Source organism: Bacillus sp. LK2 (assembly GCF_001043575.1).
GTDB lineage: Bacteria > Bacillota > Bacilli > Bacillales > Bacillaceae_G > Bacillus_A > Bacillus_A paramycoides.
In genome coordinates this window covers 115,343-171,624 of sequence record NZ_LDUK01000019.1, presented here as the reverse complement: position 1 = coordinate 171,624, position 56,282 = coordinate 115,343, and the positions used below count along the sequence as shown (strand labels likewise).

64 protein-coding genes, 11 tRNA genes, 1 pseudogene and 5 riboswitches (1 of these 81 cut by a window edge) are annotated in these 56,282 nt (G+C 35.6%); of the genes and pseudogenes, 57 read left to right on the top strand and 19 right to left on the bottom strand.

What is annotated here, in order from left to right; translation table 11 throughout:
• The first annotated feature begins 37 nt into the window (after window positions 1-37).
• From VK90_RS14390 to VK90_RS14330, 13 genes are all read left to right on the top strand, one after another.
• Window positions 38-110, top strand: a tRNA-Ala gene (locus VK90_RS14390).
• A gap of 18 nt (window positions 111-128) precedes the next feature.
• Window positions 129-221, top strand: a tRNA-Ser gene (locus VK90_RS14385).
• Between the two features lie 61 nt (window positions 222-282).
• Window positions 283-375 (top strand) — tRNA-Ser (locus VK90_RS14380).
• Window positions 376-400: 25 nt separating this feature from the next.
• Window positions 401-477, top strand: a tRNA-Met gene (locus VK90_RS14375).
• Between the two features lie 2 nt (window positions 478-479).
• Window positions 480-555, top strand: a tRNA-Asp gene (locus VK90_RS14370).
• A gap of 9 nt (window positions 556-564) precedes the next feature.
• Window positions 565-640: transfer RNA gene (locus VK90_RS14365), tRNA-Phe, on the top strand.
• Window positions 641-649: 9 nt separating this feature from the next.
• Window positions 650-722: transfer RNA gene (locus VK90_RS14360), tRNA-Thr, on the top strand.
• Window positions 723-728: 6 nt separating this feature from the next.
• Window positions 729-799, top strand: a tRNA-Trp gene (locus VK90_RS14355).
• A 10-nt stretch (window positions 800-809) separates the two neighbouring features.
• Window positions 810-886, top strand: a tRNA-Ile gene (locus VK90_RS14350).
• A gap of 9 nt (window positions 887-895) precedes the next feature.
• Window positions 896-970, top strand: a tRNA-Asn gene (locus VK90_RS14345).
• A gap of 1 nt (window position 971) precedes the next feature.
• Window positions 972-1,043: transfer RNA gene (locus VK90_RS14340), tRNA-Glu, on the top strand.
• 139 nt (window positions 1,044-1,182) lie between these two features.
• Window positions 1,183-1,602, top strand: a complete 420-nt coding sequence (locus VK90_RS14335) for a CBS domain-containing protein (protein WP_048373710.1) — start codon at window positions 1,183-1,185, stop codon at window positions 1,600-1,602.
• 386 nt (window positions 1,603-1,988) lie between these two features.
• Entirely contained in the window at window positions 1,989-3,140 is a 1,152-nt protein-coding gene (locus VK90_RS14330; protein ID WP_048373708.1) for a DUF3965 domain-containing protein, read from the top strand.
• A 241-nt stretch (window positions 3,141-3,381) separates the two neighbouring features.
• Here VK90_RS14330 and VK90_RS14325 read toward each other — a convergent pair whose 3' ends face one another.
• The gene (locus tag VK90_RS14325) at window positions 3,382-3,714 is read right to left on the bottom strand and encodes a hypothetical protein (protein ID WP_048373706.1); all 333 of its coding nucleotides are present in this window, start codon (window positions 3,712-3,714) and stop codon (window positions 3,382-3,384) included.
• 5 nt (window positions 3,715-3,719) lie between these two features.
• Window positions 3,720-4,877, bottom strand: a complete 1,158-nt coding sequence (locus VK90_RS14320; protein ID WP_048373705.1) for an SH3 domain-containing protein — start codon at window positions 4,875-4,877, stop codon at window positions 3,720-3,722.
• 259 nt (window positions 4,878-5,136) lie between these two features.
• Window positions 5,137-5,249: riboswitch (TPP riboswitch) on the top strand.
• A 60-nt stretch (window positions 5,250-5,309) separates the two neighbouring features.
• Window positions 5,310-5,412: riboswitch (TPP riboswitch) on the top strand.
• Between the two features lie 91 nt (window positions 5,413-5,503).
• Here VK90_RS14320 and tenA point away from each other — a divergent pair.
• From tenA to kdpDN, 18 genes are all read left to right on the top strand, one after another.
• On the top strand, window positions 5,504-6,199 hold the full coding sequence (gene tenA / locus VK90_RS14315; RefSeq protein ID WP_048373703.1) for a thiaminase II: 696 nt from the start codon (window positions 5,504-5,506) through the stop codon (window positions 6,197-6,199).
• Entirely contained in the window at window positions 6,168-6,917 is a 750-nt protein-coding gene (locus tag VK90_RS14310) for an ABC transporter ATP-binding protein (RefSeq protein WP_048373701.1), read from the top strand. Before tenA ends, VK90_RS14310 begins: the two co-directional genes overlap by 32 nt.
• Window positions 6,917-7,669, top strand: a complete 753-nt coding sequence (locus VK90_RS14305; protein ID WP_025150194.1) for an ABC transporter permease — start codon at window positions 6,917-6,919, stop codon at window positions 7,667-7,669. Before VK90_RS14310 ends, VK90_RS14305 begins: the two co-directional genes overlap by 1 nt.
• A complete protein-coding gene (locus VK90_RS14300) occupies window positions 7,666-8,667 on the top strand; it encodes an ABC transporter substrate-binding protein (protein WP_048373699.1) in 1,002 nt (333 codons plus the stop codon). The genes VK90_RS14305 and VK90_RS14300 overlap by 4 nt, the downstream gene beginning before the upstream one ends.
• 10 nt (window positions 8,668-8,677) lie before the next feature.
• The gene (tenI, locus tag VK90_RS14295; protein WP_048373697.1) at window positions 8,678-9,298 is read left to right on the top strand and encodes a thiazole tautomerase TenI; all 621 of its coding nucleotides are present in this window, start codon (window positions 8,678-8,680) and stop codon (window positions 9,296-9,298) included.
• Complete coding sequence (gene thiO / locus VK90_RS14290) at window positions 9,291-10,400, top strand: glycine oxidase ThiO (RefSeq protein WP_048373696.1); 1,110 nt, start codon at window positions 9,291-9,293, stop codon at window positions 10,398-10,400. The genes tenI and thiO overlap by 8 nt, the downstream gene beginning before the upstream one ends.
• Before the next feature lie 15 nt (window positions 10,401-10,415).
• Entirely contained in the window at window positions 10,416-10,619 is a 204-nt protein-coding gene (gene thiS, locus VK90_RS14285) for a sulfur carrier protein ThiS (RefSeq protein WP_002170446.1), read from the top strand.
• A 2-nt stretch (window positions 10,620-10,621) separates the two neighbouring features.
• Window positions 10,622-11,392 (top strand): thiazole synthase, encoded by a 771-nt coding sequence (gene thiG, locus VK90_RS14280; RefSeq protein WP_048373694.1) that lies wholly within the window; start codon window positions 10,622-10,624, stop codon window positions 11,390-11,392.
• Window positions 11,385-12,404: a thiazole biosynthesis adenylyltransferase ThiF gene (locus tag VK90_RS14275; protein WP_048373692.1), complete on the top strand. Its 1,020-nt coding sequence runs from the start codon at window positions 11,385-11,387 to the stop codon at window positions 12,402-12,404. Before thiG ends, VK90_RS14275 begins: the two co-directional genes overlap by 8 nt.
• A gap of 6 nt (window positions 12,405-12,410) precedes the next feature.
• Entirely contained in the window at window positions 12,411-13,232 is an 822-nt protein-coding gene (gene thiD / locus VK90_RS14270) for a bifunctional hydroxymethylpyrimidine kinase/phosphomethylpyrimidine kinase (protein WP_048373690.1), read from the top strand.
• Window positions 13,233-13,316: 84 nt separating this feature from the next.
• A riboswitch (cyclic di-AMP (ydaO/yuaA leader) is annotated at window positions 13,317-13,464 on the top strand.
• A gap of 93 nt (window positions 13,465-13,557) precedes the next feature.
• Complete coding sequence (locus VK90_RS14265; protein WP_048373688.1) at window positions 13,558-13,944, top strand: hypothetical protein; 387 nt, start codon at window positions 13,558-13,560, stop codon at window positions 13,942-13,944.
• Between the two features lie 17 nt (window positions 13,945-13,961).
• Entirely contained in the window at window positions 13,962-14,192 is a 231-nt protein-coding gene (locus VK90_RS14260) for a hypothetical protein (RefSeq protein ID WP_025150201.1), read from the top strand.
• 259 nt (window positions 14,193-14,451) lie between these two features.
• A riboswitch (cyclic di-AMP (ydaO/yuaA leader) is annotated at window positions 14,452-14,597 on the top strand.
• Between the two features lie 96 nt (window positions 14,598-14,693).
• Window positions 14,694-14,798, top strand: a complete 105-nt coding sequence (locus tag VK90_RS14255; protein ID WP_002170453.1) for a SipW-dependent-type signal peptide-containing protein — start codon at window positions 14,694-14,696, stop codon at window positions 14,796-14,798.
• Window positions 14,795-14,875: a K(+)-transporting ATPase subunit F gene (kdpF, locus tag VK90_RS14250; RefSeq protein WP_000972378.1), complete on the top strand. Its 81-nt coding sequence runs from the start codon at window positions 14,795-14,797 to the stop codon at window positions 14,873-14,875. The genes VK90_RS14255 and kdpF overlap by 4 nt, the downstream gene beginning before the upstream one ends.
• A gap of 19 nt (window positions 14,876-14,894) precedes the next feature.
• On the top strand, window positions 14,895-16,562 hold the full coding sequence (gene kdpA / locus VK90_RS14245; protein WP_048373685.1) for a potassium-transporting ATPase subunit KdpA: 1,668 nt from the start codon (window positions 14,895-14,897) through the stop codon (window positions 16,560-16,562).
• 13 nt (window positions 16,563-16,575) lie between these two features.
• Window positions 16,576-18,666, top strand: a complete 2,091-nt coding sequence (kdpB, locus tag VK90_RS14240) for a potassium-transporting ATPase subunit KdpB (RefSeq protein WP_048373683.1) — start codon at window positions 16,576-16,578, stop codon at window positions 18,664-18,666.
• Window positions 18,667-18,683: 17 nt separating this feature from the next.
• Window positions 18,684-19,265 (top strand): K(+)-transporting ATPase subunit C, encoded by a 582-nt coding sequence (kdpC, locus tag VK90_RS14235; protein ID WP_048373681.1) that lies wholly within the window; start codon window positions 18,684-18,686, stop codon window positions 19,263-19,265.
• 56 nt (window positions 19,266-19,321) lie between these two features.
• A complete protein-coding gene (gene kdpDN, locus VK90_RS14230) occupies window positions 19,322-20,476 on the top strand; it encodes a KdpD-like non-kinase potassium sensor (protein ID WP_082147928.1) in 1,155 nt (384 codons plus the stop codon).
• A gap of 187 nt (window positions 20,477-20,663) precedes the next feature.
• Here kdpDN and VK90_RS14225 read toward each other — a convergent pair whose 3' ends face one another.
• Window positions 20,664-21,551 (bottom strand): DMT family transporter, encoded by an 888-nt coding sequence (locus VK90_RS14225; RefSeq protein WP_048373722.1) that lies wholly within the window; start codon window positions 21,549-21,551, stop codon window positions 20,664-20,666.
• A 302-nt stretch (window positions 21,552-21,853) separates the two neighbouring features.
• Between VK90_RS14225 and VK90_RS14220 the strand changes: the two genes are divergently transcribed.
• The 3 genes from VK90_RS14220 (at window position 21,854) to VK90_RS14210 (ending at window position 23,450) form a co-directional block, all read left to right on the top strand.
• Entirely contained in the window at window positions 21,854-22,708 is an 855-nt protein-coding gene (locus VK90_RS14220; protein ID WP_048373677.1) for a patatin-like phospholipase family protein, read from the top strand.
• A gap of 181 nt (window positions 22,709-22,889) precedes the next feature.
• Entirely contained in the window at window positions 22,890-23,102 is a 213-nt protein-coding gene (locus VK90_RS14215; protein ID WP_116500290.1) for a hypothetical protein, read from the top strand.
• Window positions 23,103-23,177: 75 nt separating this feature from the next.
• Window positions 23,178-23,450 (top strand): hypothetical protein, encoded by a 273-nt coding sequence (locus VK90_RS14210; protein WP_048373676.1) that lies wholly within the window; start codon window positions 23,178-23,180, stop codon window positions 23,448-23,450.
• A gap of 27 nt (window positions 23,451-23,477) precedes the next feature.
• Here the strand turns inward: VK90_RS14210 and VK90_RS14205 are convergent, their stop codons facing one another.
• The 4 genes from VK90_RS14205 to VK90_RS14190 form a co-directional block, all read right to left on the bottom strand.
• Window positions 23,478-24,473 (bottom strand): ABC transporter permease, encoded by a 996-nt coding sequence (locus VK90_RS14205; RefSeq protein WP_048373675.1) that lies wholly within the window; start codon window positions 24,471-24,473, stop codon window positions 23,478-23,480.
• On the bottom strand, window positions 24,457-25,944 hold the full coding sequence (locus tag VK90_RS14200; RefSeq protein ID WP_048373718.1) for a sugar ABC transporter ATP-binding protein: 1,488 nt from the start codon (window positions 25,942-25,944) through the stop codon (window positions 24,457-24,459). The genes VK90_RS14205 and VK90_RS14200 overlap by 17 nt, the downstream gene beginning before the upstream one ends.
• Window positions 25,941-27,053, bottom strand: a complete 1,113-nt coding sequence (locus VK90_RS14195; RefSeq protein WP_048373673.1) for a sugar ABC transporter substrate-binding protein — start codon at window positions 27,051-27,053, stop codon at window positions 25,941-25,943. Before VK90_RS14195 ends, VK90_RS14200 begins: the two co-directional genes overlap by 4 nt.
• Before the next feature lie 88 nt (window positions 27,054-27,141).
• Window positions 27,142-27,247: riboswitch (SAM riboswitch) on the bottom strand.
• 92 nt (window positions 27,248-27,339) lie between these two features.
• Entirely contained in the window at window positions 27,340-28,641 is a 1,302-nt protein-coding gene (locus VK90_RS14190; RefSeq protein WP_002170465.1) for an NCS2 family permease, read from the bottom strand.
• 223 nt (window positions 28,642-28,864) lie between these two features.
• Between VK90_RS14190 and VK90_RS14185 the strand changes: the two genes are divergently transcribed.
• The 3 genes from VK90_RS14185 to VK90_RS14175 all read left to right on the top strand — a co-directional run bounded on the left by VK90_RS14185 (window position 28,865) and on the right by VK90_RS14175 (window position 30,915).
• The gene (locus VK90_RS14185; protein ID WP_048373671.1) at window positions 28,865-29,731 is read left to right on the top strand and encodes an SDR family oxidoreductase; all 867 of its coding nucleotides are present in this window, start codon (window positions 28,865-28,867) and stop codon (window positions 29,729-29,731) included.
• 68 nt (window positions 29,732-29,799) lie between these two features.
• On the top strand, window positions 29,800-30,561 hold the full coding sequence (locus tag VK90_RS14180) for a L,D-transpeptidase (RefSeq protein ID WP_048373669.1): 762 nt from the start codon (window positions 29,800-29,802) through the stop codon (window positions 30,559-30,561).
• A gap of 102 nt (window positions 30,562-30,663) precedes the next feature.
• The gene (locus VK90_RS14175; RefSeq protein WP_048373667.1) at window positions 30,664-30,915 is read left to right on the top strand and encodes a hypothetical protein; all 252 of its coding nucleotides are present in this window, start codon (window positions 30,664-30,666) and stop codon (window positions 30,913-30,915) included.
• 32 nt (window positions 30,916-30,947) lie between these two features.
• On the opposite strand, the gene VK90_RS14170 is transcribed toward VK90_RS14175, so the two are convergent.
• From VK90_RS14170 to VK90_RS14130, 9 genes are all read right to left on the bottom strand, one after another.
• Window positions 30,948-31,163 carry a DUF1540 domain-containing protein gene (locus VK90_RS14170; protein WP_002170469.1) on the bottom strand — a complete coding sequence of 72 codons (216 nt, stop codon included), beginning with the start codon at window positions 31,161-31,163 and terminating at the stop codon, window positions 30,948-30,950.
• A gap of 63 nt (window positions 31,164-31,226) precedes the next feature.
• Window positions 31,227-31,685, bottom strand: a complete 459-nt coding sequence (locus VK90_RS14165) for a thioredoxin family protein (RefSeq protein ID WP_048373665.1) — start codon at window positions 31,683-31,685, stop codon at window positions 31,227-31,229.
• Window positions 31,686-31,697: 12 nt separating this feature from the next.
• Complete coding sequence (locus VK90_RS14160; RefSeq protein ID WP_025150219.1) at window positions 31,698-32,117, bottom strand: disulfide formation protein C; 420 nt, start codon at window positions 32,115-32,117, stop codon at window positions 31,698-31,700.
• Window positions 32,118-32,283: 166 nt separating this feature from the next.
• A complete protein-coding gene (locus VK90_RS14155; RefSeq protein ID WP_001195459.1) occupies window positions 32,284-32,532 on the bottom strand; it encodes a YhdB family protein in 249 nt (82 codons plus the stop codon).
• A gap of 120 nt (window positions 32,533-32,652) precedes the next feature.
• Complete coding sequence (locus VK90_RS14150) at window positions 32,653-33,162, bottom strand: PCYCGC domain-containing protein (RefSeq protein ID WP_048373663.1); 510 nt, start codon at window positions 33,160-33,162, stop codon at window positions 32,653-32,655.
• Between the two features lie 54 nt (window positions 33,163-33,216).
• Window positions 33,217-34,317 carry a GerAB/ArcD/ProY family transporter gene (locus VK90_RS14145; protein WP_048373661.1) on the bottom strand — a complete coding sequence of 367 codons (1,101 nt, stop codon included), beginning with the start codon at window positions 34,315-34,317 and terminating at the stop codon, window positions 33,217-33,219.
• A 12-nt stretch (window positions 34,318-34,329) separates the two neighbouring features.
• Window positions 34,330-35,412 (bottom strand): spore germination protein GerYC, encoded by a 1,083-nt coding sequence (gene gerYC / locus VK90_RS14140; protein ID WP_048373659.1) that lies wholly within the window; start codon window positions 35,410-35,412, stop codon window positions 34,330-34,332.
• Entirely contained in the window at window positions 35,409-36,914 is a 1,506-nt protein-coding gene (locus VK90_RS14135; protein ID WP_048373657.1) for a spore germination protein, read from the bottom strand. Before VK90_RS14135 ends, gerYC begins: the two co-directional genes overlap by 4 nt.
• A 146-nt stretch (window positions 36,915-37,060) precedes the next feature.
• Window positions 37,061-37,657 (bottom strand): hypothetical protein, encoded by a 597-nt coding sequence (locus VK90_RS14130; protein WP_048373655.1) that lies wholly within the window; start codon window positions 37,655-37,657, stop codon window positions 37,061-37,063.
• 230 nt (window positions 37,658-37,887) lie between these two features.
• Between VK90_RS14130 and VK90_RS14125 the strand changes: the two genes are divergently transcribed.
• Complete coding sequence (locus VK90_RS14125) at window positions 37,888-38,448, top strand: nitroreductase family protein (protein WP_048373653.1); 561 nt, start codon at window positions 37,888-37,890, stop codon at window positions 38,446-38,448.
• A gap of 116 nt (window positions 38,449-38,564) precedes the next feature.
• Entirely contained in the window at window positions 38,565-39,980 is a 1,416-nt protein-coding gene (gene spoVR / locus VK90_RS14120) for a stage V sporulation protein SpoVR (RefSeq protein ID WP_048373650.1), read from the top strand.
• A 93-nt stretch (window positions 39,981-40,073) separates the two neighbouring features.
• On the opposite strand, the gene VK90_RS14115 is transcribed toward spoVR (VK90_RS14120), so the two are convergent.
• Window positions 40,074-40,958 carry a hypothetical protein gene (locus VK90_RS14115; protein ID WP_048373648.1) on the bottom strand — a complete coding sequence of 295 codons (885 nt, stop codon included), beginning with the start codon at window positions 40,956-40,958 and terminating at the stop codon, window positions 40,074-40,076.
• Between the two features lie 1,113 nt (window positions 40,959-42,071).
• Here VK90_RS14115 and VK90_RS31235 point away from each other — a divergent pair.
• The 4 genes and pseudogenes from VK90_RS31235 to spoVR (VK90_RS14095) all read left to right on the top strand — a co-directional run.
• Window positions 42,072-42,245: a hypothetical protein gene (locus tag VK90_RS31235; protein ID WP_331457100.1), complete on the top strand. Its 174-nt coding sequence runs from the start codon at window positions 42,072-42,074 to the stop codon at window positions 42,243-42,245.
• 446 nt (window positions 42,246-42,691) lie between these two features.
• A complete protein-coding gene (locus VK90_RS30720; protein WP_331457099.1) occupies window positions 42,692-43,021 on the top strand; it encodes a Shedu anti-phage system protein SduA domain-containing protein in 330 nt (109 codons plus the stop codon).
• 248 nt (window positions 43,022-43,269) lie between these two features.
• Window positions 43,270-44,802 (top strand): hypothetical protein, encoded by a 1,533-nt coding sequence (locus VK90_RS30260; RefSeq protein ID WP_048373644.1) that lies wholly within the window; start codon window positions 43,270-43,272, stop codon window positions 44,800-44,802.
• 454 nt (window positions 44,803-45,256) lie between these two features.
• Window positions 45,257-45,835: pseudogene (spoVR, locus tag VK90_RS14095) on the top strand (stage V sporulation protein SpoVR); the annotation flags it as partial.
• Between the two features lie 60 nt (window positions 45,836-45,895).
• On the opposite strand, the gene VK90_RS14090 reads toward spoVR (VK90_RS14095), so the two are convergent.
• A complete protein-coding gene (locus VK90_RS14090) occupies window positions 45,896-46,369 on the bottom strand; it encodes a MarR family winged helix-turn-helix transcriptional regulator (RefSeq protein WP_048373642.1) in 474 nt (157 codons plus the stop codon).
• A 96-nt stretch (window positions 46,370-46,465) separates the two neighbouring features.
• Between VK90_RS14090 and VK90_RS14085 the strand changes: the two genes are divergently transcribed.
• From VK90_RS14085 to VK90_RS14020, 14 genes are all read left to right on the top strand, one after another.
• Window positions 46,466-47,050: a DUF3238 domain-containing protein gene (locus tag VK90_RS14085; protein ID WP_048373639.1), complete on the top strand. Its 585-nt coding sequence runs from the start codon at window positions 46,466-46,468 to the stop codon at window positions 47,048-47,050.
• Window positions 47,051-47,185: 135 nt separating this feature from the next.
• The gene (locus VK90_RS14080) at window positions 47,186-47,770 is read left to right on the top strand and encodes a DUF3238 domain-containing protein (protein ID WP_048373637.1); all 585 of its coding nucleotides are present in this window, start codon (window positions 47,186-47,188) and stop codon (window positions 47,768-47,770) included.
• A gap of 310 nt (window positions 47,771-48,080) precedes the next feature.
• Window positions 48,081-48,581, top strand: coding sequence for a GNAT family N-acetyltransferase (locus tag VK90_RS14075; RefSeq protein ID WP_048373635.1), 501 nt, complete (start codon window positions 48,081-48,083; stop codon window positions 48,579-48,581).
• Window positions 48,582-48,935: 354 nt separating this feature from the next.
• A complete protein-coding gene (cdr, locus tag VK90_RS14070) occupies window positions 48,936-50,600 on the top strand; it encodes a CoA-disulfide reductase (protein ID WP_048373633.1) in 1,665 nt (554 codons plus the stop codon).
• A gap of 258 nt (window positions 50,601-50,858) precedes the next feature.
• Window positions 50,859-51,122, top strand: coding sequence for a metal-sensitive transcriptional regulator (locus VK90_RS14065; RefSeq protein WP_002170484.1), 264 nt, complete (start codon window positions 50,859-50,861; stop codon window positions 51,120-51,122).
• Between the two features lie 89 nt (window positions 51,123-51,211).
• On the top strand, window positions 51,212-51,781 hold the full coding sequence (locus VK90_RS14060) for a sulfurtransferase TusA family protein (protein WP_048373631.1): 570 nt from the start codon (window positions 51,212-51,214) through the stop codon (window positions 51,779-51,781).
• 43 nt (window positions 51,782-51,824) lie between these two features.
• Window positions 51,825-52,955 (top strand): MBL fold metallo-hydrolase, encoded by a 1,131-nt coding sequence (locus VK90_RS14055; protein WP_048373630.1) that lies wholly within the window; start codon window positions 51,825-51,827, stop codon window positions 52,953-52,955.
• A gap of 38 nt (window positions 52,956-52,993) precedes the next feature.
• The gene (locus VK90_RS14050) at window positions 52,994-53,221 is read left to right on the top strand and encodes a sulfurtransferase TusA family protein (protein ID WP_048373628.1); all 228 of its coding nucleotides are present in this window, start codon (window positions 52,994-52,996) and stop codon (window positions 53,219-53,221) included.
• A gap of 26 nt (window positions 53,222-53,247) precedes the next feature.
• On the top strand, window positions 53,248-53,475 hold the full coding sequence (locus VK90_RS14045; RefSeq protein WP_048373627.1) for a sulfurtransferase TusA family protein: 228 nt from the start codon (window positions 53,248-53,250) through the stop codon (window positions 53,473-53,475).
• 63 nt (window positions 53,476-53,538) lie between these two features.
• Window positions 53,539-53,886 carry a hypothetical protein gene (locus VK90_RS14040; protein WP_048373626.1) on the top strand — a complete coding sequence of 116 codons (348 nt, stop codon included), beginning with the start codon at window positions 53,539-53,541 and terminating at the stop codon, window positions 53,884-53,886.
• 170 nt (window positions 53,887-54,056) lie between these two features.
• Window positions 54,057-54,425: a rhodanese-like domain-containing protein gene (locus tag VK90_RS14035; protein ID WP_048373624.1), complete on the top strand. Its 369-nt coding sequence runs from the start codon at window positions 54,057-54,059 to the stop codon at window positions 54,423-54,425.
• Between the two features lie 15 nt (window positions 54,426-54,440).
• A complete protein-coding gene (locus VK90_RS14030) occupies window positions 54,441-54,737 on the top strand; it encodes a rhodanese-like domain-containing protein (RefSeq protein WP_002170491.1) in 297 nt (98 codons plus the stop codon).
• Window positions 54,738-54,803: 66 nt separating this feature from the next.
• Window positions 54,804-55,283 (top strand): DsrE/DsrF/DrsH-like family protein, encoded by a 480-nt coding sequence (locus VK90_RS14025; protein ID WP_048373622.1) that lies wholly within the window; start codon window positions 54,804-54,806, stop codon window positions 55,281-55,283.
• A gap of 33 nt (window positions 55,284-55,316) precedes the next feature.
• On the top strand, window positions 55,317-56,090 hold the full coding sequence (locus tag VK90_RS14020) for a sulfite exporter TauE/SafE family protein (protein WP_048373620.1): 774 nt from the start codon (window positions 55,317-55,319) through the stop codon (window positions 56,088-56,090).
• A 187-nt stretch (window positions 56,091-56,277) separates the two neighbouring features.
• On the opposite strand, the gene VK90_RS14015 is transcribed toward VK90_RS14020, so the two are convergent.
• Window positions 56,278-56,282, bottom strand: partial view of a hypothetical protein gene (locus VK90_RS14015; protein ID WP_000642362.1) — the final stretch only. The gene runs 436 nt beyond the window's last position; 5 of the gene's 441 nt are visible here — the last part of the coding sequence; its start codon lies beyond the right edge, outside the window; it ends in the stop codon at window positions 56,278-56,280.

The following is a 56,282-nucleotide window of genomic DNA, read 5'->3' as shown; positions in this document are numbered from 1 at the left end:
AGGTTCAAATCCTGTCTTCCCGATTTTCCAAAAACATGGGGCCTTAGCTCAGCTGGGAGAGCGCCTGCCTTGCACGCAGGAGGTCAGCGGTTCGATCCCGCTAGGCTCCACTTTATTTTTTATATGTCGGAGGTATACCCAAGTTCGGCTGAAGGGATCGGTCTTGAAAACCGACAGGCGGCGAGAGTCGCGCGGGGGTTCGAATCCCTCTACCTCCTCCATTTTTTCAAAAAGTGGTTTAGTTACATATAAAAATGAATAAGATATTAATGTTTCCTTCATGGAGGTATACCCAAGTTCGGCTGAAGGGATCGGTCTTGAAAACCGACAGGCGGCGAGAGTCGCGCGGGGGTTCGAATCCCTCTACCTCCTCCATTTATTTTAAAAAACATAATATCGTCGCGGGGTGGAGCAGTACGGTAGCTCGTCGGGCTCATAACCCGAAGGTCGCAGGTTCAAATCCTGTCCCCGCAACCAATGGTCCCGTGGTGTAGTGGTTAACATGCCTGCCTGTCACGCAGGAGATCGCCGGTTCGACCCCGGTCGGGACCGCCATTTTATGTTGGCTCGGTAGCTCAGTCGGTAGAGCAGAGGACTGAAAATCCTCGTGTCGGCGGTTCGATTCCGTCCCGAGCCACCATTTTTTTTTGCCGGCTTAGCTCAATTGGTAGAGCAACTGACTTGTAATCAGTAGGTTGGGGGTTCAAGTCCTCTAGCCGGCATCATTTAGGGGCATAGTTTAAAGGTAGAACTGAGGTCTCCAAAACCTCCAGTGTGGGTTCGATTCCTACTGCCCCTGTAAAGTATATGGGCCTATAGCTCAGCTGGTTAGAGCGCACGCCTGATAAGCGTGAGGTCGATGGTTCGAGTCCATTTAGGCCCACCATATATTTATTCCGCAGTAGCTCAGTGGTAGAGCTATCGGCTGTTAACCGATCGGTCGTAGGTTCGAGTCCTACCTGCGGAGCCATGGCCCGTTGGTCAAGTGGTTAAGACACCGCCCTTTCACGGCGGTAACACGGGTTCGAATCCCGTACGGGTCATAAAAAAAGAGTCAGCAATTTGCTGACTCTTTTTTAGTATGTCTATATCTTCAACCTCTTTTTATTGTGCTGTCTTCCTGAAATAAATAAAGGAATTTAGGAAAAGCTATAGTATGTATTAAAAGGAGGAGATAGAATAATGACAAAGGTTCGAGAACTTATGAGTACAAATATTGTACAGTGTACACCACTAGATAATGTATATGAGGCTGCTGTAAAAATGAAGGATGAAGCAATTGGTATGATTCCAGTTGTTGAGAATGAACAAGTTATTGGTCTTGTGACGGACCGGGATTTAGTTGTTCGTGGAATTGCTGAAAAACATCCAGGATCTAATAAGATTACAGATGTAATGACGACAAATATCGTTTCAATTTCTCCTGATGATTCTATTGAGAGAGCTACAGAATTGATGGCACAGCATCAAATTAGAAGGCTGCCAGTAGTTGAAGGCGGTCAATTCGTTGGTATGTTAGCCTTGGGAGATTTAGCTATAAGAGAAGTAGCAGATGACCAAGCTGGTTTTGCTTTAAGTGAAATATCAGAGCATACAAAATAATTTATCCCGCTATTTGCGGGCGACAAGATTCTCACCTCACAACTTAGTGAAAGCGAAGGGAGCAGGTGGGAGTCTCGTTGCCTGGAACGCCCCACTGAGTATAGCTTCAATGTATACACAAAAAAACATATACATCATTTTAACTTTATATGGATAAAGGTGATGTGTTAACATGATAGAGCTGAAAGATTATATACTAGCTATGCATGATTAATATTTTTCGATAGTTTTTTAAAATTTGTGATTCATAATTTTTAATGAGATAAAAAGTGATATACTAATAGATATAAGCAATATGAGAGATTTTGAATATAACAATATTAATTTCTTTTGATGAGATAAGAAATTAATATTTCCTATGTAGATAAAAAGGGAAGGGGAATTATATGAGGGCTGTACAGGGCGATCCGAATTGGAATTTGGTTACAGATACATACGTAGAACCAAGGAATTTCGCTGAGTTATTTTCTTTGCTTGTACCGAATCATCCGAAAGGTGAAGGGAAAGAGCGAACTATTTTAGTATGGAAAGAAAAAGAATTTTATAAAGAAGAAAATTTAGCGGCTTTCATCGTATATGGAATGAATAAAGCGAAAGATTTACCGCAGTTTCATAAAGATGAAATTCCCACTTTAGTACGTATTCTTCGTTTATGCCAAGAGATTGGTTGGTATAAAGAAGCATATACATTTATGATTAATCAAGGGTTAGACGAATTTGTCCAAACTTCATTGGAATATGAGACATGGGATCTTTTGACGCAAGCGGTTGCTCTAAACTATTTAGTCATTAAATATCGTATTGGTGAATTGGATAATGGAGATGTAGGGATTTGGGAGAGAGTTAAATTTAGTGAGAAATGTATAATGCAGTGTAGACATTTATTATCTCATAAGGAAGTATTGGAGTTTACGTTTTTTTATATGTGTAAGCAAGCTAAGACTCTATCAAAAGAACAGCTAAATAGTGATATGATGGGTCTAGCAATATATTGTAATACTTTTGTGTATGATTTATATACAAATGATTTATTGCGCAAGTATCGTAAATGCACAGATTTCCTATCATATTATGGGCCTAGCCAAGCTGTTATAGCTTGTCAAAAAGCTGTACTGTCTCAAATTTCTGATCGATTAGATCCACTAAAGACAACGCACGTAGACGATTATTTGTATGTGATGAAAGAAATGATGGAACATATGACGATAGGGTTAATGGATCGATACAATCATTTTATTGGAAAGTTACTTTCTTATGTACCATTTTTCGAAATGATTCAAGTTCCGCAGCATGCATATTATTGTGAAGAATTACTGTATATTTGTAAGGGCATTGAATATAAAGAAGAAATACTACGCAATTATATATTTATACAATTACATGATTGTTTGCCATCATTCTTTAAACTATTTCTTAAAAATAAACGTTATGCAACGATTCATGATATTCTTTTCTATTGGTGTGATGATGAACAAAGAATGAGCTTAGAGAAAAAATATAATCTTAGTTTTATTTATGAAAAATATGCTTGTGGATAAAGAAGATTTTACATATCAAAAATTAATATAAATTAAAAAGGATCCCAACTTTTATGTGAGATCCTTTTTTGTTAGTAAAACAAGGAGAAAGTAATTAAGACAAGAAATAACATTCCATAAAGAAGAAATTGAGCAGTATAACTTCCTTGTATACCAAAAAAAGTATTCATTTTTTCATATAAATTCAATATATACTTCATTGGGTCATCTTTGAAAGATTGGTACACAGTGTCTCCTCTTTCTAAGCTTCTTGTTCGTGTTTTTGGTTATTAGGAGCATTAACGTATCTAGCTATGAATAATAAAACAGCCATAAAGAATACAGGAAATGCGGTAGATAAATAAAAACCATTACTAATTATATTTGTTATAAGAGCGCTCAAAAGAAAAATTGCATTATAAATATGGGCAATTTTTTGTTTCAGTTGAACTTGGAATGATTCCATCATAATTTCTAAAGCAACAAAAGCAATGATAATAGATAAAAATACAGTGTTCGTATTATAAATGATTAAACAACAGATTAAACCTAAAAAAGCCAGGTATTCAATAAAGAGAGGTATATTGCGTGGCATACAATTTACCTAACTAAATATGGCAGTGGGTTCACTGCATTTGTTTTTTCAAAATTCCATTCCCCATTATGTAATTCAAAATGGAGATGTTGTCCGTATGAATGTCCTGTATTTCCCATATGACCTAGTAATTGTCCGGTTTGTACTTGATCACCAGCTTGTACAGTACGATCTTTCATGTGAGCATAAACTGTTGTATATAATTTCTCATTTATTTGATGGGCGATGAACACGACATTGCCGTAGCTAGCCGAATAATAAGATTTCACAACTTTACCTGCAGCAGCAGCTTGAATAGAGACGTTGCCTTGTGCTGCAATATCTATACCATAATGCATTTGTTCCCAGCGCATATCAAATGTTGAGCTGATTTTCCCTTGGGTAGGGAATTTGAAAACTGCTGGAATTGATGAAGGTGAAGCGGTTGTTTTAGCTTGCGCTTGATTTTGCACTACATATTGTTTTGCCACATATCCGTATCCTGTGCCAAAACGAATTTTATACCAAGTTCCTACTGTTTCTACTACCTGTATTTGTGTACCATTTTGCAGAGAACCGATTGCTGCACTATTTGTGCTAGCAGAGCTACGCACATTTAATTTTGGTGTTGCAACAGTATAAGAAGGAGAACCTTGTACAGTTATACCTTTTACTAGAGGTGTGGATCCATTAGATACAAAGGTTTTTTGTACGTAACCAATTTGGCCGTTATGTAATATTTTGTACCAATCTCCTTGTTCACCTTGAATTGTAATGAATTGACCATTTGGCAATATATCTAGAATAGAAGACTCTGTATTAGGTTCAGAACGAACGTTTAATGCGTTTGCGTTTACGATATATTGATACTTTTGTTGAACATTTTTTTTGAATAGAATGGCATCTTTTTTCATATAGCCTGTTTTGTTGTTAACGGATACTTTATACCAATCTTGAGCTGTCTCAAGAATAGTAACTGGGCTATTAAATCGAATGTTATCAATTATTGCACTGTCTGCATGGCTATTTTGATGCAGTGCAACGTTGTCAATTTTTACATACCCCGTTTTTGCTTTAGATGATTGCTTAGCAGCAGCTGTTTGTATATCGGATTCTCCCATAGAAGGAAGTAACGAAGCAATTGCGATAGTAGTTGCTGTTAAAGCTGTAGCTTTCATATTCATGTAATAAAGACCTCCTCTAGTTGTATAGTTGTAATTTTATTATAGTATAAAGATACAATATATTGGTCTTATTCACATAAATGTAATATGAAATCAATATAAATAATGTTAGAAGAGAGATTCGTATATAAATATTGTATATATCATTTGTGGAGTTGTATTTATATTTGTTTAACATGTTGAGATTTAATGCGCAATTAAGAAAATTAAAATAGTTGATGATGACTTATGACAATGTTATACTGACAGTGATAATTTTATAGTTTGCTAGGAGAGCTGGTGTTGCCAGCTGAGAGGAGGGCCGTAAGCCTTTGATCCTTTTCATTACCTGATCTAGATTATGCTAGCGTAGGGAAGCAATTCGGACATTAACAATGAGTCCCCGTTTCTTTGCGTATAGAAACGGGGCTTTTTTATTTGAAAATTTCATATTAACACCACTAGGGGTGCTTTTCGTGCTGAGAGAGGAATAATCCTTAACCCTTACAGACCTGATCTAGGTAATACTAGCGAAGGGAAGTGGAACAACGAATAAAATATATTTTTATTTGCTGTGGCCACTTCTTATATAAAGAAGTGGCTTTTTTATTGGGATAAATAGATATATATAGGAAGGGGAATTATAAATGAAATTTTGTGAAAGATTATTTGAGACGGTGCAGCCTGTATGGGAGAAAAGTCATAATCATCCGTTTGTAGTAGGTATGGGGGATGGCACGTTAGAAAAAGATAAATTCCAGTATTATATTATTCAAGATTATTTATATTTGTTGGATTATGCAAAACTATATGCAATTGGTGTTGTAAAGGCAACGAGTCCACAAGTTATGGCGAAATTTGCAGAGCAAATAGATGGTATTTTAAATGGTGAAATGACGATTCATAAACAATATGCAAAAAGACTTGGTATTTCTGCTCAGGAGATGGAATCGGCAAAACCATCTGCTAAAAATTTAGCTTATACAAATTATATGATGTCTGTATCTCAAAATGGCACACTTGCAGAATTAATAGCAGCTTTACTTCCATGCATGTGGAGCTATTGGGAGATTGGAAAGCGTTTAAATGATATTCCTGGAGCAAGAGATCATGAGTTCTTTGGGGAGTGGATTCAAGGATATAGTTCTGAAGAATACGGTAATCTTTGTATTTGGTTAATAGATTTATTAAATGAAATGACAGTTGGGAAGTCAGAGAAAGAGCTAGATCGATTAGAGGAGATTTTCTTATATTCCAGCCGATTTGAATATTTATTCTGGGATATGGCTTATCGTAAGGAGATGTGGGGTTTTGAGGAGCAAGAACATACTACAGTTTCGTAATGTTTCCTTTCATTATGATGAAAAACCAATCATAGAGGGACTAAATGCCAATATACAAGAAAAAGAGTTTGTGAGCATTATTGGACCAAGTGGCTGTGGGAAAAGTACTTTATTTCGCCTTATTACAGGTTTAGAAGAGGCGAGCAGCGGACAAATAGAGCTTATGGAAACAAAGAGTCATCCTGTAGGGTATATGCCTCAAAAAGATATGCTTTTGCCATGGAGAACAGTTATTGAGAATGCTGCTTTACCGTTAGAGTGCCAGGGTGTGCAGAAGAAAGAAGCACAGGTAAAGGCAAAGGAACTGTTACATAAATTTGGTTTACAAGGGTACGAGAAAAAATATCCGAAAGATTTATCTGGTGGTATGAGACAGCGCGTATCTTTTATCCGAACTTTATTAACAGGCGGAGAGATATTATTGCTAGATGAACCGTTTAGCGCGTTGGATGCTTTAACGAAGGCATCTTTGCAGGAATGGTTGTTTGAACAATGGAAAGAGTGGGAAAAAACAATTTTATTTATTACACATGACGTTGAAGAAGCCCTTTTTCTTTCTAATCGTATTTTTGTTGTAGAGCAGCAGCCGATAGCTACTTTAACTGAGCGAATTGTGCCGCTTAATCGTAACAGAACAAGAAAAGATTTACATAAGCCTGAAGTGTTAGCGCTTAAAGATGAGCTTCTTAGTATGTTACAAAGGCAGGTACTTGTATGATGAATCGTTTGAAGGAGCTATTACCTGCCCTCACATTAAGTGGAATTTTACTTATTGCTTGGGAAGTAGGAGCAAGAATTGTAGATGAGATGTACATTTTGCCGTCACCTTCTGCAATTGTAATGAAGATATGGGCGCTGAAAGATATATTATTTACGGTTCATTTACCTGCAACGTTGTATGTCGTTTTAATAGGTGTTGTTATTTCTATCGTCTTGGGCGTAGGGCTAGCAATGTTAATGAACGCGAGTACGTGGATGGAAAGAGCATTTTATCCATTATTAGTTGCCTCGCAAACAATTCCGATAACAGCGCTTGCGCCGCTATTTGTCTTATGGTTCGGATATACCATTTGGAGTAAGGTTGTTGTCACAGTTTTAATTACATTTTTCCCAATTGCGGTCAATACGTATGATGGACTTCGTAGTACGAAAAGAGAATGGGAAGAGCTTTTAGTTACGTATGGTGCAACGAAAAAAGATGTTTTTCTAAAGCTAAAGTTGCCATCTGCTCTTCCTTACTTTTTCTCAGCGTTAAAAATTGCGGTACCACTTAGCGTTATTGGGGCAGCGATTGGAGAATGGCTCGGTGCGCAAGCTGGGCTTGGATATTTCAGTAAAAGAATGATGACGCAGTTAGACGGAGCGGGGGTATTTGCACCAATTGTATTGTTATCATTATTAGCTATTTTCTTCGTCATACTTGTTTCGATATTAGAAAGGAAATTCATTAGTTGGAGGAAACATTCATGAAATTATTAAAACGCATCTTTGTGTTTACATTATTAGTTGCAATGATTGCAGGATGTTCTAGTAATTCAGCATCAGATAAGAATAAAACAGAAAAGGAAATAACAGTAATGCTGGATTGGTATCCGAATGCGGTACATAGCTTTATTTATGCCGCAATTGAAAAAGGATACTTTAAAGAAGAAGGAGTAAAGGTGAATATTAAATTCCCCTCTAATCCGACTGATCCATTAACATTAGCAGCAGCTGGAAAAGTGACAGTTGGTTTGTATTATCAGCCAGATGTTGTGATTGCAAGAGCAAATGAAAACATTCCAGTGAAATCAATTGGAGCTGTCGTACGTTCGCCGTTAAATCATGTTGTATCGCTGAAATCAGCAGGTATTCAGTCACCTAAAGACTTAGAAGGAAAAACAGTTGGATATTCTGGAACACCTTTAAGTGAAATGTATTTAAAAACGATGGTAAAAGAAGATGGTGGTAATCCAGATACAGTGAAAGTAGTCGATGTTGGATTCGATTTAGTACCAGCATTAATTACGAAAAAAGTAGATGCTGTAACAGGGGCATACATTAACCATGAAGTTCCTGTTATGCGTCATGAAGGTCATGAACCAGCTTACTTTAATCCAGCTGACTACGGGGTGCCGAATTATCATGAGCTTGTATTTGTAACAGGTGATAAAACTTTGAAAAAGGATAAGGAAGCGTTGCAAGCCTTTTTACGTGGGGCGAAAAAAGGCTATGATTTCATGAAGAAAAATCCGGATGAAGCACTAAATATTTTATTGAATCATCAAGAAAAAGAAAACTTCCCACTTGTACCAGAAGTTGAAAAAGAAAGTATGAAAATTTTATTAGAGAAGATGGAAACGAAAGATGAGCCATTCTTATCAGATTCAAAAGAGTCATGGGAGCAGCAAAATAAATGGCTGAAAGAAAAAGGGATGACGAAAGAGGTTGTTCCAGCCGATGAACTATTCGAAAACAATTTAAAGTAGGCGAATGCATATGAAAAATGAGCTCCATGTAATCTCAAATGGTCAAATGCCATTCGAAGAGGTAGTGAATGTAGGGATACAAATTGAGAGTGAGATTGATTATTTGCATATTCGTGAGCGTGAGAAAAGTACGAAGGAATTGTATTACGGTGTGGAAAGCCTTTTGGAGAAAGGCTTTCCAGCATCCAAAATAGTGATAAATGATCGAATTGATATTGCTATTCTATTAAATATTCCACGTGTTCAGCTAGGATATCGAAGCGCAGATGTAAGGTCAGTGAAAGAAAAGTTTTCTTATTTGCATGTTGGTTATTCAGTACATTCTTTAGATGAAGCGATAGTGGCATTTAAAAATGGAGCGGATTCGCTCGTTTACGGTCATGTATTTCCAACGGCTTGTAAAAAGGGTGTGCCAGCAAGAGGATTAGAAGAAATTGCTCATATGGCAAGGTGTTTATCAATACCAATCACTGCAATTGGTGGAATCACTCCTGAAAATACAAGTGATGTTCTTGCAAATGGTGTAAGTGGCATTGCTGTTATGTCTGGGATTATAAGCAGTAGTAATCCGTACAGCAAGGCGAAATCTTATAAGGAATCAATAAGAAAGTGGGCGGAAAAGCATGTGTAAGAAGTATGATGTAGCGATTATTGGCGGAGGTGTAATTGGTAGTTCAGTTGCACACTTCCTAGCAGAAAGAGGATATAAAGTAGCGATTGTAGAGAAGCAAAGAATTGCATCTGAAGCTTCGAAAGCAGCTGCTGGTTTGCTCGGTGTTCAGGCAGAATGGGATGAATATGATCCGTTGTTTGAGCTTGCTAGAGAAAGCCGTGCTATATTTCCACAACTTGCAGAAGTTTTACGTGAAAAAACAGGCATCGATATTGGGTATGAAGAAAAGGGCATTTATCGCATTGCCCAAAATGAAGATGAGAAGGAAAGAATTCTTCATATTATGGATTGGCAACAGAAAACAGGCGAGGATTCCTACTTTCTAACAGGGAAGCATTTGCGGGAAAAAGAACCATTTCTTTCCGAGTCAATTATAGGGGCGGTATATTACCCAAAAGACGGTCATGTTATTGCACCAGAGCTTACGAAAGCATTCGCACATTCCGCGGCATTTTCTGGAGCTGATATATATGAACAGACAGAAGTGTTTGATATTCAAATTGAAAACAATACGGTGACTGGAATTGTTACAAGCGAAGGTGTAATCATATGTGAAAAAGTCGTTATCGCTGGAGGTTCATGGAGTACGAAATTACTACATTATTTCCATAGTGATTGGGGTACATATCCAGTTAAAGGAGAAGTTGTTGCAGTAAGAAGCAGGAAACCTCTCTTGAAAGCTCCTATTTTCCAAGAGCGGTTTTATATTACGCCAAAGCGCGGTGGCCGTTATGTAATTGGGGCAACGATGAATCCTCATACGTTTAATAAAGCTGTGCAGCCAGAAAGCATAACTTCTATATTAGAGCGTGCTTACACGATATTACCTGCTTTAAAAGAAGCTGAGTGGGAAAGTACGTGGGCTGGGTTAAGACCGCAGTCTAATCATGGAGCTCCTTATATGGGAGAGCATGAAGAAATAAAAGGTTTATATGCTTGTACTGGGCATTATCGAAACGGTATTTTATTAAGTCCTGTTTCCGGTCAGTATATGGCTGATTTAATAGAAGGAAAGCGAGAAAATCATTTGCTAGGTTCATTGCTTTCTAAATCGGTTTAGAAAGGGGATGGAAGTTTGAATTTAAAAATTAATGGTAAGCAAATTGAAATACCAGCGAGTGTAAAAACAGTAGCTGAGCTACTTACACATTTAGAATTAGATAAAAGAATCGTTGTAGTAGAGCGTAATAAAGATATTTTACAAAAAGATGATCATAAGGATACATCTGTTTTTGATGGAGACCAAATTGAGATTGTAACTTTCGTAGGAGGCGGTTGATTATGTTAAACATTGGACCATTTTCATTTCATTCTAGACTTTTATTAGGAACAGGGAAATTCTCTGATTTTGATGTGCAGCAAAAGGCAATTGACGTTTCTGAAGCTGAAATTTTAACATTCGCAGTACGTCGTATGGATATATTTGATGCGAAGCAACCTAATTTATTAGAGAAACTTGATGTGAAAAAATATACGTTACTACCAAATACAGCGGGAGCAAAAAATGCTGAAGAAGCTGTTCGGATTGCAAAATTAGCAAAAGCTTCTGGGCTTTGTGACATGGTAAAAGTAGAAGTTATTGGTGATGATAAAACGTTATTACCGGATCCAGTAGAAACATTGAAAGCATCTGAAATGTTACTGGAAGAAGGGTTTATCGTTCTTCCATATACATCTGATGATGTTGTATTAGCACGTAAATTACAAGAACTTGGCGTACACGCGATTATGCCGGGAGCATCACCAATTGGATCAGGACTTGGTATTGTAAATCCATTAAATTTAAGTTTCATTATTGAACAAGCGACAGTACCAGTTATCGTTGACGCTGGTATTGGTAGCCCAGCTGATGCGGCATTTGCAATGGAATTAGGAGCAGATGGTGTGTTATTAAATACGGCTGTATCAGGTGCGAAAGATCCTATTAAAATGGCACAGGCAATGAAGTTAGGTATTGATGCAGGCCGTTTAGGGTTTGAAGCAGGTCGTATTGCACGCAAACGTTGTGCAACAGCAAGTAGCCCTTTAGAAGGAATGAGCGTAGTTGAATAATCGATATTCTCGCCAAGAACTATTTTCTCCAATTGGGGAAGAAGGGCAACAAAAGATAAGCGAAAAGCACGTCCTCATTATCGGTGCAGGCGCACTAGGTAGTGCAAATGCAGAAATGTTTGTAAGAGCTGGTGTTGGTAAGGTAACAATTGTTGACCGCGATTATGTAGATTGGAGTAATTTACAAAGGCAGCAATTGTATGCAGAGTGTGATGTAGAGAATAATCTTCCGAAGGCTGTAGCAGCAAAAAAACGTCTAGAAGAGATAAATAGTGAAGTAAGAGTAGAAGCTCTCGTTCAAGATGTAACAGCTGAGGAATTAGAAGAACTTATTACAAACGTTAATGTAATTATTGATGCGACTGATAATTTTGAAACACGTTTTATTGTGAATGATATATCGCAAAAGTATTCTATTCCGTGGATTTACGGAGCGTGTGTAGGGAGTTATGGTCTTTCTTACACAATCCTTCCTGGTAAAACGCCATGTTTATCTTGTTTATTACAATCGATTCCGCTTGGCGGAGCGACATGTGATACAGCGGGGATTATATCACCTGCTGTATCTCTCGTCGTTTCTCATCAAGTAACGGAAACCCTTAAATTGTTAGTAGAAGATTATGAATCGCTGCGGGATGGACTTGCGTCATTTGATGTATGGAAGAATGAGTATTCATGTATGAATGTGCAAAAGCTTCGTAAGCATAATTGCCCGTCGTGCGGTGAGAATGCGTTATATCCGTATTTAAATAAGGAAAATACATCGAAAACAGCAGTTTTATGCGGGAGAAATACAGTTCAAATTAGACCGCCGTATAAAGAGGAAATCGATTTTGAGCAATATAAAACACTACTGAATGATCGTGTGAATGAGTTGAATGTGAATCCATATTTATTATCATTTTCTGTTGAAGAAAAGAGATTAGTTGCCTTCAAAGATGGCCGTGTACTTGTACATGGAACGAAAGATATAAGTGAAGCAAAAACGATTTATCATCGCTATTTTGGATAGAAAAGGATGAGTGAGATGGAAGTAAATAAAGCTTTAACGATTGCTGGCTCTGATAGCGGAGGCGGTGCTGGAATTCAAGCAGATTTAAAAACATTCCAAGAGCTTGGTGTGTATGGAATGACAGCTATTACGGCAATTACTGCTCAAAATACACTTGGCGTTCAAGGGGTATATCCTGTTCCGTTAGAAGGCATTACGGAACAATTGGATTCAATCGGTACGGATTTAACACCGGATGCTGTGAAACTAGGAATGTTATTTAGTAGTGAAATTATTCAAATTGTTGCAGAACATATTAAAAAATTTGGTTGGAATAATATTGTGCTAGATCCTGTTATGATTGCAAAGGGTGGAGCATCATTATTACAGCAAGAAGCAGTACAGGCATTAAAAGAATATTTATTACCACTTGCAACTGTTGTAACACCGAATGTTCCTGAAGCAGAAGTGTTAACTGGGATGGAGATTCAAAATATAGAAGATAGTAAAGAAGCTGCGAAAGTATTGCATGAATTAGGAGCTAAATATGTTCTTATGAAGGGCGGACATGCAGAATACCAAGGTAATGAAGTAATCGATTTACTCTTTGATGGTGAGCAGTTTATCGAATTTAGAAGTGAACGAATTCCTTCGAAGCAAACGCACGGGAGCGGGTGTACATTCGCGTCTGCAGTTACGGCAGGGCTTGCAAAAGGATACTCAATTGAAGAGGCAGTTCAAGAAGCAAAACGATTTATTAGTATAGCGATTGAAGAGCCATTGAATATTGGAAGTGGTCATGGACCAACGAATCATTTTGCTTATAAGTTGAATAAAACAAGAGCATAGAAATAGAAAAGCTAGTTTTATAACTGGCTTTTTTTCTGTTTACTTTTTCCAAATACAGGAGTAATATATCAGCCAGAATACATTTTTTGTAATACGCTGAGTCCAGATTTATGGAGCGGAGGAACCAATTTGTGCGTCGTCACTAGGGGTGAATCTTTCAATTTTGAAAGTAGGGCTACTCTCAAAGCCCGAATCCGACAGCTAACTTCGTAAGCGTCTTGAGAGAGGACGGTGCCATGATGGATACATCACTTCATCGGTCTGATTAGTATAGGAGAATATCAATCTATGTTTAGATTCTTTTATGCTAAGGAGGATGAGGTATATGGAATTAACGCTTATTTGTGTTGGAGAAGAAAATAAAGTAAAGAGTTTAAGAGAGCTAGTAGCATTTCAGCATGAGTTAATTATTTTTACAGCAAATGAAGAGATAGCAGCTGAAGTTAGAAACTATGGATTTGATTCGACTTATAGCTGTAATAAGGAGCAGGATTTTACTAGTATTTGCGAGTGTATTAAGAAGGTGATTTTGCTCGGAGATGAGCTTTCAATAGTTAGTTTCTTCACAGAACGTATTCGTTTTTCTTTTCAAGCGCCTATTACTGTTGTCACAAGGAATAAACGATATCCGGCCAGGCTCTATGAAACAATTGGAGCTAAATTTGTCGTGTTTACAAACTGTGATAACATTTCGTTTTTATTTTTTGAATAGGGCGGGAGGAAGCGAAGATGAAAGTATTACTACTTGGAGATATAGCGAATCGTTGGGCGGTATCGGTAGAGCGAGTTCAAGAATTGGTAGTGCTCGATCCGATTTTTCCGAGGCCATATATAATATTGCCATCGAAAGATGCTTTATATTTAAAAACAGATATTATCGAATATGAGCAGCTACATGCAGAATTGTCACAAGTTTATATTCGCGGGAGAAATTTACGTGCATTTTTACGAGGAGATTAAGCATTGAATAAAAGAGCGAATGCTGAGTGCAACAAGCTATGCACTTTATGTAATTCGCTCTTTTTATTTCATATTTAAAAGATCATTTCTATGAAAAAGAAAGAAAAGACAAGAAAATAGATGAAAGAACATTAATAATGTGTAATGTAAGCGTTTAAATAATAAAATATTTTCTTATTTAAAGTAATTTGCCTCTTTACAAGTTAAATATAGAGGAGTATATTTACTCTCATAAATCATTCATAAAATTTCCAAAAAAAACCTAAAATCGCTGAGTTCCAGAAATGGAGCGGGGGAACCAATTTTGTGCATCGTCACTTGGGGTGAATCTTTCAGTTTTGAAAGTAGGGCTACTCTTTAGGCCCGAATCCGACAGCTAACCTCGTAAGCGTTTAGAGAGGAGGTTTACTTTGTGTTGTTCACTTTGAACACTAAGTAGAGCTTAGTGTTCTTTTTTTGATAAATAAATGGCAAATTTTAACAGAAAGGTGAGGGGTAGTTATGTTAGATGTTGTAATGGTCGGGATATTTGTTGTATTAGTTGCATCGATGGCAAGTCTTGCAAGTTGGTCAGATAAAGTTGTGAAAGAAGGGAAGCAATCATGATGATTGCCTTATCGGTTATTGTTGCAGCGATTACGGTGTACTTAGTGTACGCATTATTAAATCCAGAAAAGTTTTAATTAGGGGGAATCATTCATTATGATTTGGGTTGCAGTTGTTATTACAATGCTCTTGTTTATTTTAGTAGCAAAGCCAATGGGGATTTATTTAGAGAAAGCCTTTCAAGGTAGCAAGACGCTAGATAAAGTATTCGGGCCTTTTGAAAAACTTATATTTAAAATTACAGGGGTGAAACAATACAATCAAACGTGGAAGCAATACGCATTATCACTAGTATTGTTAAATGGATTTATGATTGTCGTTGTATATTTCATTTTCAGATTACAAGGTGTGTTGCCGCTAAATCCAGCGCATATTGCAGGGATGGAGCCTACGCTCGCTTTTAATACAGCAATTAGTTTTATGGCCGATACAAACTTACAGCATTATAGCGGTGAAAATGGTTTGTCTTATTTATCACAATTAATCGCCATTACGTTTTTAATGTTTGCAGCACCAGCAACGACTTTAGCGATTGTTATGGCATTTATAAGAGGGCTTGCTGGAAAAGAACTTGGGAACTTCTTCGTTGATTTTACGAGAGCTTTAACGAGAGTTTTTCTTCCAATTGCATTTGTTGCGGCGTTAGTCTTTGTCGCACTTGGTGTACCACAAACGTTAGACGGGGCAGTTACAGCACATACGATTGAAGGTGCAAAGCAAAGTATATTACGTGGACCAGTTGCATCATTCGTTTCAATTAAGGAGCTTGGGAATAATGGTGGTGGTTTCTTCGGAGCAAACTCAGCGCATCCATTTGAAAATCCAGGTCAAATCAGTAATATTTTACAAATGATGCTTATGATGTTACTGCCAACAGCACTGCCATTTACGTACGGACGAATGGTAGGAAATAAAAAGCAAGGACGTATCCTTTTCGTGTCACTGTTCATGGTCTTTTTACTAGGATTTATAACGATTACGACATCCGAATTACATGGGAATCCAGTGTTGAACCAAATGGGTATTGAACATGTGCAAGGAAGTACAGAAGGAAAAGAAGTACGATTTGGAACTGTATTTTCTTCACTTTATGCGACAGTAACGACAGCTGCTGAAACAGGGGCGGTTGATACGATGCATGATACGTTAACACCAATTGGTGGTTTAGTTCCACTCGTAAATATGATGTTGAATACAGTATATGGCGGCGTTGGAGCAGGCTTTATCAATATTATCATGTATGCAATCATTGCAGTCTTTATATCTGGATTAATGGTCGGACGGACACCAGAGTTTTTAGGTAAAAAGATTGAAGGTAAGGAAATGAAATTAATTGCAGTAACGATATTATTTCATCCATTGCTCATTTTAGGATTTTCAGCATTAGCTCTTTCAACAAGCTTAGGAACGGATGCCATTTCTCATTCAGGTTTCCATGGTTTAACGCAAGTTGTATATGAGTATACATCGTCAGCTGCGAATAACGGATCTGGATTTGAAGGTTTAGGGGATAATACACCGTTTTGGAATATTACGACTGGTTTAGTTATGTTTTTAGGACGCTATTTCAGCTTAATTACGATGCTAGCTGTTTCTGCTTCACTGAAGGAGAAAACGGTCGTACCAGAAACAGTCGGAACATTCCGTACGGATAATAGTTTATTTGGTGGTATCTTCATCGGAACGATTGTAATCGTCGGTGCGTTAACATTCTTCCCGATGTTAGTATTAGGCCCAATTGCAGAATTTCTTACATTGAAGTAATGGAGGGTAAATGATGAAGCCGGTAGTAGTAAAAGAAAAACAAGTGAACGAGTCACAAATACATGTTATAGAAGATGAGGTTAGACAAGCGAAAACGCTGGATCGTGATATCGTGACGCATGCGATGAAACAATCCTTTGCGAAATTGAATCCGAAAGTAATGATAAAGAATCCTATTATGTTCATTGTAGAAATTGGATTTATAATTACGTTACTTTTATCCTTTCTTCCAAGTAGTTCGAGTAGCGTACCAGGGTGGTTTAATATAACAGTTTCTCTCATTCTATTATTTACAGTTTTATTTGCTAACTTTGCAGAAGCGTTAGCAGAAGGGCGTGGTAAAGCGCAAGCCGATTCTTTAAAACAATCGAAGAAAGATGTGTTTGCAAATGTTGTAAAAGAAAATGGAGACATCGTTCAAGTTTCAGCAACTGAGCTGAGAAAAGGTGACGTTGTTATTGTAAAACAAGGAGAAATGATTCCAAATGATGGTGAAGTAATTAAAGGATTAGCGTCTGTAGATGAATCTGCAATTACAGGGGAGTCAGCTCCTGTTATAAAAGAAGCAGGTGGCGATTTTTGTTCAGTAACAGGCGGAACGATGGTCGTAAGTGATGAGATTACAATTGCAATTACAAGTAATCCTGGTGAATCATTTATTGATAAAATGATTTCTTTAGTAGAAGGAGCTGCTCGTCAAAAAACGCCGAATGAAATTGCTTTAAATACAGTATTAACGAGTTTAACTCTAATTTTCTTAATCGTTGTTGTGACGTTGCCGATCTTTACAAATTATTTAGGATTTCAAATTGATACAGCTGTACTTGTGGCATTGTTAGTTTGTTTAATTCCAACGACAATTGGTGGATTATTATCAGCGATTGGTATTGCCGGGATGGACCGCGTGACAAAGTTTAATGTATTAGCAATGTCAGGGAAAGCAGTAGAAGCTGCGGGCGATATTAATACAATCATTTTAGATAAAACAGGTACGATTACTTTCGGGAACCGGATGGCACATACACTACTCCCTGTAGGAAATGAAACGATTGAGCAGGTAGGGAAATGGGCTGCGATTAGTTCTGTTTTAGACGAAACGCCAGAAGGTCGATCTGTTATAGAGTATGTGCAAGCAAAATCAATATCATATAATAGAGAACTTGCAGAACAAGGTGAATTTGTTCCGTTTAAAGCAGAAACGAGAATGAGCGGTGTTGATTTACAGGATGGAACGAAAGTGAGAAAAGGTGCTGTTGGTGCCGTTATTGAATGGGTTCAATCACAAGGCGGAACGATTCCAAAAGATGTGAATCAAAAAGCAGATTTAATTTCAAAAGAGGGTGGAACACCACTTGTAGTTGCAGTAGATGATCGTATTTACGGTTTAATTTATTTAAAGGATACAGTAAAACCTGGTATGCGTGAACGTTTTGAACAATTGCGCCAAATGGGGATTAAAACGGTTATGTGTACAGGTGATAACCCATTAACAGCAGCAACAATTGCAAAAGAAGCAGGGGTAGATGAATTCGTTGCCGAGTGTAAACCAGAAGATAAAATTGCGGTTATTAAAGCAGAACAAGATAAAGGGAAACTTGTAGCAATGACAGGTGATGGTACAAATGATGCTCCGGCATTAGCGCAAGCCGACGTTGGATTAGCGATGAATAGTGGTACAACAGCTGCGAAAGAAGCAGCAAATATGATTGATCTAGATTCGAATCCAACTAAAATTATTGAGGTTGTAGGAATCGGTAAGCAATTGTTAATGACACGTGGTGCGCTAACGACGTTTAGTATTGCGAATGATATTGCGAAATATTTCGCGATTATTCCAGCGATGTTTACACTTGCGATTCCGCAAATGGAAGCATTAAATATTATGAAATTAACATCACCGCTTTCAGCAATCTTATCAGCATTAATATTTAATGCAGTTATTATTCCGTTACTAATTCCGTTAGCGATGAAAGGTATTGCATATAAACCGATGAGTTCTAATGCACTGCTTAGCCGAAACTTACTCATTTACGGGCTTGGCGGAGTTATCGTTCCATTCATTGGAATTAAAGTAATTGATATGATTGTCGGCTTGTTCATATAAGGAAGAGGGGAAGAAAGATGGCGAAAAAACAAAGTATACTTTCACCAATTATTCGTATTACTTTTACATTCTTAGTCTTGTGTGGACTTGTATACCCGCTAATTGTAACTGGTATTGCGCAAGCGGTAATGAAGGATAATGCGGATGGAAGTCTTATATATAATGATAAGAATGAAGTAGTTGGTTCAAAATTAATCGGTCAAAATTTCACAGATCCACGTTATTTTCATGGGCGTGTCTCTAGTATAGAATATAAAGCAGAAGCATCAGGATCTAATAACTATGCACCGTCTGATCAAGATTTAGCGAAACGAGTAGAGAAAAGTATTGCAGATTGGAAGGTACAAAATCCAAGTGTGCCAGTTACAGAAGTACCGATTGATTTAGTAACAAATTCAGGTTCAGGACTTGATCCGGATATTAGTCCACGGGCAGCTTACGTACAGGTGGATCGTATCTCGAAATTAACAAATATTCCGAAAGAAAAGCTTGATCAGCTTATTAAAAATCAAACAGAAGGCGCTGCACTCGGTTTATTTGGAGAGGACCGTGTAAACGTCTTAAAGTTAAATTTAGAATTACAGAAACTAATAAAATAGTAACAGTGCTACCTCAATCTAATGGATTGAGGTAGCGTTGTTTCAAAAGAAAGGTTGTGCGTGTCTTGTATGCAGATGACTATAAACCAACGTTTCAAAGGCGAACACCGGAAGAGTATTTAGAATACATTCGTCAGCAAAATCGCGGAAAGTTAAAGCTATACGTAGGGGCTGCTCCAGGAGTAGGGAAAAGTTATAAAATGCTCTTTGATGCTAGAGAAATGCAAAAAGATGGTATTGATATTGTAATTGGTTTAATTGAAACACATGGAAGAAAAGAGACGGAAGAAGCAATTGCTGATTTAGAAAAAGTTCCTTTAAAAGAAATAGATTATAAAGGGAAAGTGTTTTATGAACTGGATGTAGAAGGAATTATAAAGCGAGCACCACAAATTGTTGTTGTTGATGAACTCGCGCATAGTAATATTCCTGGTTCTAAACATAAAAAACGGTACATGGATGTTCAAGAATTGCTAGAGGCTGGTATATCAGTATTATCAGCGTTTAATATTCAACATTTAGAAAGCGTTCATGACATTGTAGCTCAAATTACGAATGTCAAAGTACGAGAACGTATTCCGGATTTTATTTTGCAAAAAGCAAGTGAAATTCAACTCGTTGATGCAACACCTGAAGTATTAAGGAAGAGATTAATAGATGGAAAGATATATAAGGAAGAAAAAATTCAGCAAAGCTTACAAAACTTCTTTACGCTTAATAATCTAGGGGCACTAAGGGAATTATCGCTTCGTGAAGTTGCAGATGATATGGATGAAAAAATTAGTCAAACAGTTATAGAGCCGATTGGCGTGAAAGAAAAAATTCTCGTTTGTGTACAATACAGTTCAACAGCAGAGAAATTAATAAGAAGAGGATGGCGCATGGCTGATCGGTTAAACGCTGAATTGTATGTCTTAAATGTAGAAAGGGAAAATATAGATTCTATTTCAGCAGGGAAAAAGCAAACAATTGAAGAGTGGAAATCCTTGACGAATCAATTTGATGCGAGCTTTGTATTAGAAGAAGCGAAAGGGAGAAAGCCAGCTGATGTTATTATTGAAGTCGCGAACAGACTACAAGTAACGCAAATTTTACTCGGGCAATCAGCAAGAACACGGTGGGAAGAAATAAGAAAAGGTTCTATTGTAAATGAAATTATGAGACAAACGAAGCATATTGATATCCATATCGTTGCTGATCAAAGAGCTTAAAATAGAGACATCCTTTCGGGAAGTCTCTATTTTGCTTTTTACTTATTTTCTTTTTTGTAGAGTATGGGGATTTTATTCCCGTGAGAGAAAGACATTCACTTAGAAGTAGACCTAGGTTAAGAGAATGAAAATAATATAAACGAAGCCCCTCAACGTGGATGTATATTTATCTATCTTGGCGAAATATCTATTCCATATTTTTCTTATAATTGAGTTTTAATAAACTTTTAAAATCTAACTCAGCAATTAATACACTTAATAATATGAGAGTTGCACCTAAGTAGCCTTTAAGTGTGAGTGTTTCACCCGTGAAAAAGAAGGCAAAACCTGCGGAAAAAACAGGTTCTAATGAAAAAATAAGACCTGTATGTGTGGGAGTGGTGTATTGCTGGGCAATAACTTGAACAATGAATGCGACTGCTGTGCAAAATATACTTAAGGCTAAGGTGATTAGCCATGAGTCAATAGTGCTTGGAAGTTTTGGGGTTTCTATAATGAATGAAAAAATAAGACTAAATAGGCCAACAAAGCCGAGTTGTATTACCCCAAGAGCAATTGAATTCACATGTTTCGTTACTGTGCCCGTAATGATGACGTGAATCGCATAAAATAAAGCAGACAATATGCAAAATATATCGCCGTTACCGATCTTAAATTCACTATTTAATGTTAATAATCCGATTCCTATTATCGTTAAAACAATTCCTAATATAACTTTCTTTTCAGGAATGTGCTTTAAAAATATAGATGATAATATTGGAATGAAAATGACAGTGAGACTTAGTAAGAAACCTGCATTAGAAACACTTGTATACTTTGTACCGAAAGTCGCAAAGATATAAACTATAAATAAAACAGAAGCTAATATAAAAGCATATTTTACAGTTTTAAAATCAATTTTGAATAAGTGTTTGTAAAATATTAAACTTGATAAAAGAAAGGCAATAATAAATCGTAATGCGATTAAATTATATTCTTCTATGTCATCAAGGCCAACCTTTGTAAGTAGGATGGATGCACCCCAAAAAAATGTAACCAGTAGTAGCATTAACTCAGCTTTTAATTGTAATTTCATCCCTATTCCCTCGTTATCTATAATTTGTAATTTCATCCCCCATCATCTTATTATATATTTTAATTTCAATTCTGAATATTTAAAATTAAAAAAATCTAGGATTATTTATAATAATTCATTTAAAGAAGTCGTAGGTATATTTTGTTAGCCTGATAGTGATGTGGTGCTATCGTTAGGAAGAAGAAATTCTTTTTCTCAAGCCTTTTGAATATTGTTTCTGAAAGAACTCATATATAATAGAAAAAGATACTTAACATAGTGAATAATTAAAGAGTCAATATATAGAAAGAGGAGAGAGTAACATGCTTGAAAATACGGGGTTAGTATTAGAAGGCGGCGGTATGCGCGGAGTATATACTGGTGGGATACTAGAATACTTTATGGAACAAGATTTATATTTTCCATATGTAATCGGTGTATCAGCTGGTGCTTGCCATGCAGCGTCGTATCTTTCCAGACAAAGAAATAGAAATAAAACAGTAAATATTGATTATGCATCACATCCACAGTATTTATCGTATAAAAACTTATGGAAAAAGCGTCAATTATTTGATATGGATTTCATTTTTCATGAAATTCCAGAAAAGCATGTACCGTTTGATTTTGAAACATACTTTAATAGTCCAGAGCGTTTCCTTGTAGGAACAACAGATTGTGAAACTGGACAACCTGTTTATTTTGAAAAAGAGGGAACGAATGATGATGCGTTAAATTTATTGCAAGCGTCTAGTTCATTGCCATTTATTGCACCGGTAGTAGACTACAGAGGTAAGCAATTATTAGATGGCGGGATTTCTGATCCGATTCCAGTTCGTAAAGCACAGGAAGATGGATTTAAAAAATCAGTCGTTATTTTGACGAGAAATCATGGTTACGCGAAGAAAAAATCAAAGTTTGGCTGGGTTGCAGCAAAGGCTTATAAAAAATATCCCAATCTTGTAAATACGATGTTAACTCGTTATGAAGTATATAATGAAACACTTCACTACATTGAAAGAGAAGAACAAGCGGGTAATTTATTTGTTATTCGTCCAGAAGTGCCGCTTCAAGTAGACCGTATGGAAAAAGATATAGCAAAACTACAAAATCTATATGAGCAAGGCTATGAAGATGCGAAGAGACAATTTGCAGATTTACAGGCGTTTTTGCAAAAATAATAATTAGGCTGTGGAGAAGGGGTTCTCTGCAGTCTTTTTTGTATTACTTTGGTGCTTATACGTTACTTTTTTTATGTATAAATGTTTAAGTGTTTAAAGAGTTTGTAAAACATATGGGTTTCTTATTGAGGAGAATTTGCTTGAAGGATATGGTATAATATGGATAAAAGTACGTGAAGGAATGATACATATGGAAAATGTATATAAAGGACTTAGACATACTGGATTTACTGCAATGCTTATTTTTGGCGGCGTATTTTTACTTCGCTGGCTTATTCATGACGAAATGCTATTAGATCAGCTTATTGGGTTTAGTGTAGGGATCGTGATGGTTATTTCATCAGTTTTCATTCAAAAGTATAGTAAAGAATTACAGGTAGATGAGAAGTATTAACAAATTGTAAGCTCCCTGTATATTTGGAGGGGGCTTTTTATAGTTAAAAGGTTTGAATAGAGAGGAGGCGTTTGGATGATTTTCTTATTTGCGGTGTATTTTGTTTTTATTATGACGTTGTTAGTTACATTTCTTCTTTCTAAAAAAGCATATAAGAAGCCTCCTGTTAAATATATACCAACGTTAATTTTGTTTATTTTGGCTTTTATTTCTTCTATTATGTTTGTAATTAATAACGGAATGGGAGAGCTGATGATAGCAGTCTTCTTAGGACTTGTAGCAGTAGCGAACCTTCTCTTACTACTTGCGTTAAAAGTAGTTCGTACGATTGTTGCAAAAGGAAAGTAGCGCATCGGAATTCGATGCACTACTTTTTTATTTAACCTTCTTTTTAATAAATGAAAAGGCTAAAGCTGTAATTAAAATACTGCCTTTAATGATATCTTGTGCATAATAAGGAACGTTCATCATTGTGAGTCCATTTAATATGATGCCAATTAGTATGGAGCCGAGAAATGTTCCGATGACATTTGGTTTCTTGGCACCGAACATTGCATAACCGATGTAGGCAGCTGCGACTGCATCCATTAATAATGGGGCACCAGCTGAAACTTGTCCTGTTCCAACGCGACTACATAGAATAATGCCACCAATAGAGGCTAGTAAACCGCTAATCATATAAGCATATACACGGTAACGATCGGTAGGAATACCCGCTAATCTAGCAGCTTCTCGATTCCCACCTGTCATATAAAAGAAACGACCGTATGTTGTTTTTTCTAAAAAAAGATGTGCAATGAAAACAACGATAAGCATGATAATGACAGGGACTGGAATCCCTAAAACGGAGCCTTGACCGATATATAAAAAGGATGGAATAAAATGTCCTGTGGCCCCAGACATTCCTTCATAAATAGAAGATCCTTTTGAGAATGTTAAGTGTAGTCCATTCACGATATACATGATACTTAATGTAGCTAGCAAATCTGGTAGTTTAATTCGGATAACGAGTAGTGCATTTAATAATCCAACTAATAGACCACAAAGAATAGGAATAAGAAGTGTGACTAATAGTTCTTGTCGATATAAAACGAGACAGGAGGCGGCCGCAATTGTTGCTAAACTAGCGGTAGAGCCGACTGATAAATCAAATCCATCTACAATTAATGTAAAGGTAACACCGATTGCAAGTAACGTTACAATAGAAATGGAACGTAAAATATCACTAATATTGTTGTAGGTTAAAAAAGAATCGTTGACGATAGAGAAAAAAATTGTAACGCCTATAATGATAGCGATTGTGCTAAATTGATAAAAAAGATGGGTAGGTAAATATAATTTCTTAGTTTTAGTTTTATGAACGAGATTCAATGGAATAGCTCCCTTCAGATAAATGTAAAAGCTGTTCAGGAGATAGGTCATTCGGCAAGTACTCGCCTACAAATTCGCCGTTTGCTAGTATAAGAATACGATCGGCGATATGTAGCGCTTCATCTTGTTCTCCTGTGAAATAAATTACGGAATTTCCGTCTTCTGTAGTGTTGCGAATGAATTGAAAAATGTCTTGTTTCGCAGCGACGTCTACACCTTTAGTTGGCTCGTCCAAAAGAAATAGATTAGGTTTGAATCCATCCCACTTTGCAATCGAGACTTTTTGTTGGTTTCCTCCGCTAAGTGAATGAATAAATGCTTTTGGATCATTTGGTGAGATGCTGAAAGTAGTAATTGCCGCAGTAGCATTATGTAATTCGGGTTGTTTTCGTCTCCAACCAGATTGGTGTAAATTTGTGTGACTTATAATATCTTCCGAAAGAAATAAGCCCTGTTTTCTTCTTTCTTCTGGTACAAGTGCGATTTTCGCTTTAATTGCATCTCGCGGTGTTTTAATCGTTATATTTTGGCCGTTTATTTTTGCACGATAAGTATGGCGAGCACCAAATAAAGTTTCAGCAAGCGTTGTTTTTCCGCTTCCAATTAATCCGTATATCACAACAGTTTCTCCTTTTCGTACTGTAAGAGAAAGGGGAGAATGGTCTTTGTGTAATTGAAGCTCTTGTACTTTTAATATTTCTTCACTCCCGAATTTTGGGGCTGTATTAATAGGAAGTAAGAGTTGTTTTCCAGTCATTGCTTCAACAATTTGTTGATCTGTAATCTTTGTAATAGCTTCAGATAGTGTAACCTTACCGTTATGTAATACAGTTACCTCATCCGCAAATTTTCGAATCTCGGATAAACGATGAGAAATCAAGATGATACCAATACCTTTTGATGTTAAATCTTTTAAGAGATTCCCAAATGTTTCCACTTCTTTTGGCCCAAGAGAAGAAGTTGGCTCATCTAATAAAAGATAATTTGTATTGTTAGATAGGGCTCTTGCGATGAGAAGTAATTGTTTTTCATGTAATGAGCAGTTTGAAACATCTTCCGAAACATTTAAATCTACCTGTACAGCTTGCAAATATTGTTTCGCGAGTGCTACTAATTTTGATTTTGAAAATAGTACTTTATTTTGCATTGTTAAATGATCGATTAGTACATTTTCTAATACAGATAATCCAGGAATAAGTCCGTGATCCACTTCTTGTGTTACGAAAGAAATACCGTGCTTTTTCGCATCTCGTGGCGAAGTAAAGGAAATAGGCTGATTATCAATTTTTATGTCCCCAGCAACTGGCTGAATTTCACCAGTTGCTATTTTTAGTAAAGTACTTTTTCCCGCACCGTTCATTCCTAGTAAAGCGTGAACTTTTCCTTTTTGTATGTTAATAGAAACATCTTCTAGTACAGGGGTAGCGATGTGATAAGAATGTGTAATGTTTTGAAGAGAGAATGTCATCATTTTTTCTCCTTCTCTAATTTTTTCATCCAAGGGGAATATGCATCTTTCGAGTCTCCCCAACCGTTTATATGTTTTGATAATTGATCCATTGTTATATTTTCTTTTGGTAAACTATCTTTCTTTACTAAATAAGGTTCTAGTGAGTAAATATCCGGCGTTTGTTCACCAGCGATTTTTTTGTATAAGAAGCGCACTTGAACTTTACCGACTTCAGCCGGATCAGTTGCAGCCGTAGCAGTCCAAGGTGAATTTTCTTTTTGCATGAGTTGTAAATCTTCATTACTTAAGTCAATGCCGTATACTTTTATATCTGTACGATCAGCTTGTTCGAGTGCTTTGACGGCCCCTTTAGCAAACTCATCCCACGAAGCGAAAATAGCTTGTAAATCCCCTTTTTTCGGATATTTCTTTAGTAAAGCTTCTACTTGTGTTTGTGTATCAAGTGGTGTGTTATTACTAGCAGTACCAAAGCGTGCAACTTCTTTTATATTTGGATAACGTTTATAAAAAGCATCGATGATAACATTGCGACGTTCCATTGGAGCAAATCCGCCAACCCATACGACGGCGATATTTCCTTGTCCATTCAAATCTTCCGCTAACGTTTTTAATGATTTCCATGCGAGACTATAGTCATCTTGATCAATAATCGTTACGCCTGGTAAGCGTAGGTCGTTATCAAATGCTACTACAGGAATGTTCGCTTGTAATGCTTTTTCTACTCCGGGTTTTAGTGCTTCAGAGCGACCGTGATCAATTAAAATACCATCAACTTTTGAATTAATAGCAGTATCTAGATTTGCTGCCATTTTTGCTAAATCATTATCAGAATTGTAGACTTGCACACTGCCACCGAATAGCTCAACTTGTTTTTTGACACCCTCAATATATTGAGAGGAAAAAGTTCCGATGGACATTTGCATAATTAATGCGATTTTTAATGGTTTTTTTACTTGGCTTGGAATTTCTGTTTGTAAATGATTTTCTGCTGTAGTAGTCACTTTCTTCACCGGTTGTTGCATTTGTGAAGAGACAGCATCTTGTTCATTTGTGCAAGCTGTTAATGTAAGTAAGAGAAAAATAAGTGCGATGGAACAAAATTTCTTCATAAAAAAATCCCTCCTAAACTAAGAAGAGAGGGGAGGGAGTGAAAATAAAAAACGCCTTTTCATATAGAAAAGACGTCTTATCATATTACTCTTATCTTTCAACACAATGTGTTGTAAGAATTAGCACCGTGCCCATAAATGGGTCGGTTGCCGGGCTTCGTAGGGCTCATCCCTCCACCTGCTCTTGATAAGACATCGAATATTTAACTATTTCGAATTATTCCATAACTATGTACTATTGTCAAATGTTTTTTAATAAATAAAAAACCCCTCACAACGAGGGATTTTAATGTGGTAAGAATATCAATTGATAAGCGAACAAGATTCCGAATAAATACACAAGTGGGTGAACCGAACGGAATTTACCTTTTGCCACTTTCATAAGTGGGTATGAAATAAATCCAAGTGCAATACCTGTTGAGATACTTGATGTAAGTGGCATGCTTAAGATTACTAAGAATGCTGGGAATGATTCATCAAATGCATCCCAATCAATGTGGCGAACAGAGCCCATCATAAGACTACCAACGATAATTAGTGATGGTGCAGTAATAGCTGATACACCAGAAATGGCACTTACTAATGGTCCGAAGAACGCTGCTAATGCAAATAGAACAGCTACTGTAACTGTCGTTAAACCAGTACGACCACCGGCAGCAACACCAGCAGATGATTCAATATAAGCTGTTGATGGTGTTGTTCCGAACATAGAACCGATTGTTGCTGAGAATGAGTCAGATAGAAGAGCTCGTCCTGCTTTTGGAAGCTTTCCGTCTTTCATAAATCCACCTTGTTGTGCAACGCCAAGTAATGTACCTGTTGTATCGAATAGTGTAACAAGGAAGAATGAGAAAACAACGCCGTATAATCCGTAGTTAATTACATCAGATACAGCAGTAATTGGATTTGAAACAATAATTCCTTCTGGTAATCCAGGCATTGATGTAACACCGTTTGAGAATGTTAATTGTCCTGTGAAGAAAGCGATAATACCAGTTAATAGCATTCCGATAAATAGTGCGCCATTTACATTTAAAGACATAAGGACAATTGTAATTCCAAGTCCAGCTAATGCTAGTAGTACTGGAGCAGAGTGAAGATCTCCAAGTCCAACTAAGTTTGCATCATTTTTTGTAACGATACCTGTTAAACGTAAACCGATAAAGGCGATGAAAAGACCGATACCAGCAGTAATTGCATGTCTTAAGTTTTCAGGAATTGCTTCCATTAATTTTGTACGGAAAGATGTAAATGATAACAAAATTAAAATCATACCTGCTACGAATACAGCAGAGAATGCAATTGCGAAAGTCATGCCTTCATGAGCTTTTACAACAGAATAAGAGAAGTAAGCATTTAATCCCATACCTGGTGCAATTGCAATTGGTAAGTTTGTAAAGATTGCCATAAATAATGTTCCGACAACAGCTGCGATAATTGTCGCTGTAAATGCTTGTTCAAACGGAACACCTGCATCCCCAAGGATGACAGGGTTTACGACAATGATATATGCCATTGTTAAAAAGGTAATAATACCTGCCATAATTTCAGTTTTAATAGAAGTTTTATGTTTTGAAAGGTTAAACATAGAAACATCCTTTCTTTTTACGAATAATTTCCACAACAGTTATATATAATATTCGTTTTTTATCTATTTTGCAATAGTTTTACATAAAAACTTTAGAACAATTCATATTTTATGTCTTAAATTCGAATATTAATCGTGAAGATGCGTGTGAATTACAGTTTTTTAATGTGTAAGTAGTTTTTATTATTGTGCACATTATAAGGAAAAGGAGTTGAAGGAAGTTATGCCACAGCAAAAAAACTTTTTAACAATGCCAGCGCAACATCAAAACAAACAGCCTGGTATTGAATCGTTAATGAATCCTCTTCCGCAATTTGAAGATCCAAATTATAAAGGAAGCGAAAAGTTAAAAGGAAAGAATGTATTAATTACAGGGGGAGATAGTGGCATTGGGCGAGCTGTGTCCATTGCTTTTGCAAAAGAGGGAGCAAATATTGCGATTGCTTATTTAGATGAGGATGAAGATGCAAACGAGACGAAACAATTTGTTGAAAAAGAAGGCGTGGATTGCATATTACTGCCGGGGGATTTGAGTAGTGAACAACATTGTAAAGATATTGTGGAAAAGACTGTTTCACAGCTGGGGAGTTTAAATGTTCTAGTGAATAACGTCGCACAGCAATATCCGCAGCAAGGGTTAGAGTATATTACAGCGGAACAGCTAGAAAAAACGTTCCGTATTAATATTTTTTCTTATTTTCATGTTACAAAAGCAGCACTTTCTCATTTAAAGCAAGGGGATGTAATTATAAACACGGCATCTATCGTTGCGTATGAAGGAAATGAAACGTTGATCGATTATTCTGCAACGAAAGGAGCAATTGTCGCCTTTACAAGATCACTCTCTCAGTCCCTTGTACAAAAAGGAATTCGTGTAAATGGTGTTGCGCCAGGGCCAATTTGGACGCCGCTTATTCCATCAAGTTTTGATAAGAAAAAAGTATCACAGTTCGGGAGCAATGTCCCGATGCAAAGACCTGGTCAGCCGTATGAATTAGCACCTGCATATGTATATTTAGCGTCTAGTGATTCGGCTTATGTGACGGGACAAATGATACATGTAAATGGGGGCGTTATTGTAAATGGATAGTTTTCATTTATAAGAGCAAAGTAAAGCTAATTGCATTTATTATGATGTTAGTGCTAGGGAGGATTTAGATGAAGAAAGTCTGGTTTATCGCAATCTTATTTTTCTGCCTACCAGCTAGCGCTTTTGCTAATACAGATCATCTAATATTAGTTAACCTTACGACGAATCAGCTATCTTTTTTTGAAGATGGAAACTATACGAGGACATTTCCGATAACGACAGGAAGAGACAGTACCCCGACGCCTGAAGGAAATTTTTGTATTATAAGTAAATATAAAAATAAAGACTACCATCGTAAAAAAATAGCTGGGGGTGCACCGAATAATCCTCTCGGTACGAGGTGGCTAGGTTTGGATAAAAAGGAATATGCGATTCATGGAACAAATCGGGAATGGACGATTGGAAGCCGGGAGTCGAATGGTTGTATTCGCATGCATGATCGGGACATACAATGGTTATATGATCGGGTACAATTACAGACAAAAGTAATTATTTCTCGTTTTTATACGAGTCCTGAATATGAAGCATATAAGCTTGGTTATCGTGTTGTGAGCTGGAATGGCCGTAAAGTAGAAGAGGAACAAATCGGGAATCTTACGTTAGTTGATCGTTTAAATATATATTGGCAAGAGCCAAATGGACAGCTTTCGAAAGTAAAAACAGTATTGCCAAATGAAAGATATGTAGTATATTCGAAACGGAAAAATGGAGTATATTATGTAGGGAATAATTTGTATATAATGGATGAAACTGGAGAAAAAATTCGTTATGAACAATTACCGTATTCGATTTTGAGTAACATCTATAAAAGAAAATATAATGTCCCGTAATAGCTACCGTAAATAGACGGTAGCTTATTTGTGCTTTGATTTTAACTGCAACTATTGTTTTTTCATGAATATAATACAGTACGGATTGGGGGCGGTTATATTATGAAAAGTGAATTTGCATTTAAAATTTTCTTAGTAACGATTTGTTTATTTATCGTGTATTTGTATGCGTTACTCGTATTTTCCTTTTATGTTCCGTATATTGATTTAATATTGTTCGTCGGATTTATTTGGGCGTTTGTTAAAGCAAGGGAAGGAGAGAGGAGTATATATCGGCGTATCACTTTATGTGGGACGGTCATTCTCGTCGTTTTATACTTTTTTATGATGCATGATTCTTGGAGGGGAATGTAAAAAAGCATACGACTAATCGTATGCTTTTGTGTTTAATATTTTGGCTTGAATGTTTGACAACAAGTTTCTACACTCGTCGTTACAGAGCTTTCAAGCGTCTCATTTGTTAAAGTTGCGCTTGTATAAGAATCGTTTTCAATTTGATCTGCTTGTTGTGCATCGGGTTGAACAACGATTGCACTTGCTTGACAAAAGTTACCTTGTCCCCAAAATGAGCAATTGGAAACAGAGCATCTTACTTCTGGCATAAAACCCCCTCCTTATACATTAGTGTGGGATTTTACACCCATTTCATGTATAGAAGGAGTTTCCTATTCTTGTTTTGTCTTTTCGAACCATTTTGTAAATGCTTCTTTTGATTGTTCTCCGCTAACACGGCTCACTTCTTTACCGTCTTTAAAATGAATAATTGTTGGAGTGCCTTGAATTTTATAATCATCCCAAGGAGCGTCCAATTTTGCGATATCCATAACTTTCATATCGATATTTAAATCTTTTGCAAGTGGTACGACAATAGGAGATATTTTTTGGCAATGAACGCAAGTTGTTTGATAAAAGTATACTGTTTGTTCTTTTTTCTCTTCTAAATTTTTCTGAAGATCTGGAAGAGAGATTTTATTTGTATAGTAGTCCGTACCGTCTGTTTGGCTAGTACTATTATTATTAAGCTTTTGACTTGTCGATGCGTTTTTTTCTTCCATTTGTGTTACACCATAGATTGCTGCAAATAAGACGATAATAATACCGCCAAATATAAGCATTTTTTTCATTTTTTTAGCTCCTTATTTGTTTTTAATTACAATAAAGCTACAAATAGCGATTGTGATAAAGCCGATTAGTGCTAAAAACGGGATTGTCACAAAGCCGAACCAGTTTATGTATTCTCCCGTACAAGGTACGCGTCCGCAAGCTGCTCCTGCAGCTGATAGTGCTGAAATTTTTTGGATTGCATAGTGATATAAAGAAATACAAGCACCAATACTTGCAATTGGTAAGGAATAACTTGCAATACGATAATCTTTTTTTACTACAGCAATGCCGAGCCATAAAACGAACGGATACATAAAGATGCGTTGATACCAACAAAGGACACAAGGCTCAAATTTCATGATTTCGGAAAAGTATAGGCTACCTAGCGTAGCAATAAAAGAAGCTCCCCATGCAGTAAATAAAGCATATTCTTGCTTTTTTTCTCGTTCCATATTTTATACCTCTCTTATAATAGTTACATACTAAATTATAGTATGAAGTGGTAGAGAAAAGAAAGAGAAAATATGTTTATCAATAAAAGTTTTGTAAAAGGAAACTTTTATTGATATGAAAATGTTCAAAAAAGCGCCATTCTCTTAGAGAGAATAGCGCTATATTTTACATTTGAATTTGCTCTACTTCTTCTACATGTGACTTTTGTGATGCATGGTCAATATATTGAAATAGAAGCTGCAATTGTTTATCAACTTCAGGTAATTCTTTGCTATATTGGTAAGCGTGAAGGAAATGTTCAATACGCTTAGAAAATAACTGATCATTCGTTTGAACCATTAGAACGAGTAATTTATCCCAATTACAACAATACGTGTAATAGAGAGCTTTGTCATAGTCGTTATATGTTTGCACTGTGTACCCTCCTTACCGAGGAGTTATATATAGTGTGTGACAAGCAAGGAGAAATACACTTGAAAGAATTTGTTAAGAAAAAAGGTGAATGAAAAGAAAAAACGAGGTATCTCCTCGTTTTTAAGCTTTTGGCATTGGTGTAGGGGTTGGTCTTCCATATCCTTCTTTATATTTATTATCAATGTATTTACGAATTTCAAGTGTTGATTTTCCTTTTTGTTTCATCGAAGCGGATTCAACTGCAATTTCTAGGCAATTTACACAAGTTGTTGCATGGGAATCCCAAACAACTTCACCATTCTTTTCGATTTCACGAATAAAGCAATTTTTATTATTTTTATGTCCTACACTTTCGCCGCAACCACAGTAACAAGGAATCCAATCTAATAATTCAGCATTTTGTCCAGCGACAGTGTAGATGTCTTTCATTTGTGGATCAAGCTTGTCTAGGAAGGTTGGGAGTGTGTCGACTCCTTTTGTCTTTTCTTGAATGTCAGTTTGCTGAGTATGTGATGCGTGGTCATGCTCTTCTTTTGATTCAGAAGACTTTTTTTCATTTGTACCAGTACTCCCGCATCCAGTAAGAATTAGGCTCAGTACTGCAAGTAAAGAAAATACATATTTTTTCATCTGCTTGTCCCCTTTACAAATGTATTAATAAAATTGTATCAGACTGAAGCACACCTAGGGAGAAGTTTTTTTGGAACGATTTTTGAAGTGCCATCGCAGTGAATGGAATAGAAATAAAATCGGTATATAAACGTATACGATATATAAGCCAGCTTTTGATAGTACTGTATTTAATGTATTAATACTCTCACGGTTTGTGAAAAATAGGGATGAGATAAATACAGTTACAATAAAAAGTGGCAATGTAATTTTAAATGGTATATGAAAAGAACGCTTAATAGTACGGCAAGAAGACCAAATCGTTAAACAAAGGTTAGGTAAAATAATAAGGAACCATACGAATATAATTATGTATTCAAATCGCTGAATAAAGGGGATTTTAATGATTTTTAGCATCGTTAATGTAGGCCAAATTGTGTGGTGCAATTGTCCTTGACTATAGTACATAAGGGAAACGATTGCTAATAATACGTATAAAATAGTTGTAAAAGCAATCCCGCCATGTGCCCATCTCTTTAAAGATTTTCCTTTTTCGATAAACGGATAAAAGATAAGTAGTGCTTCAAATCCAAGAAATTCTAATGCAGAAGCTTTAGCTGAAGTTAGAATTTCTATGGGTGAATGGGTGAGAATAGGTAAAATGTTACGGAAATGTGCGTATTTCATTGGGAAAACTAAAAAGAGTACTACGAAAATAGGTATTATGACGCCCCAAAAACACATTCCTGTTACAGAGCGGAATCCGCCTTTTATTACGTAGTAAGTCACGAGTAAAAATAATAAAGTTAATTTCCATGGTTTAATTGTAGGGAAGACCCAAACTTGAATGACTTCAATATATGTACGAAGAACAGTAAGACAAAATAATAGAAGATATGCGGCAAAGCACACGGAAAAAAAGGTCCCAATCCACTTCCCGAAACATGTTGTATGAATATTCATTAAATCATTATCTTTTTCTAACATTTTTAGCATGCAAAATAGCGCGATATGAGTCGCAATACCAGCAACAATAAGGGAAATCCAAGCGTCATATCCAGCATATTGCGCAATAATTCGTTGATATCCTAAAACACCTACTCCAATTTGAAGGGAGTGTAATAAAAGAAATGCGAAATAGGGGGAAACAGTATTTGTTTTATTTTGCTTATCCATTTTAGCACCTCATTATTCTCCGATACCAGATTGTACGACATTAATTTGCACATTAACCGCAACGTCTAGGCTAGGATACATTTCTTGAATTTGTTTCATACTCCATTTTCTCGAGTGACTACGAATTTCTTCACGTAGACCTATCGGATCAATTTCTTTTTCTTGGAATTGTTTTATTAATTCGTTTAAATGTTTTTCAAGTGTTTTTTCGACATGTTTTTTGACGTAAGTTATATTTTCATTTTTCGATAAATCAAGCCAATCTGGTGCGTTTTTTATGAGTCCGTTTAGTTTTAAACGGATGTGAACTTTCGGGATATCACCATCTTGAGTAACGTCACAAACACTATCTCCAGATAAGTTTTGAGTGGCGATTAATCCTTTCTGTTTACCTTGGCGTATTGGAACTTCATAACGCCCATTTTTAGTGGGATTAATGAGTAATTTTAATAAAAAAGATCCTTTTTTATCTGTATACATAGCAACTCTATCCTTTTTTAAAAAAGCGAGACCTTTAATGGAAGCTGATTGGTCTTCATCCACTTGAATGTAAGGAAGAAATGAATCGCATCCTGATGAATAAAAGTTATATAGAAAAATATTTAAAGCGGTCCGAGGAATCGTCTCATTTTCTATATTTTGTTCAAGTAAATCAGAAAGATATAGTGATCCATTTGCTTTGACGTGTTTGAGAAGTTCTTCTGTTGAACCATCTACAAGTGCTAGCTGGACATCCCGGCCAATGTTAGGGTCACGTTGTAAGTTATTAATAACGTCACTAATTCCACGTTCACCAAATGATTTTCCAAATAGGACAACACGCATTTGACCTACAGCGACAGTATGTGGTGATTTGGCATTTAAGCGTGAAGATATTGTTTCAATTGTGTCTGCAGTTGTTGACTGAGTTTGTGGTTTTGATTGCACACCCTTTGTATAATCTGGATAGAGAATTGTCCCGCGGAATTGTTTATCTTTCGTTATATCGAATCCGCCCACATGAATAATTCGCTGCGTATCAACTATATTCGGTTGCGTACAACCTGATTGGAAAATAAAAATGATAATAGTAAAGCATAGTAAAAAAATTTTCATTTCTTTTCACCATCACGTTTCCTTTTTGCGTTGTTTGGATTATAGCGCCACTTCTTTTTCGGTCTCAGAAAAGAGGCACGCCCTGCAGTTTGGCTAAATGGTAAGCGCAGTAGTCCTTCTGCAGTACCTAAACCTCGAAATGGATATAACGGTAATAAATAAGGTGAGCCAAGTGATTTTAGACGAATTAAATGCGCTAAAATAAATACGAATCCGACAATAAGACCTAAGCCTCCAAATGCCCCGGCCAAAATAATGAGCGGAAAGCGCAATAACCGAATAGTAGAAGACATTTTTACCGTCGGTGTTGTAAAAGAAGCAAGTGCGGATAAGGCAACCGCAATTAATAAAATGGTACTCGTTAAAGCAGCCTCTACCGATGCTTGCCCTATTACAATCCCCCCAACAATACCGATCGTTTGTCCAACTTTTGTCGGTAACCGTGCCCCGGCTTCGCGAAGCAATTCAATTGTAATTTCTAAAAAAAGAGCCTCTAAAACAGGTGGGAACGGTACGTTAGCTCTAGAATAAATAATCGGGCCAAGTAAATCAGCTGGAATCATTTGATAGTGATACGTTAATACAGCTGTATAAATAGCTGACGAAAATAAAGAGAATGCTGCTCCAAAAAAACGAACCATCCGAAGAAATGAGCCCGCTACCCATGGTAAATAATAATCTTCTGGAGAGACAAAGAAATCGAGTAACGTCGCTGGTCCAGCTAATGCGTAAGGGGAACCGTCTGTTAAAATGACAACCCCTCCATTAATGAGTGCATAAACAGAACGATCTAAGCGCTCTGTAGGTAGTAAAACAGGGAAGGGCGAGTTACTGTTATCGCTAATAAATTGTTCAATCATAGTCGCATCGAAAGGAACATCAAAGTCAATGTCTTGTAGGCGCTGCATTGCAGTATTGACGTGCTGTTCATTCGTAATGCCTTCGATGTAAGCAACTACGACCTTTGTTTTTGATATAGAGCCAACTACAACTTCTTTGAAAACTAATTGCTCCGTTACAATATTTCGGCGAAGTAAGTGTGTATTCGTATCAATATTTTCAACAAATCCGACTTTTGGACCGATTACACTATATTCATTTTCGGTATCGTTATATAATCGTGTACCTACAACTGAACTTTCGGCACGAATAAGTGCATATTCTGCTGAGCGAGAATCATTTTTTAGCTGTATGAGTACATACCCACTTAATAATTTTTCACGAATATCATCAATAGAAGGGCCGGTGATAATCTCCTCAAGTGTGACGATATTTGCTATGTCACTTATATTTTCAATGTGATCTAATTCTCTTTTTATAGGTGTTAAAATGAATCGATTAATGAGGAGTGATTCAGCTGTAGATTTATAATAAAACAAACATAACGTCCCATCTTCTACGATGTTATAGGAAACGAAATCACTAGACCCTTTCATAGTGTGGATAAATTCTGGAATGGAACGGATTGTTTTTTTATTCTTTTTAGACGAAGAACGAAACATTTTCTCACCTCTTACATACATCATTTACTTATGTTAGTTTTTGGGAAAGGCGGGAATTTATACTTGAAAATTAGAAAGAAAAATTAAAAGGAGCGGATTGATATAAAAAAAGGAAGGGTAATGAGTACCTCTTCCTTTTTGTCGTATTAATTTGTTTTCTTTTCTTTAATAGACTTCACTAATTTAATCATTTCTGCTCGTATATCTTCTTTTTTTACATTTAATTTTTCTGCAATTTGTTTAATGTTCATTCCATCTTTTTTCATTTTCAGTACATCATCGAGAGGGGTATTACTTTTTTGAGCGATGATTGTTAACACCGCGAGATGACGTAAGCCGATGTTATACTCTTTCATTTTTTGTTTTAGCTGATCAGGTGTAGATTTGTGCATGTTTGCTAGCTCTTGTAGCAATGCTTTTTTCGTTTCTTTATTCATATGATGCTTTTTCAATTTACTTGGGTCTACACCGAAATGCTGTGCCGTTTTCTCCCAAGATTTATTTTGTTTATAGTAAGTTAAAACGTCTTTGATTTCTTTTTTGCTTATTCTTGCAATGTGTGCAGCTTTCCAAATTTCATGTTTGTTATAGCCGAGTTTTTCGAGCGACTGCATCTCTTCTTCTGAAATAGGCTTATGATGGTGCATTGTTACTTCTTTTGGCGTGGCAGCGGAAGCAGGGAAGACCGTTACCCCACATAATAATGCTGCCATAGTCATACTTACTGCGAGTTTCTTGTACATACAAACTCCTCCTAGATGGATAGTGGAAAACTTTACACTTATCATTTCCATAAAATGTGAAAAACTTGTGAACAAGTTAAGTTTTTTTATTCACAGTATGAAATAAAGTTTTTATTAGTTTTCCAACATAAAACATTGATTAATAGTGAAAAACTGGGTTATAATCGAAATTGAAAATCAATATCAATAATAAACTTATACATATAGATAAAAATAAGGGAGAGAAAAATATGACTACATATACTTCCATCGCAAACGTTATTAAAGAAAGACGTTCTGTTCGTACATTTACAGATAAAGCAGTAGAAAAAGAGCTATTAATTGAACTATTAAACGACGCAACATGGGCACCAAATCATAAACATCGTGAGCCATGGAATTGTAAATTATACATTGGAGAAGGCCGTCAGAAATTAGTAGACGCAGTATTAAACTCTTTCACAGAAGAAGAAAGAGCGAAACGCGGCAAAATTTTATCTGACCGTTTCTTAAGCACACCTGCACAAATCGTTGTTTACATTGATGAAGATCCACGTCAAATTCAACGTGACGAAGATTACGCTGCAACATGTGCATTTATGCAAAACTTCCAGTTGCTTGCTTGGGAACGCGGCCTAGGAAGTGTTTGGAAATCAGGTGGATTAAACTACAATCCACTATTTATAGAAGGAATCGGTTTAACAAGAGGCCAACGCATTGTTGGAATTCTTCATATCGGCTATTTCGATAAAGCACCAGAAGGAAAAGCTCGTACGCCGATTACGGAGAAGATGGAGATTATTGAAGGGTAATTGGAAAAAGGCATTCTCGTTTTTGCGAGGGTGTCTTTTTATTATGCAATCAATCCTCATGAAAGCTTGTTCCTCATCATACACTTTCTTAAGGGAAAGTGTAAGGAGGGAAAATAATGAGAGCAAGTGACGATAAAGCACTGCAATATGCGATTGCGGAAATTACTGAAATTGCGACTGGATTTGGGCTTGATTTTTATCCGATGCGTTATGAAATATGTCCAGCGGAAATTATTTATACATTTGGTGCATATGGGATGCCGACGAGGTTTTCACATTGGAGTTTTGGAAAGCAATTTTTCAGAATGAAATTACAATACGATTTGGGACTTAGTAAAATTTATGAACTCGTTATTAACTCTGATCCATGTTACGCCTTTTTATTAGATACGAACTCTTTAATTCAAAATAAACTAATCGTGGCGCACGTTTTAGCGCACTGTGATTTCTTTAAAAACAATATTCGTTTCTCTAATACGAAACGTGATATGGTGGAGAGTATGGCGGCAACAGCGGACCGTGTGAAAGCATATGAGCATAAATACGGAAAGGCAGAGGTAGAAACATTTTTAGATGCCGTACTTGCCATTCAGGAACATATTGATCCGTCACTTATGCGTCCGAAATTGGCATGGAGTATTGATGATTTAGAAGAAGAAGTAGAAAAGAAAAAGGCATCACAATACGATGATTTATGGAATTTAGATAACCGAAATAAAAAACAAGAGCGCTCTAATATACGTAAAAAGAAGAAAATTCCGCCGCAACCAGAGAAAGATTTACTCCTCTTTATTGAAGAATATAGCCGTGAGTTAGAAGATTGGCAGCGCGACATATTAACGATGATGCGTGAGGAAATGTTATATTTCTGGCCACAGCTTGAAACGAAAATCATGAACGAAGGCTGGGCTTCCTACTGGCATCAACGCATACTTCGTGAAATGGATTTAACATCTGATGAAGCAATTGAATTTGCGAAATTAAACGCAGGTGTCGTACAGCCATCCAAAACAAGTATTAATCCATACTACCTCGGTATTAAAATGTTTGAAGACATTGAAGAACGCTATAACAACCCGACAGAAGAAATGAAGCGACGCGGTGTAAAACCAGGTTCTGGTCGTGAAAAAATCTTTGAAGTACGGGAAATTGAATGGGACGTATCATTCCTAAGAAACTACTTAAATAAAGAACTCGTAATGCGCGAAGATATGTACTTATTCCAGCGCCAAGGAAAAGAATATAAAGTAATTGATAAAGAGTGGGAACATGTACGCGATCAACTCGTAAATATGCGCACAAATGGAGGTTTCCCATACTTAGTAGTAGAAGATGGAGACTACTTAAAGAATGGAGAACTGTACATTAAACATAGCTACGAAGGAATCGAGCTAGATTTAAAATACTTAGAAAAAGTATTGCCATACATTCATCAGTTATGGGGAAGAACGGTGCATATGGAGTCCATTGTGGAAAGTAAGGGCGTTGTGTTTTCTTATGATGGGAAGATGGTGCATCGGAAGTATGTGTGAGAGCCGCTGGAATCAGCGGCTTTTTTTATAGATACACTTTTTATTATTTTTTCAGATGAATAAAACCGCAGATAAGTATATAACAAGAACGCGTTATTTCTTTCTTTTAGTTAATTCTTTTTCAAAAGTATTCCAAGCCTTTTCAGGGGATAGAGGAATGAGATTATTATTTTTATATGAGTGATTATTGTGTGCAATAAACATTACTTGGATCTCTTCTATATTGAGATTTAATTCATTAGTTAAAGATTCTACATAATCCATAATACCAGGGGCCAAGAATCCAAAGTCTTTTGGACGAAAAGGTGGATATTCCTTTAGTAACTGGGGATTAGTAGTAGTATTAGTTGCCCCATTAATATCGTAATAACAAACTTCTAAATAAAAGAGTAAGGATTTTTTTGTTTTGCCTTCCTTTTTTAGCAGTTCAGCCATATCCATTCTACAATTACGAAATAATCCCCAACTCATAGTTGATGCATTCTCCATAGAGATACGATTGAGTAATCCCCAAGCGATGTCATATGGAGAAGATGAAGAAGAATTTTTCTCTTCTTTTTCTAATGTAGTCCCATGTTTTATAAAGAAATCTTCAATCCACTTCTGTTCATAATACTTCTCCTTTTCTTTTTCAAATAACTCCAGTTGTACTTCTGTAAGTACCAGCTTTTGTTTAGTTTTAAAATGTGTGCGAATCCAAAATGTATTTTTGCATTTGGGGCACTTTCTTTTTCTAGTTAATTCTTTGTCAAATTTATGGTTACAATAAGGGCACAGCCATTCTTTAAAAAAATTAGAATTAGACTGATATTTTTCTTCTTCTTGAGTAGCGTTCTCGAAAGGTATACTTGTTTTTGAAGATTCTGTTCGCACGGTGCCCATAATTTCCTTTTTCTTATTAATATCTAAAACAGTGTTGGGAAGTGATGTTTGATGTGAATCTTTTAAAAAATTTTTAAAGAAATTAACGAACTTCATTAAAAATCCTCCTTTAATACCTAGATACAATAATATTAACATGTCTAGTTCGGAATTTTTCTTTTAGATGGTTTTGTTTCTGCTTTATTCACTTAAAATCAAACATAATAAAAGGAAGAACAGTTCATATGGAATTAGTGGTGAAGAAGAAGCATAGTGTGTTTTCTTATGATGGGAAGATGGTACATAGGAAGTATGTGTGAAACCGCTGGAATCAGCGGCTTTTTATGATAGTAGTGTGTATTTGTCTCTTGTTTAATTTGTTTTTTACCAACTGCATTTTAAATTTTGCTAAGTGTAACTGTTTCTTACAAAATTAAAGTAGACTTTTAAATATTAATCGAAAATTATTCGTTACAAGTAAAAGTTAATAATTTACCAAACTTCAACTATAGATAGATTAGCTATCTCATTATTTGAGTTTATATAGGATATGTGTGAGGAATCAAGTACCTCATGAATAGATTTAGTAACGGCATTAGTAATGTCATCATAATTTTTCGTCATAACGTTCATTATTTGTTTTTCTATTTCTAGTAATAGAGACTCGATATTATTTTCTTTGAATTGTTTAGAACTAACTGTACCTTCAAAATCATTACAAGAAACTTCGAAGCTATATTCATGCGGAGTGAACTGGAATCGATTGAGGAAAATTTTCACTTCTAATTTTATAAGCTTAATGCATTCAATTCTAAAACAGTTTATGATTTCTTGAATATGGAGGATGCTTTCTGATTCTATACTAAGCTTTTGATATATATTTTTAACAAATGAGTCAATGTTTTCGATGGAACTTGCTAAAGATATCGTGTATTTTTCTTCCATTACAAGAATTTTTTACCTCGAATAGATACTTTTATGTAAAAATTAGGTATTTTTTCATTTGGAAAACCTCCGTGTTAATTTATATTTCCAAATAATTGTATCATCGATACAATAGGGTAACAAGGAGATTGGATTTAAAGATAATACTAAGCAAAAATGTTAATCAAACATCTGTTGACATAGTCTATAAGGGGGATTAAGAGGAAAATGCGAAGTTTATTATAAAAATCATACGGGGAATTTAGTATAATAATTGTAGTAAATTTAATTCGAAGGGGTATTTTAATGTTTACGAAAATTTCTACAACATCTACATCACAATCTTCAGTAGTGGGGGGGGAGGATATAGTATTAAGAGAGAATACTAGTACAAGATTTCTATTTAGACCAAAATTAGTTAACAATATACATGATGAAAATGCAGCTGTTCGAGGGAATTTCATTTTTCAGAAAAAGTGAAGAAACTATCTTTGGGAAGATTATAAGGAATTAGATCTGGATAAGTTAAAGGTTAAGAAGTAGATAAAATTGGAATTAAAATAAGCAGAATTATTGATTTTACCGGAGAATTAAGAAATATTACAATGTTCATGAGGAAACGGGATTTTATTAGGTGAAAATGATTTTCTTTTTACAGAGAGCGATCTAAATCTACTAACTCGTATACAAATTAAATGAGGATAAGAGTTTATTGGAGGCTTTACTGGATGAAAGTAAAGGAGAATTTATATTTGAAAGTATTAATTGGATGGTTAAAAATAAAAACTCAAAGCAACTAATAAGAAATTTTCAATAAATTGATAGTGAAGGGTTGGAAAAATTAAATACGTTGCTTAGAATTACAAAATTGGAAAAAGCTTTTACATGTTTGGGAAGCTAATAAGCAAAATGAAGATGAAGAGTTTTTGCAGTCTTTATTAACAGAGAATTCTTGGATATTGAATCAAGTTTTTGCGAGTTCACTGTTATTGTTTAAAGGTAAAACATATATAGGTGGAAAAGGCTTGGATAATAAAGAAGGGAAAGTAGTCGATTTTATTTTTAAAAATAGCATAACCAACGATATAGCACTAATTGAAATCAAAACACCAAGAAAGAAATTATTATCAAATGAGTATAGACATAACGTATTTTCTATTCATCCTGATTTATCAGGTGCGATTGTTCAAGTGCTCAGTTATAAAGATAAAATCCAAAAGGGATTTAACAGTCTATCAAGTGAAACTGAAGAGTAGTTTAAAGTGTTTAACCCAACATGTGTTGTTTTAGTAGGTGTTTGTAGAATGCAAATAAAAATCAAATACAGTCGTTTGAACTTTATCGAAAAGAAATGAAAAACGTAATTATTACTATATTTGATGAAGTAATTAATAAAGTAAAGCTACTTTATTAAATATATTGTATTAGTATAATAAATAAAAGATAAGTTTATTATAAATAATTATTTTAAATTTAATTTGATGTAGAGGATGAAAACAAGGACATGGTAACAGAGGAAAATTATAAAAAAATATACAAGAATACTGGGATTAAATTATTAGATGAAGAAAGTTATATTATTTTGAAAAAATTAGAAAAGAAAGCGCATTATTTTAAGCTTGGGATTTTGTGTGGATTTATATTTGTGTTCTTACTATGCTTTTCATACAGAGAAGTTGAGATAGGACAAAGTCCATTTGAAGAGAAATCGATTTTGGGGTATGCTCCATATATTTTGTTTGCTTTAGTTATAAGAGGGTTGTCCTCTTACTTTTGGCGCTATTTAATATACCGTAAGGTGAAAAGCATATATGAGCAACAAATGGACAAAAAGACAGTTGAGAAATCCGATGATTCTAATATATTGGAAAAGATTAAGGCTATTTGGAAATGGGTGTGGAGAGCTATTTTGAAGTTTTCGGGGTTTATTTGGAAAATAATTCATTTAATAGTATCTCCTGATTTATTAGCAGCTAAAACATTTAAAAGTAAAATTCATGAATTTGTTAAAGAAAATAGTAAGAGGTTACATAAAGAAGATTCTTCAGAGAATGAGAAGAATGGTGTATCAAATTTAGATGAGGAACCTCTTGAAAAAAGAGAACATGAAGTTTCCAGTTCAGACGAGACACCTTTTGAGAACGAGAAATTAGAAGATTCATCTCAAACAAGTAGAACTGATAATAAAACCGTGAATGAATGTAGTGAGAATTATATTGATAAAGATGATCTATGTATTCAATGCAATGATTCCATGAAATTTATGACTAAATTTTATATTAAATTTGCTAATTGGAATAATCTTATTTTATCAGTAGTTTTAACAATTATTATCATGCTTGTTGGGATAGATAAGGATTTTACTAATCAAAAAGGAATAATTTATACTTTATTTATTTTATTGTTATTAAGACTGTTATCTAGAACTATAGAAATCGCCAAAGCTTTTTATGATGATGTAGTACAAGTTGGTATTAGAATTTATAAGAGACAGAATGAAAAAATTTATTTACATGATTGGAAGAATTCTTATATTAGAAAACCATTGAGAATATCTTTGGCAATACATAGTCTCTTAGAGTTAGTATTGATGTTTACATGTGCTTATATACTAACCTTTATCATGTTTGGCAATCAAATAGGTTTTCAAGATAAAGAAAATGAAAAATCATTTAAACATGAAATGGTTACAGAAGTTAAAAATGAACAGAATATTACCAAAGTCTATATAGAAAAAGAATCCAGTTCCAGTAAAATCAATGATTATATAGTTGAAGGTAAAGTTTATGAATTTTTTGTATATGCAGTATCAATATGTTTCTTTAATATTTCATATATAAATTATGGTGTTCCTTGGTGGAATATACTTCATGTTTGGCAAGTTACGATGAGCATGGTATTAATTATTTTATGTATTGCTGCTTATTTTGGAAGAAGTGATGACATGTATAAAAGGGAAAGTGATTTTTTTGCTAGAACACTTGAAGAAGTTAATGGGCAAAAGCCTATGAGAGAAAATAAGAAGGAGTCTCAATAGTCCTTAAGCCGTGCAGGGAATTTAAATAGAAAAGAATTAGTATATGAACAAAAAACGGAATGAAATTACATTTAAATTTCATTCCGTTTTTTTACTGTTTATAAATTTATAGATGGAGGACAATATATAGTGAAAAACAGAAACGGGTTTTCTCAGTATGATAATATCTTTCATTATTTTCGTGGGGTAATGTAGATAAGAATAATAATTTACAAATTGACAATAATGTAACGAAAGCATTGATTAATGTCTTACAACATTCAAGTTTAGCTTAGCATTAACAAAAAATCTAATAAGTTTTTTTGGCTTTAAAGTACAGGGAAGTGAATATGACTATAGATTGCAAATCGCATCTTAGTTATCTGAAATAGCAAAGATAGGGAGTGTTTTAGGTATTGCTGAAACCAATCATGTAATAGAAAATAATCGGATTTTAAAGACCGAATCAGGTGTCCCCGATGAAGCAATTGAATTTGCGAAATTAAACGCAGGTGTCGTACAGCCATAAAAAACAAGTATTAATCCATACTACCTCGGTATTAAAATGTTTGAGGATATTGAAGAACGCTACAACAACCCGACAGAAGAAATGAAGCGACGCGGTGTAAAACCAGGTTCTGGTCGTGAGAAAATCTTTGAAGTACGGGAAATTGAATGGGACGTATCATTCCTAAGAAACTACTTAAATAAAGAACTCGTAATGAGAGAAGATATGTACTTATTCCAGCGCCAAGGAAAAGAATATAAAGTAATTGATAAAGAGTGGGAACATGTACGCGATCAACTCGTAAATATGCGCACAAATGGAGGCTTCCCGTACTTAGTAGTAGAAGATGGAGACTACTTAAAGAATGGAGAACTGTACATTAAACATAGCTACGAAGGAATTGAACTAGATTTAAAATACTTAGAAAAAGTATTGCCATACATTCATCAGTTATGGGGAAGAACAGTGCATATGGAGTCCCTTGTGGAGAGTAAGGGCGTTGTGTTTTCTTATGATGGGAAGATGGTGCATCGGAAGTATGTGTGATGTAATAAAAAGAACGGACAAAGAATTTCTTGTCCGTTCTTTTTATAATACAGAGTTTGTTTACCAAACAGGTCGTATGCTCGATGATAATTTACCTGTATTTTCTTTAGTAACGAATGTTGTTAAATCTTCTTTGAGCATTTGCATTCTTTCTGCACCTATGTTTTCAATCCATCGCTGCTCTATTTCAGCTACTATTTCTTCTTTTGCTTTCATTACTGACAAACCACGTTCGGTTAGAACAATGATTTTACCTCTTTTATCAGTAGGGTGCGTTTTGCGTGTAACGTAGCCACTATTCTCAAGAGAATCGACCATTTTACTTACAGCTTGCTTAGAAACCCCTAAATATTCAGCTAGTTCTATACCTGTTGCTCCATTTGGAAGGATGCGTTTGAACATAAAACCATGCGCTGGCCTAATATCTTCAAATCCCAATTCACTTAATCTGTCATGTAGTTCAGTGATTAATGTACTGAAGGATAATGACAAAAGTGAAGTAAGATCTAATTCGTTAAATGTTTGATGATCCATGTATATAACCTCCTTGCCTATAGTCAATCAAATTGACTATATTGTAGTACTAGAACAAATAATGATTTATCTAAATAGAAATAATGGAGGTTTCACATGGTTAATATTGTTAAAATTAGAGGGAGTGTATTTGCGCCGTATGCTTTGCTGAAACCTATTCAGGATCCTGCAACAGGAAGAGTTTTTGAATATGCCGGAGATGCACGTGAATTTACACCGTACGCTGTGAACACAAAGCGTTCAAGATTAGAGCAAGAAGTGAATATTGATTTTTATAAAAGAGAAATTTTCACATATGCAGATGCTTGTATCGTCACTGTGAAAATTACAAATCCAGATGGCTCAATTGAGTATCAAAAAGGAGAAACAAGTACAGAAAACATTGCATGTACAAATATTGTATGGAGTGAAGATGAAGTTTCATTTGAAATGAGAGCAAGTGCCAGCAATCCGTTAAATGCGGCAGCACCTGCAGCTGATTATTTTTTGACTATACGAGTTAGTAAGAGTGGTGCTGTGCATGTTGAAGGTTTACATGATGGTTTCCCTTGCTATGAATTTTATAAACAAATAGACTTTGGTTCATTTGAATTAATATATACACATGATTTCAGAGAAACGGACGATACTCCAGCAGCACTAGTTGGAGAAATGGAATATAGCTTTAAAACGACAATCTAGATATAAATATAGCGCTATTTTTAAGAAGGAAGTAGCAAACGTAAAAGAGAAAGCATTTGATTATGGGGCCGAAATGGTGGTTTGTTTTATTCAATAGTATGCAGTATCTAAAATAGAATTATAGAGGTGTTTCTTATGACTAATATCGTTAAAATTAGAGCCAACGTATTTATTCCAATGTCTTGGACAGAACCTAAGAAAGATGTACAAACAGGGAAAGTAATTCAATTCGAAGGTGATTCACGTGAATTTACACCGCATGCGGTAAATACTATGCGCTCTAGAGTTGAGCAAGAGGTAGTAGTAGATTTTTATAAAGAAGAAGTGTTTTCATATGCAAACACAGGTATTACGACGGAAAAGGTTACGAATCCAGATGGTTCTGTGAATAAAAGAACAGGAAAAGCAAGTACCGAAAATATTGTGTGTACTGATATTGTATGGAATTCTGACGGTGTACAATTCAAAATGAGTGCAAGCGCTAGTAATCCATTAAATGTATATGCACCTCCTGTAGATTATTTATTAACTGTATGTGTTAAAAAGGATGGTAGCATCGATATTCAAGGAGAACACGATGGATTCCCTTGTTTTGAATTTTATAAGCAGGTAGATTTCGGTTCATTTGAACAAATTTATAAACATGATTTTAGAGAAACTGGTGATACAGCTGCAGCGTTAGGTGGAGACATGGATTATAGTTTTGCAAAGAGATTATAGGAAGTATGATAAATTACTTCATTCGTAAATGAAATTCAGCCGTCAAAAATAAGTATTATCCCATACTACGTCGCCTTTAGGCATGGATTTAATCATACAGAAAGCTATAGAACTATACAGAAAAGAACTTGGAGATGTTTAAACAGACTATAATGAGAAGCGGATACTATGTCCAATATAAGGGCATATATGAGTTACTTCGGTAACTCTTTTTCTTATTCAACTAACGAAGCAGGATAGTTGAAGAAGGAATTTCTCTAAACTTTGAAGAATTTATATTCAAAAATATGTTAAGGGGCTTGTGAATTATATGGAATCCATTAGCAAAAGCGAAGTGAAGCTACGAGATATCACAGAGGAAGATCTTCCTATCTTTTATGAACAACAACTAGATTCAACGGCTAACTATATGGCTGCTTTTACAGCTAAAGACCCCACTGATAAGGACGCATTTTTTGACCATTGGACAAAAATTATCGCTGACGAGACCATCACAATTAAGACTATATTATTCAATGGCATTGTCACTGGACACGTCTCGAACTTTGAACAGTTCAGCGAACCCGAAGTAAGCTACTGGATTGGGAAGGAATATTGGGGTCAAGGTATTGCAACTAAAGCGTTGTCAGAGTTTCTGGAGTATATTAAGGTACGCCCGCTCTATGCTCGTGCCGCTAAAGATAACCTCACCTCCATCAGGGTATTGGAAAAATGCGGGTTTAAAATCATCTCTGAAGATAAGGGGTTTTCCAACGCAAGAGGCAAGGATGTTGAAGAATTTATTTTGAAGCTTGAACCTTTTGATATGTAATTAAATACCGTAATACTATGGGAGTGGTTCTTGACTAAAAAACCTTCTGTTATTTAACTAACGGGTGCGTTAGTTCAACAAGAATCAAAAAGGATCTTCAACGGAAGATCCTTTTTGATTTCTACATAATATACATGAATATTTTGTTAGAGTCCTTATAAATTAAGATTTTTTTCAATTTAGGTCTTGATAAACATCTCTAGGTTCTTTTTTTATTTGTTTCGAATTTGTGAAAGAAAGAGATATGTATTGAAAATAATTTTTGTGTATTTTATTATATACCCATACGGGTATAAGTTTTCTGTATGTGATACATGAGGAAATTAAATAATAAATAATGTGGAGGTTTGAAATATGTCTAGAAAAATTGTTGTAGTAGGTGGAGTTGCTGGTGGAGCATCAGTAGCTGCAAGACTTCGTCGTTTAAGTGAAGAAGATGAAATTATTATGGTTGAGCGCGGTGAATATATTTCATTTGCAAACTGTGGATTACCATACTATATTGGCGGTGTAATTACAGAAAGACAAAAATTATTAGTGCAGACTGTTGAAAAGATGTCAAAGCGTTTTAATTTAGATATACGTGTATTAAGTGAAGTCGTAAAGATTAATAAAGAAGAGAAAACAATTACTATAAAGAATGTAACTACAAATGAAACATATAACGAGGAATATGATGTTTTAATTCTTTCACCAGGGGCGAAACCAATTGTTCCACCTATTCCGGGTATTGAAGAAGCAAAGGCTTTGTTTACATTACGAAATGTACCTGATACAGATCGTATTAAAGCGTACATTGATGAGAAGAAACCACGTCATGCGACGGTGATTGGTGGCGGATTTATTGGGGTTGAAATGGTTGAAAACTTAAGAGAACGAGGAATTGATGTTACTCTTGTAGAGATGGCAAATCAAGTTATGCCACCGATCGATTATGAAATGGCAGCATATGTACATGAGCATATGAAAAATCACAATGTTGAGCTTGTTTTTGAAGATGGTGTGGATGCATTAGAGGAGAAAGGGACTATTGTGCGTCTAAAAAGCGGCTCAATTATAAAGACAGATATGATTATTTTAGCAATTGGTGTACAACCAGAGAGTAGTTTAGCGAAGGATGCAGAATTAGAACTAGGAGTTAGAGGAACGATAAAGGTAAATGAAAAATTTCAAACATCGGACCCACATATATATGCAATTGGTGATGCGATTGAAGTGAAAGATTTTGTTACAGAAACAGAAACAATGATTCCTTTAGCGTGGCCAGCTAATCGTCAAGGTCGCATGTTAGCAGATATTATTCATGGTCATACGGATTCTTTATATAAAGGTACGATGGGAACTTCTGTGGCTAAAGTTTTTGATTTAACAGTTGCTACGACTGGAGTAAATGAGAAAATATTAAAACGATTAAATATACCCTATGAGGTAGTACATGTACAGGCAAACTCTCATGCGGGGTACTATCCAAATGCTACGCCAGTGCTAATAAAATTAATTTTTAATAAAGATAGTGGGAAAATTTACGGAGCACAGGCTTTAGGACGTGACGGGGTAGATAAGCGTATCGATGTTATTGCAACGGCAATGAAGGCAAATTTAACTGTAATCGATTTACCGGATTTAGAATTATCATATGCACCCCCGTATTCTTCTGCAAAAGACCCAGTAAACATGGTGGGGTATGTGGCAAGTAATATAGTAGATGGTTTTGTGGATACGGTACAATGGCATGAAATAGATCGTGTTGTTGAAAATGGTGGATATCTTATTGATGTTCGAGAGCCTAATGAACTAAAACAGGGAATGATTAATGGTTCTATTAATATTCCGTTAGATGAATTACGTGATCGTTTGGATGAAGTGCCGGTGGATAAAGAAATATATATTACTTGTCAACTTGGTATGAGAGGGTATGTTGCAGCGCGTATGTTAATGGAAAAAGGATATAAGGTAAAGAATGTAGATGGTGGCTTTAAATTATACGGAACAGTATTACCAGACTGTATTGTATATTGATGTTTATCCCGCATTAACGGGCAGTAAGACTCCCACCTCAAAATTCGGCTGTAAAGCAAAGGAGTTAGGTGGGAGATTGCTGCTCGTAAAATTCAGCTTTGTATAGGCTCAAAAAATAAGGATAGAAGTCTCACGATATGCTTTTTTCACATTTAGGTTAAAAAATTTAAATTAAGGGCTTTACAAAATACCCTACAGGGTATAATATATTGTCATAAGCTATAAATAGTGACATAATGGTAATGAGGTGATTATAGAATGGAATATAATCAAGATATAAAAAATCGATTAAAGCGTATTGAAGGGCAAGTTCGTGGTGTGCTTCGTATGATGGAAGAAGGAAAAGATTGTAAGGAAGTAATCACACAACTAACTGCTTCTCGTTCTGCATTGGATCGCTCGATTGGATTAATTGTGGGAACAAATTTGGAACAATGTTTACGTGAACAGTTTGAAAAAGGTGATGGTTCCAATGAGGATCTTATTAAAGAAGCTGTTCAATTACTAGTAAAAAGCCGATAATCTGTCAAACTTATTTGTTGACAGATTTTAAATAACATTTTAATATACCCGTACAGGTATATGTATATACTTTTGAGGAGGAAGTCAATATGAGTATAAAGGTAGATACACATTTAGATTGTAAAGGATTAGCATGTCCGATGCCGATTGTGAAAACAAAAAAGGCGATGGAGGCATTACAATCTGGGCAAGTGATTGAAATAGAAGCAACAGATAAAGGCTCTACAGCAGATTTACAAAGTTGGGCCAATAATGTTGGTCATCAATATATAGGTACAAAGCAAGAGGGAGATACCTTAAAACATTATGTAAGAAAAGCGAGTGCGCAAGAAATAAACGAATTAGTAAAATACGCTCATACAGTAACAAATGAGGAATTACAAGAAAAGTTACTTGCTGGCAAAGAATGCATCGTTTTAGATGTAAGGGAAGAAGCGGAATATACATTTGGACACATCCCATCTGCAATTTCAATTCCGTTAGGTGAGTTAGAAGAAAAACAAAGTGTGTTAAGTCAAACAAAACCAATATATGTTGTTTGTCGGACAGGAAATCGCAGTGATCTTGCTTGTCAACTATTGGAGAAGCAAGGGTTTAACAATGTTAAGAATGTTATTCCTGGCATGCTGCATTGGAATGGAAAGATAGAAAAAAGATAAGGAAAAAAATTTTAAGTATAAATATACCATAGGGGGTAATAGAATGAAGGTTAAACATTTAGCAGCAAAAGATGTTGCAGAAAAGGTTATGTATGAGGAGTTATTTATTTTAGATGTACGTAATGAAGCGGATTATGAAAACTGGAAAATTGAAGGGAAAGAAGTTACTTCAATGAATGTGCCGTACTTTGATTTATTAGAGGGTGTAGATCATATTGTAAGTGAATTACCTAAAGATAAAGATGTTTTAGTAGTATGTGCAAAAGAAGGGTCTTCTATATTTGTGGCAGAGCAATTAACAGAGGCTGGATTAGAAAACATTTATTATTTAGCTGGTGGTATGAAGGCTTGGAGTGAATATGTAAAGCCTATAAAAGTTGGAGATTTAAAAGATGGCGGAAGTATGTATCAGTTTAACCGCCTTGGAAAAGGTTGCTTATCATATATGGTCATTTCTAAAGGAGAAGCAGCTGTTATTGATGCAGTACGAACAGTTGAGGCATATGAGGAATTCGCAAAAGAACAAGGTGCTGTAATTACAAATGTAATGGATACGCATTTGCATGCCGATCATATTTCAGGAGGTCGTAAGTTAGCTGGGAAAGTAAATGGGACGTATTGGTTACCGCCAAAAGATGCGGAAGAAGTTGTATTTTCTTACGAACCACTTGTAGAAGGTGCTGTAATTACTGTTGGGGAAACAAAGATTGATATCGAAGCAATCTATTCGCCGGGACATACAATTGGTAGTACTTCATTTATTGTAGATGATGAGTATTTATTATCAGGGGACATTTTATTCGTAGATTCGATTGGGCGTCCGGATCTTGCTGGGAAAGCTGAAGATTGGGTAAGTGATTTACGTAATACTTTATATAGCCGATATAAAGAACTATCTCAAAGTTTAATTGTGTTGCCGGCTCATTATTCAAAAATAAGTGAAATGAACGAGAGTGGGATTGTTAGCGCAAAATTAAAAGATTTATTTGAGTATAATGCAGGATTAAATATTGAGGATGAGGGAGAGTTTCGTAAAGTTGTAACAGAGAATTTACCACCTCAACCGAATGCATATCAAGAAATTCGTCAAACAAATATGGGGCAATTAAACCCAAGTCAAGAAGAAGAGCGTGAAATGGAGATTGGTCCAAACCGTTGTGCTGTTCATGATTAATTTGATTTCAAATGAAATAAAAATGGGAGGTATATAAGATGAATGCAAAGCAAGTATTAGACGTAAAAGGATTAGTATGTCCAATGCCAATTGTAAAAACAAAGAAGGCAATGGAAGCATTACAATCAGGAGAAGTGCTAGAAGTACACTTAACAGATAAAGGTGCGATTAAAGATATCCCAGCATGGTCAAAAACAGGTGGTCATGAAGTGTTAAAGCATACGGAAGAAGCAGGCGAATTAAAGTTTTGGATTAAGAAGGCTTAATTATAAAAAAAGTGGAGGTATATAAGATGAATGTGAAAGAAGTATTAGACGTAAAAGGATTAGCATGTCCAATGCCAATTGTAAAAACAAAGAAGGCGATGGAGGCATTACAATCAGGAGAAGTGTTAGAAGTACACTTAACAGATAAAGGTGCAATTAAAGATATTCCAGCATGGTCAAAAACAGGTGGTCATGAAGTGTTAAAACATACGGAAGAAGCAGGCGAATTAAAGTTTTGGATCAAGAAAGCATAATATTTCAATGATAAGTGGAGGGTATTCTCTGCTCATTAGTAGAAGTGAAGAGGATCGTCATATATGTTTTATATGGTTATACCCATAATAGTATTGATAATAGGAAATATATTAAAACGTTACGTTCCTGTTTTACATGTTGCACATATTTCAATAGAGCAAGTAAGACAAAGTGAGGATGTTATTGTTATAGATGTGCGTGACTATACAGAGAGTCACGGTAATCATACGTTTAAAGTTATGTGTATACCGTATGCGTATTTAAGGCGGTACTATTATGAAATACCAAATAAACCGATACATCTTATTGTTCATAATAAAGTAGATCGAAATTTAAGTGTTCGGTTTTTAAACAAGAAGGGGTTTTGTATTCAAAGTTATAGTGTAGCGACGAATAAAGTGAAACTTTAATCAGTGGGGGTTTTGTTCATCCCCTACTGATTATCAGCCCTCACCAATCGGGCGTTTACGGGCAGTTGATCTCCCACCTAACTTCTTTGCTCTAGCCGAATTTTGAGGTGGGTGTCTTACTGCCCGTTAATGCGGGATAAAAAAATATAACAGAAAGAGGCTATCATTATATGGATGGAAAGACAATATTGAATATAATCTTAATTATACTTGTAACTTGGTTTATCATTTCTCGTTTCTTACCAGCTAGAGGAGTAAAAAATATTTCAGGAAAAGAATTGAAGCGTATGATGGGGCAAAATAATAAACAATTTATTGATGTACGTACACCTGGTGAATATAGAGGAAATAATATTAAAGGGTTTCGGAATATCCCATTAAATGAACTGGCTAATAAAGCGAAACAGTTAGATAAAAGTAAAGAAGTTATTGTTCTTTGTCAAAGTGGAATGAGAAGTAAACAAGCAGCGAAAATGTTAAAGAAATTAGGATTTCAACATATTACAAATGTTTCAGGTGGTATGAATGCGTGTAATTAAAAAGGAGTTGAAAAAATGAAAGAAATGACTGCAAAAGAATTAGAAGAAAAATTGTTACGTAAAGAAGCAGTAAATATCGTAGATGTACGTGAAGTAGAAGAAGTAGCTGAAGGGAAAATTCCAGAAGCATGTAATATTCCACTAGGACTATTAGAATTTCGTATGCATGAGTTAAATAAAAATCAGGAATATATTATCGTGTGTCGTTCTGGCGGGAGAAGTGCAAGAGCAGTTCAATTTTTAGAGAGCTACGGTTTTCGAGCGATCAATATGGTAGGTGGTATGTTAGCTTGGGAAGGTAAAGTAGAATAGGGCGAAAATAAACGATTTTTTATAGGGGCTTAAATACCCCTATAGGTAATTTAGAGGAGGAACAACATGGAGCAACAGAAGAAAACAACAATTGTTTTATTTAGTGGAGATTATGATAAAGCGATGGCAGCTTATATTATCGCAAATGGTGCAGCGGCGTACGATCAAGAGGTGACTATTTTTCATACTTTCTGGGGCTTAAATGCCCTTAGGAAAGATGAGCATGTGGAAGTAAAGAAAACTTTTATAGAGAAAGTGTTTGGAAAAATGATGCCGCGCGGTGTGGATAAGATGGGATTATCAAAAATGAATTTTGCTGGTATGGGGCCAAAAATGATTAAAGGAATTATGAAGAAGCATAATGTGATGCCTTTGCCAGACTTAATTGATATGGCGAAAGAGCAAGGAGTTAAGCTTGTAGCTTGTCAAATGACAGTAGATTTATTAGGGTTAAAAGAGGAAGAGATTATGGAAGGGGTAGAGTTTGCAGGAGTAGGTGTATATTTAGCAGATGCTTCGGATGGGAATGTGAATTTATTTATTTAAATCACCTTCTTTTTAGAAGTCGGGGGATGAAATATGAGTTTAACAGTACTGCTTTTTATTATTGGGTTTATAGGATCGTTTATATCAGGAATGGTTGGGATTGGCGGGGCAATTATTAATTATCCGATGATCTTATACATTCCGGTATTACTAGGATTTGCTGGCTATACATCACATGAAGTGAGCGGTATTACAGCGGTTCAAGTGTTTTTTGCAACTTTTGCAGGTGCGTGGGCATATCGGAAAAGTAACGATATGGATAAAACGTTAGTTGTGTATATGGGAGCTAGTATATTAATAGGAAGCTTTGTAGGTAGCTTTAGCGCGAATCTATTAAATGAGCATACTGTAAATGTTGTTTATACAATATTAGCTACTATCGCGGCTATTATGATGTTTATACCGAAGCGAAACAACTGTGAGGATTCAGAAGGAACTATGTATAATAAATGGCTAGCTAGTATGTTAGCATTTATTGTAGGCAGTGTTTCCGGCATTATTGGGGCTGGTGGTGCGTTTCTTTTAGTTCCGATTATGTTAGTTGTTTTAAAACTACCGATACGTACGACAATAGCAACATCTATTGCTATTACTTTTATTTCCTCGGTAGGGATTACTACTGGGAAAGTGATTACGGGACAAGTAGTTGTTATCCCAGCGCTTATCGTTGCGGTAGCAAGTTTATTTGCCGCTCCGCTTGGAGTGAGAGTAGGGAAGAGAGTGAATCAAAAAGTTTTACAATACGTATTGTCTACTTTAATTGTAGGAACTGCGATAAAGATGTGGATTGATATGATATCGAAATAAAAAGATGGTGCTGCTTGTAGCACCATCTTTTTATTTCTCCCGCATTAACGGGCAGTAAAATTCCCACCTTAAAATTCGGCTGGAGCAAAGAAGTTAGGTGGGAGATCAACTGCCCGTAAACGCCCGATTGGTGAGGGCTGATAATCAGTGGGGGATGAACAAAACCCCCACTGATTATAGTTTCACTTTATG

Excerpts from the sequence above, each read along its gene's own strand:
- VK90_RS14335 (WP_048373710.1), top strand. The coding sequence starts at position 1,183 with ATGACAAAGGTTCGAGAACTTATGAGTACAAATATTGTACAGTGTACA.
- VK90_RS14330 (WP_048373708.1), top strand. The coding sequence starts at position 1,989 with ATGAGGGCTGTACAGGGCGATCCGAATTGGAATTTGGTTACAGATACA.
- VK90_RS14325 (WP_048373706.1), bottom strand. The coding sequence starts at position 3,714 with ATGCCACGCAATATACCTCTCTTTATTGAATACCTGGCTTTTTTAGGT.
- VK90_RS14320 (WP_048373705.1), bottom strand. The coding sequence starts at position 4,877 with ATGAATATGAAAGCTACAGCTTTAACAGCAACTACTATCGCAATTGCT.
- tenA (WP_048373703.1), top strand. The coding sequence starts at position 5,504 with ATGAAATTTTGTGAAAGATTATTTGAGACGGTGCAGCCTGTATGGGAG.
- VK90_RS14305 (WP_025150194.1), top strand. The coding sequence starts at position 6,917 with ATGAATCGTTTGAAGGAGCTATTACCTGCCCTCACATTAAGTGGAATT.
- VK90_RS14300 (WP_048373699.1), top strand. The coding sequence starts at position 7,666 with ATGAAATTATTAAAACGCATCTTTGTGTTTACATTATTAGTTGCAATG.
- tenI (WP_048373697.1), top strand. The coding sequence starts at position 8,678 with ATGAAAAATGAGCTCCATGTAATCTCAAATGGTCAAATGCCATTCGAA.
- thiO (WP_048373696.1), top strand. The coding sequence starts at position 9,291 with ATGTGTAAGAAGTATGATGTAGCGATTATTGGCGGAGGTGTAATTGGT.
- thiG (WP_048373694.1), top strand. The coding sequence starts at position 10,622 with ATGTTAAACATTGGACCATTTTCATTTCATTCTAGACTTTTATTAGGA.
- thiD (WP_048373690.1), top strand. The coding sequence starts at position 12,411 with ATGAGTGAGATGGAAGTAAATAAAGCTTTAACGATTGCTGGCTCTGAT.
- VK90_RS14265 (WP_048373688.1), top strand. The coding sequence starts at position 13,558 with ATGGAATTAACGCTTATTTGTGTTGGAGAAGAAAATAAAGTAAAGAGT.
- VK90_RS14260 (WP_025150201.1), top strand. The coding sequence starts at position 13,962 with ATGAAAGTATTACTACTTGGAGATATAGCGAATCGTTGGGCGGTATCG.
- VK90_RS14255 (WP_002170453.1), top strand. The coding sequence starts at position 14,694 with ATGTTAGATGTTGTAATGGTCGGGATATTTGTTGTATTAGTTGCATCG.
- kdpF (WP_000972378.1), top strand. The coding sequence starts at position 14,795 with ATGATGATTGCCTTATCGGTTATTGTTGCAGCGATTACGGTGTACTTA.
- kdpA (WP_048373685.1), top strand. The coding sequence starts at position 14,895 with ATGATTTGGGTTGCAGTTGTTATTACAATGCTCTTGTTTATTTTAGTA.
- kdpB (WP_048373683.1), top strand. The coding sequence starts at position 16,576 with ATGAAGCCGGTAGTAGTAAAAGAAAAACAAGTGAACGAGTCACAAATA.
- kdpC (WP_048373681.1), top strand. The coding sequence starts at position 18,684 with ATGGCGAAAAAACAAAGTATACTTTCACCAATTATTCGTATTACTTTT.
- VK90_RS14225 (WP_048373722.1), bottom strand. The coding sequence starts at position 21,551 with ATGAAATTACAATTAAAAGCTGAGTTAATGCTACTACTGGTTACATTT.
- VK90_RS14220 (WP_048373677.1), top strand. The coding sequence starts at position 21,854 with ATGCTTGAAAATACGGGGTTAGTATTAGAAGGCGGCGGTATGCGCGGA.
- VK90_RS14215 (WP_116500290.1), top strand. The coding sequence starts at position 22,890 with ATGATACATATGGAAAATGTATATAAAGGACTTAGACATACTGGATTT.
- VK90_RS14210 (WP_048373676.1), top strand. The coding sequence starts at position 23,178 with ATGATTTTCTTATTTGCGGTGTATTTTGTTTTTATTATGACGTTGTTA.
- VK90_RS14200 (WP_048373718.1), bottom strand. The coding sequence starts at position 25,944 with ATGATGACATTCTCTCTTCAAAACATTACACATTCTTATCACATCGCT.
- VK90_RS14195 (WP_048373673.1), bottom strand. The coding sequence starts at position 27,053 with ATGAAGAAATTTTGTTCCATCGCACTTATTTTTCTCTTACTTACATTA.
- VK90_RS14190 (WP_002170465.1), bottom strand. The coding sequence starts at position 28,641 with ATGTTTAACCTTTCAAAACATAAAACTTCTATTAAAACTGAAATTATG.
- VK90_RS14185 (WP_048373671.1), top strand. The coding sequence starts at position 28,865 with ATGCCACAGCAAAAAAACTTTTTAACAATGCCAGCGCAACATCAAAAC.
- VK90_RS14180 (WP_048373669.1), top strand. The coding sequence starts at position 29,800 with ATGAAGAAAGTCTGGTTTATCGCAATCTTATTTTTCTGCCTACCAGCT.
- VK90_RS14175 (WP_048373667.1), top strand. The coding sequence starts at position 30,664 with ATGAAAAGTGAATTTGCATTTAAAATTTTCTTAGTAACGATTTGTTTA.
- VK90_RS14170 (WP_002170469.1), bottom strand. The coding sequence starts at position 31,163 with ATGCCAGAAGTAAGATGCTCTGTTTCCAATTGCTCATTTTGGGGACAA.
- VK90_RS14165 (WP_048373665.1), bottom strand. The coding sequence starts at position 31,685 with ATGAAAAAAATGCTTATATTTGGCGGTATTATTATCGTCTTATTTGCA.
- VK90_RS14160 (WP_025150219.1), bottom strand. The coding sequence starts at position 32,117 with ATGGAACGAGAAAAAAAGCAAGAATATGCTTTATTTACTGCATGGGGA.
- VK90_RS14150 (WP_048373663.1), bottom strand. The coding sequence starts at position 33,162 with ATGAAAAAATATGTATTTTCTTTACTTGCAGTACTGAGCCTAATTCTT.
- VK90_RS14145 (WP_048373661.1), bottom strand. The coding sequence starts at position 34,317 with ATGGATAAGCAAAATAAAACAAATACTGTTTCCCCCTATTTCGCATTT.
- gerYC (WP_048373659.1), bottom strand. The coding sequence starts at position 35,412 with ATGAAAATTTTTTTACTATGCTTTACTATTATCATTTTTATTTTCCAA.
- VK90_RS14135 (WP_048373657.1), bottom strand. The coding sequence starts at position 36,914 with ATGTTTCGTTCTTCGTCTAAAAAGAATAAAAAAACAATCCGTTCCATT.
- VK90_RS14130 (WP_048373655.1), bottom strand. The coding sequence starts at position 37,657 with ATGTACAAGAAACTCGCAGTAAGTATGACTATGGCAGCATTATTATGT.
- VK90_RS14125 (WP_048373653.1), top strand. The coding sequence starts at position 37,888 with ATGACTACATATACTTCCATCGCAAACGTTATTAAAGAAAGACGTTCT.
- spoVR (WP_048373650.1), top strand. The coding sequence starts at position 38,565 with ATGAGAGCAAGTGACGATAAAGCACTGCAATATGCGATTGCGGAAATT.
- VK90_RS14115 (WP_048373648.1), bottom strand. The coding sequence starts at position 40,958 with ATGAAGTTCGTTAATTTCTTTAAAAATTTTTTAAAAGATTCACATCAA.
- VK90_RS31235 (WP_331457100.1), top strand. The coding sequence starts at position 42,072 with ATGTTTACGAAAATTTCTACAACATCTACATCACAATCTTCAGTAGTG.
- VK90_RS30260 (WP_048373644.1), top strand. The coding sequence starts at position 43,270 with ATGGTAACAGAGGAAAATTATAAAAAAATATACAAGAATACTGGGATT.
- VK90_RS14090 (WP_048373642.1), bottom strand. The coding sequence starts at position 46,369 with ATGGATCATCAAACATTTAACGAATTAGATCTTACTTCACTTTTGTCA.
- VK90_RS14085 (WP_048373639.1), top strand. The coding sequence starts at position 46,466 with ATGGTTAATATTGTTAAAATTAGAGGGAGTGTATTTGCGCCGTATGCT.
- VK90_RS14080 (WP_048373637.1), top strand. The coding sequence starts at position 47,186 with ATGACTAATATCGTTAAAATTAGAGCCAACGTATTTATTCCAATGTCT.
- VK90_RS14075 (WP_048373635.1), top strand. The coding sequence starts at position 48,081 with ATGGAATCCATTAGCAAAAGCGAAGTGAAGCTACGAGATATCACAGAG.
- cdr (WP_048373633.1), top strand. The coding sequence starts at position 48,936 with ATGTCTAGAAAAATTGTTGTAGTAGGTGGAGTTGCTGGTGGAGCATCA.
- VK90_RS14065 (WP_002170484.1), top strand. The coding sequence starts at position 50,859 with ATGGAATATAATCAAGATATAAAAAATCGATTAAAGCGTATTGAAGGG.
- VK90_RS14060 (WP_048373631.1), top strand. The coding sequence starts at position 51,212 with ATGAGTATAAAGGTAGATACACATTTAGATTGTAAAGGATTAGCATGT.
- VK90_RS14055 (WP_048373630.1), top strand. The coding sequence starts at position 51,825 with ATGAAGGTTAAACATTTAGCAGCAAAAGATGTTGCAGAAAAGGTTATG.
- VK90_RS14050 (WP_048373628.1), top strand. The coding sequence starts at position 52,994 with ATGAATGCAAAGCAAGTATTAGACGTAAAAGGATTAGTATGTCCAATG.
- VK90_RS14045 (WP_048373627.1), top strand. The coding sequence starts at position 53,248 with ATGAATGTGAAAGAAGTATTAGACGTAAAAGGATTAGCATGTCCAATG.
- VK90_RS14040 (WP_048373626.1), top strand. The coding sequence starts at position 53,539 with ATGTTTTATATGGTTATACCCATAATAGTATTGATAATAGGAAATATA.
- VK90_RS14035 (WP_048373624.1), top strand. The coding sequence starts at position 54,057 with ATGGATGGAAAGACAATATTGAATATAATCTTAATTATACTTGTAACT.
- VK90_RS14030 (WP_002170491.1), top strand. The coding sequence starts at position 54,441 with ATGAAAGAAATGACTGCAAAAGAATTAGAAGAAAAATTGTTACGTAAA.
- VK90_RS14025 (WP_048373622.1), top strand. The coding sequence starts at position 54,804 with ATGGAGCAACAGAAGAAAACAACAATTGTTTTATTTAGTGGAGATTAT.
- VK90_RS14020 (WP_048373620.1), top strand. The coding sequence starts at position 55,317 with ATGAGTTTAACAGTACTGCTTTTTATTATTGGGTTTATAGGATCGTTT.